We start from the raw sequence: 51,238 nt of genomic DNA on the forward strand, positions 1-51,238 counted from the left end.
CACACCCAACACGACCTGGACGAGGTCGCCCGCGAACTCAACGCACGACCCCGCCAGACCCTGGACTGGAAAACCCCAGCCCAAGCCCTCAACCAATTCCTCGTTGCAACAGCCGCTTGACATCGCCCGCATGGGAAAGGCGAACACGCCACGAGTCAACCGGGCGGGCGGCGCTCGTTCTCCGCTTCCTGCTCGGGCGGGTAGGGCTGGACGATCCCGTACGGGCCCGTGCCGAACTGCTCCTGGATCTCGTACGCGTCGTCGTCGAAGGGATCGGGCCCTCCGTACGGCCCGCGCCCGAGCGGATCCCGCGCGTACGGGGAGGGCTTGGGCGGCACCGGCGGGGGCTGCTGACGACGGCCCGCGTCCCCGTACCCGGCCTCTCCGCGCCCGGCCTCTCTGTACCCGGGCTCTCCCTGCCCGCGCTGCCCGGTGAAACCGCTGGGTGAGGCCTGGCCGAACGCGTACGGGCCCGAACCGCGATCAGGGGCCAAGTGCCCGGCCGAGGAACGCGGCGTACCGCTCGGCCCGGGCGGTGCCTGCCCCTTCGGCCGATCGAACGCGCTGCGCCCGGCGGGCGGCGGCCCGTCGGCCGGTGTCGGCGCCGACAGCGGCTGGGGAAGCGGGCCGGAACCGGCCGCGCGGCCCGGGCCGAACCGGGCGAGGGCCGGCTCGCCGAACGGGTCCCGCGCCGGTGGCACCTGCCGTCCAGGCCGTCCGGCCGCGCCCGCGACCCGTACATCGTCGGCCGGTTCGGCGGGCTCGGTGACCGGGCGGTGCCGGGGGAACTGCACGACGGCGATCACGCCGAGCGCCAGCGCGGCCACCCGCATCGCGAAGTACCGCGGCTCGTCCGGCCACGGCTCCCCGTACAGCAGCGTGCCGGTGACCAGCAGGTGCGTCTTGGCGCTGACGGTCATCACCGTCGCCACGACCGAGACCCGGCAGCGCTGGAAGGCCATCATCAGGATGCCGAACCCGATCGTCGCGGACACGACCGTCACGTACGGGTAGGGCGTGAGCAGGCTGCCGAGCCCGAGGCCGGAGTCGCTCCAGCCCTTGATGCTCAGCTCGGCGGTCCCGATCGGGATGCCCGTGCCCAGGCCGTACGCGATCCCGGTGATCGGGCGGGCGTGCCGCCCGTCCGGCCGGCTCTCGCCGGTGAGCAGCACGACCAGCGGTACCAGCAGCGCGGGCGCCACGACCACGGCCAGCTGCCATACCGGCACGTCGGCGGCGGTGATCGGCGGCGGGTTGCCGATGGACGCGGCGATCAGCCCCATCGCGGCGGCGATCAGCAGCAGGCTGAGCCACTCCCGCCCGGTCAGCCGCTCGCCGAAGAACACCAGCGCGATCAGCAGCAGCGGGACGACCCCGGACATGAAGATCGGTACGGCGATGCCCAGCGACACCTCGGTCAGCGCCAGGATCTGCAGCCCGAGCCCGCCCAGCACCAGGGCGAGGCCGGCCAGGAAGACCCAGTCGAAGAGGATCACCCGGGCCAGATGCAGGATCCGGTCGCCGCGCAGAGGTTCCATCCGGTCCGCGGCGAGCTTGAAGACCGCGAAACCGACGTAGTACAGGCCGGTGGCCCCGAAGGCCGCAACTATCCCGTTCATCCTGACCGAGTATGGGGGCGCCGGTGCTCAATGTCACACACGCGCAACACATAGGTGATATCCAAAACTTATAAGAATCTGTCTGGTATATCCGTAGCTGCGGTGGGTAGCCGGACCCTCACGTTGGAGCCGGTGTCGCGGACGGCGGCGGGCGGATGTCCGCAGTCCCCGCCGCTACCCCATAGACTTGGCGCGCGAACGCGCGGACCCGTTATTCGGCGTGCCCGCGCCCGCCACCATGAGAGCTGGAGATTCCGGCTGGCTGAGTACGCGTCGAACGCCGCGGCCGAGACAGCGCCCGATCAAGGAGACCTACCCCAGTGAAGACCGATGTCGAGGAGCTGACCCCCACGCGGGTCAAGCTCACCGTCGAGGTACCGTTCGACGAGCTCAAGCCGAACCTCGACAAGGCGTACAAGGAGATCTCGCAGCAGGTGCGGATCAAGGGCTTCCGGCCCGGCAAGGTCCCCGCCCCGCTGATCGACAAGTACGTCGGCCGGGGTGCGGTCCTGCAGGAGGCGGTCAACGACGCGCTTCCGGAGCTGTACGGCCGCGCCGTCGAGGAGACCGAGATCTTCGTCCTCGGCCAGCCCGAGGTCGAGGTGACCGAGCTGGACGATGGCAACCAGTTCGCGTTCACGGCCGAGGTGGACATCCGGCCCAAGTTCGAGATCCCCGACTATGACGGCCTCGAAGTCACCGTCGACGACGCCGAGGTCGGCGACGAGCAGATCGAGGAGGCCCTCGGCAACCTGCGCGAGCGGTTCGCCTCGCTGACCGCCGCGAACCGCCCGATCGAGGAGGGCGACTTCGCCACCATCGATCTGGCCGCCACGATCGACGGCGAGGAGATCGAGGACGCCTCCACCACCGGCTACTCCTACGAGGTCGGCAGCGAGTCGGCCATCGAGGGCCTGGACGCGGCCCTGCTCGGCCTGTCGGCCGAGGAGAGCAAGACGTTCACCAGCACGCTGGTGGGCGGCGAGCGGGCCGGCGAGGAGGCCGAGATCACGGTCACCGCGCAGAGCGTCAAGGTCAAGAACCTGCCCGAGCCGGACGACGACTTCGCCCAGATGGCCAGCGAGTTCGACACCATCGACGAGCTGCGCGAGGACGTCCGGACCCGGCTCGCCCGGCAGGTGCGGCTGCAGCAGATCTCCGACGCCCGGGACAAGGCCCTGGAGGCCCTGCTGGAGCGGGTCGACATCCCGCTGCCCGACAAGGTCGTCACCGAGGAGATCCAGCGCCGCGAGCAGCAGCTGGACCAGCAGCTGCAGATGGCCGGGATGACGCGGGCCGACTACCTCAAGGACGAGGAGAAGTCCGAGGAGGACTTCGAGACCGAGATCGCCGAGGCCGCGCGGCTGGCGGTCAAGGGCGGCTTCCTGCTCGACCAGCTCGCCGTCCAGGAGGAGCTCGAGGTCCAGAACGAGGAGCTCAGCGAGTACGTCGTCTCGCAGGCGATGCAGATGGGCGTGCAGCCCCAGCAGCTCGCCCAGTACCTCACCGAGAACGACCAGCTCCCGGCGATCGTCTCGGAGGTGCTGCGCAGCAAGTCGCTGAACCTCCTGGTCGAGCACGTCACGGTCAAGGACGAGTCCGGCAACGAGATCGACGTGGAGGCCGTCCGGCGCGAGCTGAGCGGCGACACGGGCGAGACCGTCCAGGCCGCCGAGTCCGAGACCGCTGAGGCGGCCGAGGGCGACGACGACGCCGAGACCGGCGCGACCGGGACCGACGCGACCGGGACCGAGGCCGCCGAGGCCGAGGCTCCCGCCGCCGAGGCCGCGGACACGCCCGAGGACGAGAAGGAAGAGAAGAAGGACGCCTGAACCGGTGTTCCGGACGGCGGATCACGCCCCCTGCGCGGGGCGTGATCCAGGGCCGCGTGCCCGGCCGTCCAGCGGTACCCGCGTGGAGCGACGAACGCCCCGTGCCCCTCACCCGGGCACGGGGCGTTCCCCGTTCAGCGGGATGTTCATGCTCGGGGGCCCGGGCCGCCGGCGGCCGGATGGATTCCAGGTCTGCCCGTCCAATGAGATGTTCATGCCCGGGTACGCCCCCAGCGAAAAGCAGGGCCTGCGGGCTTAACCGGGCCCTGTGGCGCGTTAATGTCCAAGCATCCGAACCGATTAAAGGACCGGAGGAACACCCGGTGAGCATGCCTCCGACTTTCGACGAGTCGTCGCGGATCCAGGCGCGGGTCGCCGAGGCGCCCCTGCTGCCCTTGGGCGACCAGCTCTTCCAGCGCCTGCTGCGCGAGCGGATCGTCTTCCTCGGCCAGCAGGTCGACGACGACATCGCCAACCGCATCTGCGCCGAACTGCTGCTGCTGTCCGCCGAGGACGGCCGCCGCGACATCACTCTCTACATCAACTCGCCCGGCGGCTCCGTGACCGCCGGAATGGCGATCTACGACATCATGCAGTACGTGCCCAACAACATCGTGACGGTCGGCATGGGCCTGGCCGCCTCGATGGGGCAGTTCCTGCTCTGCGCCGGCACGACCGGCAAGCGCTACGCCCTGCCGCACGCCCGGATCATGATGCACCAGCCGTCCGGCGGCATCGGCGGCACGGCCTCGGACATCAAGATCCAGGCCGAGCAGATGCTGTACGTGAAGAAGACGCTCGCGGAGAAGATCGCCGAACACACCGGGCAGCCGCTCGAGCAGATCGAGAGGGACTCCGACCGCGACCGCTGGTTCACCGCCGAGGCGGCCAAGGACTACGGATTCGTGGACCACGTGGTGCTCAGCGCGACCCAGGTGCCCTCCGAGGGCACGGTCTCTTGACGGCCTGAACGAGTTTACGGAGGCACCCCAATGAGCGACCTGACCCGGCCGGGCTTCAACGATCTGATCCGTCCCGGATTCATGGGCGGCGGCGCGCCGATGCCCGTGGACAACCGCTACATCATTCCGTCGTTCGTCGAGCGCACCACGTACGGGGTCAAGGAGATGAACCCGTACAACAAGCTCTTCGAGGAACGGATCATCTTCCTGGGCGTGCAGATCGACGACGCCTCGGCCAACGACGTGATGGCCCAGCTGCTCACGCTGGAGTCGATCGACCCCGATCGCGACATCAGCATCTACATCAACTCGCCCGGCGGCTCGTTCACCGCCATGACGGCGATCTACGACACGATGCAGTTCGTCAAGCCGGACGTGCAGACCGTCTGCATCGGCCAGGCCGCCTCGGCCGCCGCCGTGCTGCTGGCGGCCGGTACGGAGGGCAAGCGGGCGGCGCTGCCGCACTCGCGGATCCTGATCCACCAGCCGGCCACCGAGGGCACCTACGGCCAGTCCAGCGACATAGAGATCCAGGCCCGCGAGATCATGCGGATCCGCGATCTGCTGGAGGAGATCCTGGCCCGGCACAGCAACAAGACGCTCGAGGAAGTACGGCACGACATCGAGCGGGACAAGATCCTCACCGCCGCGGAGGCCAAGGACTACGGTCTGGTGGATGACGTCTTCCAAAGCAGGAAGCGCAAGGCCGAGGTAGTGTCGTCCTGAGACGGCAATCGGACCTGGTAAGCCCTCAGCCCGGCCGTCATACTTCCGGGCGAGGGGCTTACCCAGTCCGCTGGAGGCGGTAACGTCGAGACCAACGTCGAAGGCCTTCGGGACGCAACCGAGCTGCGCCGCATCCTCCAAGGCGGGCGGCCCCACGAAAAGGAGACAGTTGGGTGGCACGCATCGGCGACGGTGGTGATTTGCTCAAGTGCTCGTTCTGCGGGAAGAGCCAGAAGCAGGTCAAAAAGCTCATCGCGGGTCCGGGCGTGTACATCTGCGACGAGTGCATCGATCTCTGTAACGAGATCATCGAGGAGGAGCTCTCCGAGACCTCCGACCTCAAGTGGGACAGCCTGCCCAAGCCGCGGGAGATCTACGAGTTCCTGGACTCCTACGTCATCGGGCAGGACACGGCCAAGAAGGCCCTGTCCGTGGCCGTCTACAACCACTACAAGCGCATCCAGTCCGGTGACGGCGGGCGGGAGGACGCGGTCGAGCTGGCCAAGTCCAACATCCTGCTGCTGGGCCCCACCGGGTCGGGTAAGACGCTGCTCGCGCAGACCCTCGCCAAACTTCTGAACGTCCCGTTCGCGATCGCTGACGCGACCGCGCTGACGGAGGCCGGCTACGTCGGCGAGGATGTCGAGAACATCCTGCTGAAGCTGATCCAGGCGGCCGACTACGACGTCAAGAAGGCCGAGACCGGCATCATCTACATCGACGAGGTGGACAAGATCGCTCGCAAGAGCGAGAACCCCTCGATCACCCGGGACGTCTCGGGTGAGGGAGTCCAGCAGGCACTGCTGAAGATCCTTGAGGGCACCACCGCGAGCGTTCCGCCGCAGGGCGGCCGCAAGCACCCGCACCAGGAGTTCATCCAGATCGACACCACCAACGTGCTGTTCATCTGCGGTGGCGCCTTCGCCGGCCTGGAGAAGATCGTCGAGTCCCGGGTCGGCAAGCAGGGGATGGGCTTCGGCGCGGTGATCCGCTCCAAGGCCGACTTCGACGAGTCGTCGGCCTTCCTGGGTGACGTGATGCCCGAGGACCTGCTGAAGTTCGGCATGATCCCCGAGTTCATCGGCCGGCTGCCGGTGATCACCAGCGTGCACAACCTCGATCGGGAAGCCCTGATCAACATCCTGACCGAGCCCAAGAACGCCCTGGTACGCCAGTACCACCGGCTGCTGGAGCTCGACGGGGTCGATCTGGAGTTCACCGACGACGCGCTGGAGGCGATCGCCGACCAGGCCATCCTCCGCGGTACCGGGGCCCGCGGGCTCCGCGCCATCCTGGAGGAGGTCCTCCAGTCGGTGATGTACGAGGTCCCGAGCCGGCAGGACGTGGCCCGGGTCGTCATCACCCGGGAGGCGGTCCTGGAGCACGTCAACCCGACGCTGGTCCCGCGCGAACGTACCAAGCGGGAACCCCGCGAGAAGTCGGCCTAGCGGCCGAGCACCACGTCAGGACGCCCCTCCCCGGAGGGGCGTTCGGCGTTTCGCATGCCCCCGCCGAGGCCGGAGACCGCCGAGGCCGGGCGCTCTCCAAGGACAGGTACCGCCAGGGACAGGCGCTGCCAGGAACGGGCGCCGCCGAGGATGGGCGCCGCCAGAGCGGATCAGGTCGCGGAGTTGCGGGGGGATTCGCCCAGGCCGGCCTCGCGGGCCATCACGATCGCCTGGGCGCGGTCGGCGACGTGCAGCTTCATGAAGATGTTGCTGACGTGGTTGCGGACCGTCTTCTGGCTGAGGAACAGCGTCGCGGCGATGTCCTGGTTGCTGCGGCCCTGCGCGACCAGTTCCAGCACCTCCCGCTCCCGCTCGGTCAGCTGCGGGAACGCGTTCTGCCTGGGGTCGGGCATCTCGGTGAAGTACGCCAGCACCCGGCGGGCGATCTCGGGGCCGTAGATGGCCTCGCCGGCGGCCACGGCCCGTACCGCGCGGCCGATCTCCTCGGCCCCCGACTCCTTGAGCAGGTAGCCGCGGGCGCCGGCCCGCATCGCCGCGAAGACCGAGTCGTCGTCGCGGAACATGGTCAGCACCAGGACCCCGATCCGGGGGCTGGTACGGGTGATCGTACGGGTGGCCTCGATGCCGTTCCCGCCCGGCATGTGCAGGTCCATCACGACCACGTCGGGCTGCAGCTCGGCCGCCATCCGTACCGCGTCGGGACCGCACACGGCCTCGCCGACGACCTCGACGCCGAGCGCCTGCAGCAGCCCCTTCAGGCCCTGCCGGAAGACCGGGTGGTCGTCGGTGATCAGGACCCGGATGGTGTCGCTGCTCATCCGCTGCCCGTGCCCGTGCTCATGCCCGTGCTCATGCCCGCGCCGTGCTCATGGTCGCCCTTCGCCGGTGAATGCCCGATGGTAGCCGGGCACCGCCAGTGGCAGCCGGGACGAGACGATCGTGCCCACGCCGGGGCGCGAGGTGACGGTGCAGCCGCCGCCCACCTCGGCGGCCCATTCGCGCATCCGGGCCAGCCCGCCGGTCGGCGGCGGGCCGCCGCCGCGGGCCTGGTCGGGCAGTCCCACCCCGGAGTCGGCGATCATGATGTGCAGGTCGGCGTCCCGGCTGATCAGCACCAGCGCGGTACCGGCCCGGGCGTGCTTGCGGATGTTGGCCAGGGCCTCTTCGACGATCCGGTACGCGGCGACCTCGACGGCGGCGGGCAGCCCGGTCCGGTCGCCGTCGAACCGGATGTCGACCCGTTCGCAGCAGCCCTCGGCCAGTGACTCGATCGCCGCCACCAGGCCCAGGTCGTCGAGTGCGGGCGGGCGCAGCCCGTACGCCATCTCGCGGATCTCGCCGACGGTGGTGGCCAGCCGGTCGCGCAGCTCGGTGAGCACCGGCTCGATCCGTTCCGGCTCACCGGCGAGGGTGATCCGGGCGGTGTCCAGCGACATCGCCAGGCTGGCCAGGGTGGGGCCGAGCCCGTCGTGCAGGTCGTGCCGCAGCCGCCGCCGCTCCTCCTCGCGGGTGGCCAGGATCCGCTCGCGGGAGCGCTGCAGGTCGGTGGTCAGCCGGGCGCGGTGCGGACCGTTCGCCAGATGCGCCGCCGCCGCGCCGGCGGCGAAGGCCGCCGCCAGCGCGACGGCGCGCGCCACTACCGATCGCATCCCGGTCCTCCCCACTCGTCTCCCGCCGCGTCCGCACGCGCCACGCGCGTCGCGCGGGTCTCCAGCCTGGCCGGTACGGCGACCCGGCGTCAGGTGACCGGAGTCCCGACCGCGGCGGGAAACCCGGTCATGGTGGGACTCCGGCCACGCCCGAACCGGAGAACGGAGGAAGTGGAGGAACGGGCGTCCCGTCAGCTCTCGACGTCGTCGCGCATCCGGCGCATGACGTCGGCCACGGTGCTGAACAGGTAGCTGCGGGAGGTCGTCAGCGAGCTGCTGTCGGGCACCGGCATGAGCGTCCCGAACGACGAGCCGGTGGCCCAGGCGCAGATCGCGGTCGAGTAGGTCGACAGCGAGGTCTGCCGGTTGCGGACCGTGGCGCACACGGCCTCGCCGTCACCGCCGGCGTTCGCGAGCGGGATGACACTGGTGGAGACGTTGCTCCCGGTCTCCTGGTCGACGGCCCGCCTGAACATGCTCGTGAGGTCGTCCGGATCGAAATCCCCGGTGCCGCCCACGAACAGGTACTTGTCCGAGCCCGACTCGTACACCGCGCTCTTGACGTTGCTGATCCGGTAGTTGGTGGCGCGCCGGATGATCGAACGCTGCGAGGCCAGCTGCGCGGAGATCCGGCTCTCGGTGGCGTAGTCGCGGCTCATCCCGCCGGCGGTGCTCGGCGTGCTGATGGTGTGCGACGCGTTCGCGCCGATCACCACGACGACGACCAACACGATGAAGACCAGCAGCACGAAGCCGCCGGCCAGCAGGCCGATGATCAGGCCCGTGCCGGACGAGCGGCGCGGTGGGGGAGGTGCGTAGGGGATCGGGCCGGGTGCGCCGTATCCATAGCCGCCGGGAGGGGGACCGCCGGGCGCGGGAGGTGGGTTCCAACCGCTCATCATCGACTCCTTGTCAGGGCCGGACCGCAGCCCAGGGGCTGCTCGTCCGGAGTTCTTCGTCCATCATCGTCCCGATCCGTAGGACGCAACAGGACGTCATGGCGTTCTCCCTTTTCGGAGACCCGTAGAATCCGGTCCCGTGACAACGCCCAGCCATGAGCGCGGCCCGGGGGCCGCCGACGTCGACCTGCCCACCCAGTACCAGCCTGGGAACGTCGAGACAAAGCTCTACGAGCGCTGGGTAGCCGCCGGCCACTTCACCGCGGATCCGTCCCGGCGCCCGGACGCCCCCGCCTACTCCATCGTGATCCCGCCGCCGAACGTGACGGGCTCGCTCCACATGGGCCACGCCCTCGACCACTCCATCCAGGACGCGCTGATCAGGCGGCGCCGGATGCAGGGGTACGAGGCGGTCTGGGTTCCGGGGATGGACCACGCGGGCATCGCCACCCAGAACGTCGTCGAGCGCGAGCTGGCCAAGGAGGGCCTGTCCCGGCACGACCTCGGCCGCGAGGCGTTCGTCGAGCGGGTCTGGCAGTGGAAGGGCGAGTCCGGCGGCCGGATCCTCGGCCAGATGCGCCGGCTCGGCGACAGCGTCGACTGGACGCGCGAGGCGTTCACGATGGACGACGACCGCGCCCGCGCCGTCCGCACGATCTTCAAGCGGCTGTTCGACGACGGCCTGATCCACCGCGCCGAGCGCATCATCAACTGGTGCCCGCGCTGCCTGACCGCGCTGTCGGACATCGAGGTCGAGCACGCCGACCGCGAGGGCGAGCTGGTCTCGATCCGGTACGGCTCCGGCGACACCGCGATCGTGGTCGCCACGACCCGGGCCGAGACGATGCTGGGCGACACCGGGATCGCCGTCCATCCCGACGACGAGCGCTACGCGCACCTGATCGGCCGCGAGATCGAGCTGCCGCTGACCGGCCGGACGATCCCGGTCGTGGCCGACGCGCATGTCGACCCCGAGTTCGGTACGGGCGCGGTGAAGGTGACGCCGGCGCACGACCCCAACGACTTCGAGATCGGCCGCCGGCACGACCTGGAGTCCCTGGTGATCATGGACGAGCGGGGCGTGATCACCGCGCACGGCCCGTTCCAGGGGCTGGACCGCTTCGAGGCGCGGCCCGCCGTGGTCGCCGCGCTGCGCGAGGACGGCCGGATCGTCAAGGAGGTCCGCCCGTACGAGCACGCGGTCGGGCACTGCCAGCGCTGCTCCACGGTCGTCGAGCCGCGCGTGTCGCTGCAGTGGTTCGTCACCGTCGCGCCGCTGGCCAAGGCCGCGGGCGACGCGGTCCGCGACGGCCGGGTCGCGATCCACCCGCCGGAGCTGGCGGCCCGCTACTTCGAGTGGGTCGACAACATGCACGACTGGTGCATCAGCCGCCAGCTGTGGTGGGGCCACCGCATCCCCGTCTGGTACGGCCCGGACGGCGAGGTCGTGTGCCCGGGCCCCGACGAGGAGCCGCCCGCTGGATGGACCCAGGACACCGACGTCCTCGACACCTGGTTCTCCTCGGCGCTGTGGCCGTTCTCCACGCTCGGCTGGCCCGACGAGAGCGCGGACCTCAAGCGCTTCTATCCGACATCGGTCCTGGTCACCGGCTACGACATCCTGTTCTTCTGGGTCGCCCGGATGATGATGTTCGGCCTGTACGCGATGGACGGCGTCGTTCCGTTCAAGACGATCGCCCTGCACGGCATGGTCCGCGACCAGCACGGCAAGAAGATGTCCAAGTCGTTCGGCAACGTCGTCGACCCGCTGGACTGGATCGATCGCTACGGCGCCGACGCCACCCGGTTCACGCTGCTGCGCGGCGCCAACCCGGGCGGCGACGTCCCGGTCGCCGAGGAGTGGGCGGAGGGCTCGCGCAACTTCTGCAACAAGCTGTGGAACGCCACCCGCTTCGCCCTGATGAACGGCGCGCACGTGCGCGGCGAGCTCCCGGCCGCCGCCGAGCTCACCACCATCGACGCCTGGATCCTGTCGCGCCTCAACCGCGTGATCGCCGAGGTGGACGCGCAGCTGGAGGGCTTCGACTTCGCCAAGGCCTGCGAGACCCTCTACCACTTCGCGTGGGACGAGTTCTGCGACTGGTACGTGGAGCTGGCCAAGGTGCAGCTCGCGGACGAACGAGCAGACCGGACGCGACGCGTTCTGGGTGAGGTGCTCGACAAGCTGCTGCGGCTGCTGCACCCGGTGATCCCGTTCGTCACCGAGGAGCTGTGGATCTCCCTTACCAAGGCGGTCGGCGGGGGGCCTGCGGGGTCGTCCCCCCAGAGTGACCCGGAGGAGACGCTGACGCGTGCCGAGTGGCCTGCCGCGGACACGTCCCGGCACGCGGATGAGGCCGAGACCCTCGTGGAGTCGCTGCAGCGGCTGGTCACCGAGGTGCGCCGCTTCCGCAACGACCAGGGTGTGAAGCCGGGGCAGCGGGTCGTGGCGGCCCTCGACTTCGGCGGCTCGCCGCTGGCCCCGCACGAGGAGGGCATCCGGACGCTGCTGCGCCTGACCCAGCCGGGCGAGGGCTTCTCGGCCACGGCGTCGCTGCCGGTCGAGGACGTGACCGTACGGCTGGACACGGCCGGGGTGATCGACGTGGCCGCCGAGCGCAGGCGCCTGGAGAAGGACCTGGCCGCGGCCCGCAAGGAGCGCGACCAGACCAGGGGCAAGCTGGGCAACGAGGCGTTCATGGCCAAGGCACCCGAGCAGGTCATCGCCAAGAACCGCGACCGGCTGGCCGCGTCCGAGGCCGACATCGAACGCCTGGTGTCCCAGCTGGCCGCACTGCCCGCCGCCTGACCGGCGATCCCCCGGCCGCCGCAGGCCGGGGGATTCTCTTCAGGAGATCGCGATGACCGAATCCCCTCCCCGGCCCGCCGACGAGGACGCGCCTTTGGTGCCGCCGCCGGCTCCTCCGCCGGCGGCGCCCTGGTGGGCCTCGTCCTCGGTGGAGGTGACCGGCCCCCGGCCCACCGTCGTCGACCCGATCCCGGTCCAGCCCGTACCGGATCCGGGCCACCTGTCCGTCGCCACCGGCCCGCAGCCGCAGATCGGCGGGTGGGCCCCGGCGCCACCGCTTCCGCAGCCCGGGCCCAGCGACACGTCACGGCCCAAGCAGGGCAGGTCCGAGCAGGGCAGGTCCAGGTCCGGGCTGGTGGCGGGCCTGGCCATCGGGGCGGGCGTGCTCGCGACCGCCGCCGTCGCCGGGTTGATCGCGGTGACGGGCGGCGAGGACGTCCCGGTCCGGAAGGTCAGCGCGTCCGCGACGGCGGGCGGCCTGCACAAGGGCGCCGCCGTACCGGCCGCGAGCGCCGCGTACCCGTTCATCGCCGCCGCGGTACGGGCGGGCGGCGTCGAGCAGGCCGCCACCGCGACCGCGATCTACCGCGGGACGGGCGAGCAGAGCATCCTCTTCATCGGCGGCGCGGCCCCGATCGGCGATCCGGCCGCGTTCCTGGGCAAGGCCCATCCCAGCACCGTCATCAAGACCGCGCCGACCACCCCGATCAAGGGCGCGGGACGGCTGTCCTGCGGGACGTTCGCCGTCCTGGCCGCGACGCACCTCTACTGCGCCTGGGCCACCGAGAACTCCTTCGGCTTCGTCGCGTCCAACACCCCGGCCACCGGCGACCGTCTCGACGGGCTCGCCACCCTGACCGGACGCATGCGCGCCGACCTGGAGAAGATCCCCTCCTAGGGACGGAAGAGGCGCTCGGTATCGGCGTCCACCAACTCCAGGATCCGTCCGACGAAGTAGACGGTGCCGAGGGCGACCACCCGCCCGCCGAGTGCCGCGACCGACGCCGGCGTGAGGTCCGCCGCGTCGATCACGCGCCATGCCCCGGGCAGCGGGCGGGAGAAGCGCAGATGCCCGTACGGGAGCCGGACGTAGCTGACGGGGAGATCACCGAGTTCGGCGATCGCCCCGTCCAGGTCCTTGTGGTCGGGCAGGCACACCAGGACGTGGTCGATCGTCCCCCAGCGGGCCCGCGCGGCGGCCAGCGCCACGGCGATCCCGGCCCGTTCGATGGCCGAATCGGCCAGCAGCAGGGTCTCCGTACCGGGTACGGAATGCCAGGACAGGCGGCCGGGCAGCGAGATCGTCGCGAGCGTGGCCCGCAGCCGGTCGGCCGGGGGCGCGGGCACCCCGAGCGCGCCGAGCATGCGCAGCGCGGCCAGGTGGCCGGTCTCGGCGGCGGTACGGGCCAGCCCGTCCGGCAGCAGATCCGGCGGAAGGCCCTCCCCACCAGGCATCTCGGCCCGCGGAACGATCTCCGCGAGAGCCTCGGTGACGTCGGGGGTCTGAGGCGCGGAGACGACGGCCCGCGTGGACGGGCCCGCGACACCGGCCTTCTCCCGCGCGATCTCGGCCGGCGTGTCGCCGAGGACCCCGACGTGCTCGCCGAAGACGGGCGTGATCGCGACCACGGTGGCCGGGAAGAGCGAGACCTCGTCGGACCGGCCGCCCATCCCCGCCTCCAGGACCAGAACGTCCAGATCGGCCTGTCGCGCGTACAGGGCCCCGGCCAGCAGGAACAGTCCGGACGGCGACAGATAGCCGCCGACAGGGGCCGACAGAGCCCGCCTGGCCGTGTCCAGGCGCCCGGCCAGGGCCGTGAACTCCTCCTTGCCGAGGGCCCGGCCATCGACCCGGACCCGTTCCCTGTCGCTTCGGTAGGCGGGGCTCGTGACCGTACAGACCCTCAGGCCCGCCGTCGCGAGGACGGCCGAGGCGTACGTGGCGGCGGTGCCCTTGCCCTTGGAGCCCACGACGGCCAGTACGGGCCGTTCAGGATCGGGTAGGCCTAGGACCCCGGCGAGCGTACGCGCGCGCTCGGGACTGCGGCGCTCACCGGCGGCCCGCCCGTCCCATTCCCGGAAGAAGACCTCGTCGCTCACCATCGCCTCCCATGCTTCCAGCACCCGCTCGCGGGGCCGGTCGGCGCGCCGGGGTACGGCAAGTAGGCTGACAAGGTCACTTTCCGCAGGCATGGAGCATCGTGAGCCAGGTAACCGAGCCGCTGGACTACCGCGCCGCAGTGAGCGCGATCATGAGCCGTGGGGTCGAGTGGGACATCGACCCGACGCTCGACCGGATCCGCGATCTGGTCGACGTCCTGGGCGAACCGCAGCGGGCGTATCCGGTCATCCACATCGCCGGCACGAACGGCAAGTCGAGTACGGCCCGGCTGATCGAGGCGCTGCTGCGCGAGCGCGGCCTCCGGACCGGCCTCTACACCAGCCCGGAGATGACCACGCTGCGCGAACGGATCGCGATCGACGGCGAGCCGATCTCCGAGGAGGGCTTCGTCGCGGCCTACGAGGACGTGCTGCCGTACGTCGGCCTGATCGACGACAAGCACACCACCCGGCTGTCGTTCTTCGAGGTGCTCACCGCCATGGCCTTCGCGGCGTTCGCGGACGCGCCGGTGGACGTGGCGATCGTCGAGACCGGGATGGGCGGCTCCTGGGACGCCACCAACGTGGCCGACGGAACGGTCGCGGTGCTGACGCCCATCGGCCTCGACCACACCCGCTACCTCGGCGACACGATCGAGGAGATCGCCGCCGAGAAGGCCGGGATCATCAAGCCCGACGCGATCGTGGTGCTGGCCCAGCAGCAGGTGGCCGCCGCCGAGGTGCTGCTGCACCGGATCGTCGAGACCGGCGCCACCGCCGTCCGCGAAGGCATGGAGTACGGCGTGCTGAGCCACGACGTCGCGTTCGGCGGCCAGCAGTTGCGGCTCCAGGGCCTGCGCGGCAACTACGACGACATCTTCCTGCCCCTGTTCGGCGAGCACCAGGCGAGCAACGCCGCGACCGCGCTGGCGGCCGTGGAGGCGTTCGCGGGCGGCGCGCCGACCAGGGGAGAGTCCAGCCTGGAGTCGGTCACGCGGATCGCCCCGGGGGAGACCTTCATCGGCGGCGAGACGGACCAGCTCGACCCGGCGCTGGTCCGCAGCGGCTTCGCCAAGTCGTCCTCACCGGGCCGGCTGGAGGTCGTCCGGACCGGCCCGACCGTACTGCTGGACGCCTCGCACAACCCGTCCGGAATGGCCGCGACCATGGCCACCATCACCGAGTCGTTCGGCTTCACCCGCCTGGTCGGCGTGCTGGCCGTGGCGGCCGACAAGGACGTCGCGGGAATCCTCGACCAGCTGGAACCGGTGCTGGCCGAACTGGTCGTGACCCGCAACTCCTCGGACCGCTCACTGCCGCCCGACGAGCTGGCCGAGCTGGCCGGGGGCATCTTCGGCCCCGAGCGGGTCCACGAGGCGGCCCGTCTGGACGACGCCATCGACCAGGCGATGGGCCTGGCCGAGGAGACCGGCGAGTTCCAGGGCGCCGGCGTCCTGATCACCGGCTCGGTCGTCACGGCCGGCGACGCCCGCACCCTCCTCCGCGTGGACCGCAAGCGATGAGCGAGCCGATGAGCATGAGTACCCGTGGGGCACCTAAGAATCCTGCGCGGAGTCTGCTGGCTGCTGTGCTGGCCAGTGAGGCGGTGGTGATCGGGCTGGCGATTCCGGTCGCGGTCGCGGTGCTGAAGGTGGACGGGGCGCTGGCCGGGCTGGTCTGCGGCGGGCTGGCGGTGGCGTGCTTGGTGCTGGCGGGGCTGCTGCGGTTCCCGTGGGCGATCGCGGTGGGCAGCGGGCTGCAGGTGCTCATCGTCGCGACCGGGTTCATGGTGCCGACCATGTTCTTCCTCGGTGTCCTTTTCGGGGCGCTGTGGGGAACGGCCATCTGGATGGGACGCAAGGCGGAACGGTCGGCGGCGCGCTAAATTCGCGGGGACGGCTTCACCATTCGCCCGCCGGAATGCCCGCTGAATCACCATCAATACCGATCAATCCCTGTCAACACCTGTCAACAATGAGCAATTCGGGCATAACCCTTTAATGGGGCAAATAGCTCGGTGGGCGGCGACCTCCTAAGGAGAGCGCCGTGTCCTTCCGTTCCGCCCTCGCCGCACTGGGCGTGGTCCCGCTGGCGCTGGCCGCGCCGCTCGCGGCGGCGCTGGTGCCGCCCGACGCCTCGCTCGAGATCCTGGCCGCCGCGCGCGGCGGGCTGGGGTTGCGGGACGGGCAGTCCGGGGACTTCCTGCGCGCCGCCGGGCTCGGCTTGCCCGCGCTGCTGCCGGCCGTACCGCTGGCCGCGGTCGCGGCGCGCCGGTACTCCGCGCGGGCCGTCCTTCTTGTGGGCCTGTTCCTCCTGATCGCCGGGTTGGTGGCCGTACGGCTCGCCGACGCGGTACCGCAGATCGCGGCCGGACGGCTGGCGCAGGGAGCGGGCGCGGGGATCGCGCTGTCGGCGACGGTCGTCCTGGTGTGGGAACGCGGCAGCCGGTTCCTGGTCGCGCTCTGGGCCGGGGCGCTCGCCGGTGGCCTGCTGGTGGCGATGCCCCTGGTGCTGTACGTGGTTCCGCGCGAGGCCGATTGGCGCGCGGCGCTGGCACCGTTCCCTTGGCCGGCCCTGGTGGCGCTCGCGGCGGCGCTCCTGTGCCTGTGGCGGCCTGACGTCGCGTCCGAGACGCGCCGTTCCGGGGCGCCGCGCCAGGAGGGGAGCCAGGTCGTGCTGCCCGTCGTACCGGCGGCGTGCCTGGCGTTCCTCGCCGTGGCGGCCTCGTACGCGTGGTCGCCCGGCGCGCTGACCGTCGTCGCCTGCATCGCGCTGGTGTCGCTCCTCGGACTCGCGGTGGCGGCGGGGCGCGACCCGTCCACGAGCAGTCCGCTGGGGTGCGCGGTCGTCATGGTCACCGCGGGCCTGCTCGCCTACCCGCTGGCCGGGCCGCCCGCGGGACTGGCCGCCGTGAACGGTTCCGTGCCGGTCGCGCCGTTCCTGGCGGGAGGTGCTGCGGCGCTGGCGGGCGCGCTGGTCACGGTACGGATGTCCGCGGACATGGCGCGGCGGGCCGTACCGGCGGGGCACGTTCTCATCGTCGTCGCGGTGCTGGCGGGGCTTGGAACGCCCGGATCGCCGCTGTCGATGGTGCCGCTGGGTCTCGGCGTGGGAATGGCGCTCGCGGCATCGCTGCGGGACGCGGGTGTCGGCGCGGCGCTGTTCGGACTGGGGCTGTGCTTCCCCGCCGTCCTGACCGGGCAGTTGCTCGTGCTGTCCCTGCAGGCGGGGCAATGGCACCGTGCGAGTCCCGGTACGGCGGCGGAGCGGCTGTCGGCACTGAGCACCGGCTACCGCGACTGGCTCGTGGCGGCCGGGGTGATCGCCGTGCTGCTGGCCGTGGCGTCCTGGCGGCGGCGCGGCGCCGCGCCGGACGGCGCTGCCGCCGAGCGCGATACCGGTGGTGGCAGCGCCGCCGAGGCCCTTCCCGAGCCCTTGTCCGGGTAAGCTTCGCGCGCAGTGGTGCACGGCCCATCCGGCCAGCCCCCCGCGAGGCCCGCGAGGGGCGCGCACGCCCATCCATCTTTGCAAGGAGAACCACCCGTGTCCGAGCGCACTCTTGTCCTGGTCAAGCCCGACGGCGTACGCCGCGGTGTCGTCGGGGAGGTCATCTCCCGGATCGAGCGCAAGGGCCTGAAGCTCACGGCGCTGGAGCTGCGGACGCTGCCCCGCGAGACCGCCGAGGCGCACTACGAGGAGCACGCGAGCAAGCCGTTCTTCGGCGAGCTGGTCGACTTCATCACCGGCGGCCCGCTGGTCGCGATGGTCGTCGAGGGCCCGCGCGCGATCGAGGCCTTCCGCGCGCTGGCCGGCGCGACCGACCCGGTGAGCGCCACCCCCGGCACGATCCGCGGCGACCACGCCCTGGAGATCGGCGAGAACATCGTGCACGGCTCCGACTCCACCGACTCCGCCGCGCGCGAGATCAAGCTGTTCTTCCCGGAGCTGGGCTGACCGCGCACCCGTGAGAGGGACCAGGACACGCGGGCCGGATCTTCCGGCCCGCGTTGTCTTTCACCTAAAACTCACCAGTTCAAGACCGGTTTTTTAGGCAACGCGCGGTGAGGCGGTGCCTGCCCTGCCCGGCTTCGTCGCGTTACGATGGGGGCGCCGCTCTGCACGCCCGTCAAGCATGAAGGGCTCCCTTTCTTCATGGGTAACAAGCTGTCGTTTCTCGGCCGTGACATGGCGGTCGACCTTGGCACCGCGAACACCCTCGTCTATGTGCGCGGGCGCGGCATCGTTCTCAACGAGCCGTCGGTCGTGGCGATCAACACCAATACGGGGAAGATCGTCGCGGTGGGCATCGAGGCGAAGCGGATGATCGGCCGCACCCCGGGCAACATCGTCGCCGTGCGTCCCCTGAAGGACGGGGTGATCGCCGACTTCGACGTGACCGAACGGATGCTGCGCTACTTCATCCAGAAGGTCCACAAGCGCCGGCACTTCGCCAAGCCGCGGATCGTGGTGGCGGTGCCCAGCGGCATCACCGGCGTCGAGCAGCGTGCCGTCAAGGAGGCCGGCTACCAGGCCGGCGCCCGCCGGGTCTACATCATCGAGGAGCCGATGGCCGCCGCGATCGGCGCCGGGCTCCCGGTCTACGAACCCACCGGCAACATGGTCGTCGACATAGGGGGTGGCACCACCGAGGTGGCGATCATCTCCCTCGGCGGCATCGTCACCAGCCAGTCGGTCCGGGTCGGCGGTGACGAACTGGACCAGGCGGTCATCGCGTTCTCCAAGAAGGAGTACTCCCTGATGCTCGGGGAACGTACCGCCGAGGAGATCAAGATGGCGATCGGCTCGGCGTTCCCGGCTCCGGACGAGGAGCCGCATGCCGAGATCCGCGGCCGCGACCTGGTCAGCGGGCTGCCCAAGACCGTCGTGATCTCCGCCGAGGAGGTCCGGCGGGCGATCGAGGAGCCGGTCAACGCGATCGTGGACGCGGTCAAGACCACGCTCGACAAGTGCCCGCCCGAGCTGTCCGGCGACATCATGGACCGGGGCATCGCGCTCACCGGCGGCGGTGCCCTGCTGAAGAACCTCGACGAGCGGATCCGCGAGGAGACCGGGATGCCGATCCACCTGGTCGACAACCCGCTCGACTCGGTCGTGCTCGGCACCGGCAAGTGCGTCGAGGACTTCGAGTCGCTGCGGCAGGTGCTCGTACCGGAGCCCCGGCACTGACGGGCCGGCGGAGCCGTTTGTTGCCTCTGGGGGACCACCCTCAGAGGCAACACTGACCAGAGGCAACACCCATGAAGTGGCGGAGCCGTTCCGGGGGTCTGGGAGACCACCCTCAGGGAAGGCACTGACCCCCCACCCACAGCAGACGAATCGGGAGGTCGGTGGGTGAAGGACACCCGGCGGACGCGCGTGGTCTTCGGCGTGCTGCTCGTCGTGTCGCTCATGCTGATCACGGTCGACTACCGGGGCGGCGCCGACTCGCCGCTGCGCGGGCTGCGCGGCTTCGGCGCCGCGATCTTCGGTCCGGTCGAGCGGGTGTCGGCGGCGGTGGTACGGCCGATCGGCAACAGCTTCGACGCGGTCACCGACGCGCCCGGCGAGCGCCGCCGCGCCGACCGGCTCGAACGCGAGAACCAGAAGCTGCGCGAGCAGCTGCGCTCGCGCGGGCTCGACCAGGCCAGGGCCGCCCAGCTGGAGCGGCTGCTCGGCACCGCCGGAATGGGCGGCTACAAGATCGTCGCGGCTCAGGTGATCTCCGCGGGCCAGGGCTTCGAGGACACCGTCACGCTGGACGTCGGCAGCCGCAGCGGCGTCCGGCCGGACATGACCGTGATGAGCGGTGACGGCCTGGTCGGCCGGGTGACACGGGTCGGCCCGGCCACCGCCACGGTGCTGCTGGCCACCGACGTCACGTCCTCGGTCGGCAGCCGGCTGGAGGACTCCAAGGAGATCGGGATCGTGCAGGGCCGGGGCCGCCGCGGCTTCGGCGGTGGCGGCACCACGCCGCTGCGGTTCCAGCTGCTCAACGCCAACGCCCCGATGCGGATCGGGCAGCGGCTGGTCACGCTCGGCTCCCAGGGCGAGCGGCCGTACGTCCCGGGCGTCCCGATCGGTGTCGTCGAGCGGATCGACCGTCCGGTCGGCGGCCTGACCAGGACCGCCTACGTCCGCCCGTTCGCGAGCTTCACCACCCTGGACGTGGTCGCCGTCGTGGTCGCGCCGCCCAAGGCCGACCCGCGCGACGCCGTCCTGCCGCCCAAGCCCACGCCGTCCCCCACGCCCACCCCCAGCGCGACGCCGAGCACGAAGCCCAGCGACAAGCCGGGCGACCGGCCGAGCGGATCGCCGCGCCCGACCACCACCAAGCCGACTTCGGGGGAATGACGTGCTGAACGCACCCGAGACGTCACCGGCCGGCCGCAACCTGGTGACCGGCGCCGTCCTCGTGGTGGCGCTGATCCTGCAGGTGTCGGTGGCCAACCGGCTGCCGCTGCCCGGGCAGATCACACCCGACCTGGTGCTGCTGGCCGTGGTGGCGCTGGCACTGGTGTCGGGCTCGCTGACCGGCATGGTGGCCGGGTTCGCCGCCGGGCTGGCCGCCGACATCATCCCGCCCGCCGACCACACCATCGGCCGCTACGCGCTGGTCTACTGCCTGATCGGTGCCGTGTGCGGGCTGGCGGCGGCCGAGATGGACCGGCAGACGCTGGTGCCGTTCCTGGCGGTCGCCGCCGGTGCGCTGGCCGGTACGGTCCTGTACGCGGTGACCGGCATGATGCTCGGCGATCCCCGCTCCAGCTGGGGCCTGGTGTCGCGGATGGTGCCGCTGCAGGTGCTGTACGACGTGATCGCCAGCCCGTTCGTGGTGTGGGCGGTCCTCAAGGTCACCGGCAGGCACGAACGCTCCGAACGATCCCGCGACGGCCTCTCGGTGCCGCCCGCCCGCTACCGCGCCATGTCGGGCCGGGGGTCGGGGCTGTGAATCCGCGCACGCACTTCCGGCTCGTGGTCCTGTACGTCCTGGTCGGGGCGCTGCTGCTGGTCCTGATGGGCCGGCTGTGGACGATGCAGGTCCTCGACGGCGCCCACTACCGGCAGATCGCGGCGCAGAACCGTACCCGCGACATCGTCGTGCCCGCCGTCCGCGGCTCGATCCTGGACAGCTCGGGGCGTGCGCTGGTGCGCAACCGCACCGCGCTGGTCGTGTCGGTCGACCGCACCACGCTGTCGCGGCAGGACGACCGGGGCCGGGCGGTGCTGACCCGGCTGGCCGGCGTCCTCGGCACCTCCTACGACGAGCTGTCCAAGCGGATCCGGCTCTGCGGCCCCGGCATCAAGCGGCCCTGCTGGCCCGGTTCCCCGTACCAGCCCATCCCCGTGGACGACCGGGTCGATCCCAAGCGCGCGCTCCAGATCATGGAGCGGCAGGAGGAGTTCCCCGGCGTGACCGCGGCCGTCCAGGCCGTACGGGAGTACCCCAAGCCCGAGGGCGCCGCCGCCGTCCAGGCGCTCGGCTACCTCCAGCCGATCACGCAGAAGGAGCTCGACGAGCGCAAGGGCCTCAAGGTCACCGGCTACAGCGGCGTCGACCTGATCGGGCGGGACGGGCTGGAGGCGATCTACGACGCCGACCTGCGCGGCGAGCCCGGACTGCGCCGCGTCCTGGTCGACAGCCAGGGCCGGGTCACCGGCACCGCCTCCGAGGAGCCGGCCGTGCCCGGCGCGTCGCTGGTCACCAGCATCGACGCCAAGGTCCAGGGCGCCGCCGAGCAGGCCCTGGACAAGGCGATGAAGGCGGCCAGGACGCGCGGCGAGAAGGCCGACGCGGGCGCGGCCGTGGTGATGGACGTCAACACCGGGCGGATCGTCGCGCTGGCCAGCCGCCCCACCTACGACCCCTCCATCTGGACCGGCGGGATCTCCCAGGACGACTACGACGCGCTGCTCGGCAAGAAGCGCGGCGAGCCGCTGATCTCCCGGGCCATCTCGGGCCAGTTCGCGCCGGGCTCCACGTTCAAGATCTCCTCGGTGGCGGCGGCGGTCGCCGACGGCTACGCGCTGAACGGCGTCTACCCGTGCCCCGGGTCGTACAACGTCGGCAGCCGCGCGTTCACCAACTACGAGAGCACCGCGCACGGCCCCGTCGACCTGCACAAGGCGCTGGTCGTCTCCTGCGACACGATCTTCTACAAGTTCGCCTACGAGCAGTGGCAGCGCGACGGCGGCACCAAGCCCCGGCAGAACCCCAAGGACCCGATGGTCGCGATGGCCCGCCAATGGGGCTTCGGCAGCCGCAGCGGCATCGACCTGCCCAGCGAGACCCCGGGCCGCATTCCCGGCCGGGAGTGGAAGCGCGACTACTGGAACGCCACCAAGAAGGCCGACTGCAAGGGCGCCAAGCAGGGCTACCCGGAGGTCGCCAAGACCGATCCCGCGCGCGCCGCGTACCTCAAGGCCGTCGCCGGCGAGAACTGCGCCGAGGGCTACATGTGGCGTGCCGGCGACGCGGCCAACTTCTCCGTCGGCCAGGGCGACATCCTGGTCACCCCGCTCCAGCTGACCCGGGCGTACGCGGCGCTGGCCAACGGCGGCAAGCTCGTCGTTCCCCGGGTGGGGCTCGCGGTGGTGAACCCCGATGGCAGCGTCGTACGGCGCATCCCGACACCCGAGCTGGAGAAGCTGCCGGTGGAGTCCAAGGTGCTCAAGTACATGCGCAAGGCGCTGGCCGAGGTACCCAAGAAGGGCACGGCGGGCGGCGCCTTCGCCGGCTTCGACTTCAAACGCGTCACGGTGGCCGGCAAGACCGGAACGGCCGAGGTCTGGGGCAAGGGCGACTCGTCCTGGTTCGCCTCGTACGCCCCGGCCGACAAGCCGCAGTTCGCGGTGGTCGCCATGGTCTCCCAGGGCGGTACCGGCGCGTCCACCGCGGCCCCCGCCGTACGCGAGATCTACGAGGCGATCTACGGGGCCAAGGGCAAGGAGCCCGCGCTCAAGGACGGCAAGCTGCCCTCGGAGCTCCCGCAGCCGCCGCAGGCACGCCGGGAGGGCACCGCGCCATGATGGGCGATGGGGGCGGGGCCGGGGTCGGCTCGCTCGGCGGCTACGGCGACCACGGCCGCCGCCGGCGGCTGCTGGCCACGCTGAGCCGCCTCGACTGGGTCCTGGTCCTCACCGTGCTGGCGCTGTCGCTGATCGGCGCCCTGCTGGTCCGCTCGGCCACCTTCCAGCTGCTCACCGAGCGGGGCGAGGACCCCGAGGGCTTCCTCAAGCGGCACGTCCTCAACGTCCTGCTGGCGTTCGGCGTCGGCGGCCTGGTGGCCCTGCTCGACTACCGGCTGCTGCGCGCGTACGCGCCGATCCTGTACGGGCTGTCGTGCGCCGGCCTGATCGCGGTGCTGACCCCGCTGGGCCAGACGATCAACGGCTCGCACTCGTGGATCGTGCTCGGCGGCGGCTTCCAGCTGCAGCCCTCGGAGTTCGCCAAGGTCGGCCTGGTGGTGCTGCTGGCGATGATCCTCGGCGAGCCGCGGGACGGCGAGGTCGGCCCCGGCGGCCGGGACATGCTGCTGGCGCTGGTGCTGGCCGGCGTCCCGGCGGCGCTGATCATGATGCAGCCCGACCTCGGCACCACGCTGGTGTTCATCGCCGTGGTGCTGGGCATGCTGGCCGTCTCCGGCGCGCAGAAGCGCTGGCTGGGCGGGCTGGTCGGCGCCGGGCTGGTGACGATCTTCGCGGTGTGGTTCTTCGGCCTGCTCAAGCCGTACCAGATCGCCCGCTTCACCGCGTTCATGGACCCCTCCGCCGACCCGCGCGGCGCCGGCTACAACGCCCAGCAGGCCCGGATCGCGGTCGGCTCCGGCGGGGTGACCGGCAAGGGCCTGTTCAACGGGGAGCAGACCGGCGGCCACTTCGTCCCCGAGCAGCAGACCGACTTCATCTTCACCGTCGCCGGTGAGGAGCTCGGCTTCCTCGGCGGCGTCCTGATCGTCCTGCTGCTGGGCGTGGTGCTGTGGCGCGGGCTGCGGATCGCGACCCAGGCCGCCGACCTGTTCGGCACCCTGGTCGCCTCCGGCATCGTGTGCTGGCTGGCCTTCCAGTCGTTCCAGAACATCGGGATGACGCTGGGGATCATGCCGATCACCGGGCTGCCGCTGCCGTTCGTGTCCTACGGCGGGTCCGCCACGTTCGCCAACATGATCGCGCTGGGGCTGCTCCAGGCCGTCCATCTGAGGCGCCGCCCGTTCGACTGACCGCGCGCCGTTCGCGGCGCCGCCGCCTCTCCCGCCCGGCGGTACGCTGGGGGATTCACCCCGTCCGTGCCCTGATTACGTCCATGCTTTCCCGTCCATGCCATCGGAGGACCTTGCATGCCTGTCGAGTCGATCTTCCCGCGACTGGAGCCGCTGCTCCCGAGCGTGCAGAAGCCGATTCAGTACGTCGGCGGCGAGCTCAACTCCCAGCTCAAGGACTGGGACGCGACCGACGTCCGGTGGGCGCTGATGTACCCCGACGCCTACGAGGTCGGGCTGCCCAACCAGGGCGTGCAGATCCTGTACGAGATCCTCAACGAGCGCGAGGGCGTGCTCGCCGAGCGCACCTACAGCGTCTGGCCCGACCTCGAGGCGATCATGCGGGAGCACGGCATCCCGCAGTTCACCGTGGACGCGCACCGCCCGGTCGCCGCGTTCGACGTGCTGGGCGTGTCGTTCTCCACCGAGCTCGGCTACACCAACCTGCTGACCGCACTGGACCTGGCGGGGATCCCGCTGGAGGCCGCCGACCGCGGCGAGGACCACCCGATCGTGCTGGCCGGTGGGCACGCCGCGTTCAATCCCGAGCCGATCGCCGACTTCCTGGACGCCGCCGTGCTCGGCGACGGCGAGGAGATCGCGCTGGCGATCACCGAGGTGATCCGGGAGTGGAAGGCCGAGGGCCGGCCCGAGGGCCGCGACGGCCTGCTGATGCGGCTGGCCGCGTCCGGCGGTGTGTACGTGCCCAAGTTCTTCGACGTCACCTACCTGCCCGACGGCCGGATCCAGCGGGTGGCGCCCAACCGGCCCGGCGTGCCGTGGCGGGTCGACAAGCACACGGTCATGGACCTGGACCAGTGGCCGTACCCGAAGAAGCCGCTGGTGCCGCTGGCCGAGACCGTGCACGAGCGGTTCAGCGTGGAGATCTTCCGGGGCTGCACCCGGGGCTGCCGGTTCTGCCAGGCCGGCATGATCACCCGGCCGGTCCGGGAACGCTCGATCACCACGATCGGCGACATGGTCGAGACCGGCCTGAAGGAGTCGGGGTTCGAGGAGGTCGGGCTGCTCAGCCTGTCCAGCGCCGACCACAGCGAGATCGGCGACGTGGCCAAGGGCCTGGCCGACCGCTACGAGGGCACCAACACCTCGCTGTCGCTGCCCTCCACCCGGGTCGACGCCTTCAACATCACGCTGGCCAACGAGTTCTCCCGCGGCGGCCGCCGCTCCGGGCTGACGTTCGCGCCCGAGGGCGGCTCCGAGCGGATGCGCAGGGTCATCAACAAGATGGTCTCCGAGGACGACCTGATCCGTACCGTGACCACCGCGTACGAGAACGGCTGGCGCCAGGTCAAGCTCTACTTCATGTGCGGGCTGCCGACCGAGGAGGACGAGGACGTCATGGCCATCGCCGGCATGGCCAAGCGCGTCATCCAGGCGGGCCGGGACGCCACCGGGCGCCGCGACATCCGCTGCACGGTGTCCATCGGCGGGTTCGTGCCCAAGCCGCACACCCCGTTCCAGTGGGCCGCCCAGTGCGACTGGGAGACCGTCGACCGGCGCCTGTTCGCGCTCAAGGACGCGCTGCGCGGCGACAAGGAGTACGGCCGCGCCATCGGCCTGCGCTACCACGACGGCCGGCCCTCGATCATCGAGGGGCTGCTGTCGCGCGGCGACCGCCGGGTCGGCAAGGTCATCCGGGCGGCCTGGGAGGACGGTGCCCGGTTCGACGGCTGGAGCGAGCACTTCTCCTACGAGCGCTGGATGGCCAGTGCCGGCAAGGCCTTCGCCGGCGAGACGGTCGACCTGGACTGGTACACCGTCCGCGAGCGCGACGAGGTCGAGGTCCTGCCCTGGGACCACCTGGACGCGGGTCTCGACCGCGAGTGGCTCTGGCAGGACTGGCAGGAGGCCGTGGACGGCACCGAGGTCGAGGACTGCCGCTGGACGCCCTGCTTCGACTGCGGCGTCTGCCCCACCATGGGCACCGAGATCCAGATCGGCCCGACGGGCAAGAAACTCCTGCCCCTGTCGGTCGTGTAGCCAGGTCGGACGGGGGCGGCCGGAGCGTCACGGCCCGGCCGCCGGGCGCGACCGCCCCCGGCGCCCCGTACTCTATAGAGAGACCTTTTTCGCACTCGGCACGAGTAAGAGAGGATAGAAGCCCTGGCTCCCATGCCGGAGGGCCCCGCGCCGGCCCCCGTGACCCAGCGCCTCCGCGTTCGCTACGCGAAGCGCGGCAGGCTGCGGTTCACGAGCCACCGCGACATTTCCCGGGCCGTGGAACGCGCCGTACGGCGTGCCGGGATTCCTGTCGCGTTCAGCGCGGGATTCAGTCCGCACCCCAAGATCTCTTATGCGGGTGCGGCGGCGACCGGTGTGGCCAGTGAGGCCGAATACCTGGAGATCGCGCTCACCGAGACCCGCGACCCTGCGCGGGTACGGGCCGATCTCGACGGCGCGCTGCCGGACGGGCTCGACATCGTCGATGTCGTGGCCGCCGGCCAGGCCAAGACCAGCGCGCTGGCGGACCGGCTCGCGGCTTCCGAGTGGCGGATACGGATGGACGGCGTCGATGAGACCGACGCCGCCGCGGCCGTGGCCGCCTTCCTGGACGCCGCAACGATCGAGGTGGAACGCCTCACCAAAAAGGGACGCCGCCGTTTCGACGTGCGCGCCGCGGTCAGCACCCTCCGGGCCGAGAGCCCAGGGGAGCCCGACCGGCGCGCCGCGGGGGCGGCGGATGCCCCTTGTGCAATACTTCGAATGGTTGTACGGCATACCACACCGGCCGTACGACCCGACGACATCCTCACCGGACTGCGCCAGGTCGCCGACCTCGCGCCGCCGTCACCGCCTTTGGTGACCAGGCTGGCGCAGGGGCCCCTGGACGCGGAAACCGGTGAGCTCACGGATCCGCTCGAACCCGACCGGGGCTTCGTCCCCGGCAGGGAGGCCGAACGGCCGTCCGGCGACGACGCCGCGACGGCGCGCGGTCCTGCGCTGACGCAGACCGAAGCGGCCGCGGGCGTGGATGTCGCCGGCGCCCGTCCGTAAGGCCGAAGCCGTGGTGACACGGAACCGGTTCCCAGGGAACGACGGGCGCGCCCCCGACGACTTCGTCGTCGCGGCCGGGCCACACCTGTGGCCTGGTGGTGACGGCACCGACGACTGACGGAGAGTTCCCGTGCGGCGCACCGCACCGATCCGCCCCGGGGGGCGGAACGAGGTCGCGCCCGGGAGCCTGACGGGAGATTGCCCGCATGCTTGAGAACGAAGCCGACTCGGCCATGGCCGAAGGCACCGACAACGACCAGGACGGCGCCCCCACGGGCGGTGCCGGCACCGAAGGGACCGCAGGGGCGCCGCGCCGCCGGGCCAGCCGCCCGGCCGGCCCGCCGCCCGAGGTCGACGACACGCCCCCGCCGCCTCCGCCGGCCGCCGCGAAGACGGTAGAGAAGGCCGGCGCCGAGCCGCCGGCCGCCCAGGCCGCGGTCCAGGAGCCGGCGCAGGAGAGCGCGCCGGCCACGGAGGAGCAGGCCGAGGAGGCCGCGCCGCCGAAGAAGGCCACGCGGACCCGTACGACCCGCGCGACCAGGGCCGCCAAGGCACCCGAGCCCGAGCCCGAGGCGCCCGCCGCAGCCCCTGCCGCCGCGGAGGCCACCGGCGAGACCGCCGACGGCGCCGCCGCCGAAGGGGAGACCGAGGCCCCTGCCGAGAAGCCGGCCCGCACGCGTACCCGCGGCCGCCGTGCCGCCGCGGCGGTCCCGCCCGTTCCGGTGGTGCCGCCCGTCCCGGAGGCCCCGGGAGGCGAGCAGGCCCCCGAGACCGATGCCGTGACCGGTGGCGTGCCCGGCGTGGCGTTCCAGCCGCCGATGGTGGTGTTCCAGGCCCCTGAGCCGGCCGCGCAGACCCCGGCCCGTCCCAAGGACGAGCCGCGGAAGCCCGCCGAGAAGCCCGCCGAGCCGGAGCAGGCCAGGCCCGCCGGCCGTGACGAGCACCGCGATGAGCACCGTGACGAGCACGGCGACGAGCACGGTGACGAGGACCGCGAGGAAGAGCGCGACGAGCGCGACGAGCGGGATGAGCGCGACGAGGACGACGAGTCCGGCGACCGCCCCTCCCGCCGGCGCCGCCGCCGGGGCGGCCGCGGGCGTGGCCGTACCGGACGCGACGACGGCGACGAGGCCGCCGACGAGGCCGAGGGCGACGAGCCCGAGAAGCCCGCCGAGAAGGCCGAGAAGCAGGAGAAGCCCGCCGAGAAGGCGGAGAAGGCCGGCCGGGCCGCCAAGGGCACCAAGGCGAGCCGGACCCGCGCCGAGGCCAAGGCCAAGGACGCCAGGGCCGAGGCCGAGGCGGCCGACGAGGACGAGGACGAGGACAACGGCGAGAACGGCGCGACCAGCCGCCGCCGCAGGCGCCGCCGCCGCCGCTCCGGCACCGGTGACGGCGATGGCGGCACGATCGCCGACGACCCGCCCAACACCGTCGTGCACGTGCGCGACTCCCGCGCCGTCGAGGACGAGGTCCAGTCCGTCCGGGGCTCCACCCGCCTGGAGGCCAAGAAGCAGCGCCGCCGCGAGGGCCGCGAGCAGGGCCGCCGCCGCCCGCCGGTGATCACCGAGGCCGAGTTCCTGGCCCGCCGCGAGGCGGTCGAGCGGGTCATGGTGGTCCGCCAGGAGGGCGACCGCACCCAGATCGCGGTGCTCGAGGACGACGTCCTGGTCGAGCACTACGTCAACCGCGCCACCCACCAGTCGTACGTGGGCAACGTCTACCTGGGCAAGGTCCAGAACGTGCTGCCCTCGATGGAGGCCGCGTTCGTCGACATCGGCAAGGGCCGCAACGCCGTGCTGTACGCCGGCGAGGTCAACTGGGACGTCGCCGGGCTGGAGGGCCAGCCGCGCCGGATCGAGTCGGCGCTCAGGTCCGGCCAGTCGGTGCTGGTGCAGGTCACCAAGGACCCGGTGGGCCACAAGGGCGCCCGGCTGACCAGCCAGGTCTCGCTGCCCGGCCGCTACCTGGTGTACGTGCCGGACGGCTCGATGACCGGGATCAGCCGCAAGCTGCCCGACAAGGAGCGCAGCCGGCTCAAGCAGATCCTCAAGCGGGTCATGCCGGAGAACGCCGGCGTGATCGTGCGGACCGCCGCCGAGGGCGCCACCGAGGAGGAGCTGGCCCGCGACGTGTCGCGGCTGGCCGCCCAGTGGGACAACATCCAGGCCCAGGTCAAGAACGCCGGCGCGCCGTCCCTGCTGTACGGGGAGCCCGACCTGACCATCCGGGTCGTGCGCGACATCTTCAACGAGGACTTCACCAAGCTGGTCGTGGCCGGGCCCGAGGCCTGGGACACGGTCTCGGAGTACGTGGAGTACGTGGCGCCGCACCTGGGCGACCGGGTGGAGCGCTGGACCGAGGCCCAGGACGTGCTGACGGCGTACCGGATCGACGAGCAGATCGCCAAGGCGCTGGACCGCAAGGTCTGGCTGCCCAGCGGCGGCTCGCTGGTGATCGACCGTACCGAGGCGATGACGGTCGTCGACGTCAACACCGGCAAGTTCACCGGGCAGGGCGGCAACCTCGAGGAGACCGTCACCCGCAACAACCTGGAGGCGGCCGAGGAGATCGTGCGCCAGTTGCGGCTGCGCGACATCGGCGGCATCGTGGTGATCGACTTCATCGACATGGTGCTGGAGAGCAACCGCGACCTGGTGCTGCGCCGGCTGGTGGAGTGCCTGTCGCGGGACCGTACCAAGCACCAGGTCGCCGAGGTCACCTCGCTGGGCCTGGTCCAGATGACCCGCAAGCGGGTCGGCCAGGGCCTCGTCGAGGCGTTCTCGGAGACCTGCGAGTCGTGCAACGGGCGGGGCATCCACGTCCACCTGTCGCCGGTCGACCTCAAGAGCGACAAGAGCGACAAGAGCGCGACCACGGCGGCGAGCCGCCGCCGCAAGCGCAAGGGCGAGGTGGAGAAGGCGGTCGAGGAGAAGCTGGCCGGCCAGGAGGCCGCCGCGTCCGAGGTCGCCGCGTCCGAGCAGGCCGCGGAGGCTCCGGCCAAGGAGGCCAAGGAGGCTCCGGCCAAGGAGAGCGGGGCCAAGCGGGAGCCGGCCAAGCCGGCCCGCGCCCGGGCGTCCTCGCGTCCCGCCAAGCGCGCCGCGGGCCCGCCGCCCGAGCCGGACGAGGACGCGCCGGCCGACGCCGGGCAGCCCGAGACCGGGCCGGCCGGAGCGGAGCCGGCCGAGCCGGTCCAGGCCGAGGCCGCCGTCACGAACGGTGACGCCGGTGCCGAGGACGTCCAGGAGGCCGAGCCGCAGGCCGCGGTGGAGGCCGCCGAGGCCGCCGCCGAGACCGCCGGCACCGGACCCGCGACGCTGGAGTCGGAGCCGGTGGAGCCGATCGAGGACGTCGACGCGGCGGACGAGCCGGACGACGAGTCCGGCGCGTCGAGCAACGGCCGGCGGCGCCGCACGCGCCGTCCCCGTGCCAAGGCCGCCTCGGGAGACGCCACGGAGTGATCGTCGGTGACCGGGCGCCCGGTACGCGGCACAGGTTCGCGTTCCGCTCCGGGCGTCCGGTAACCTGGAGACTCGGCGTGTACTCCACGCCATCTCGACATGCACCACATTGACATGCACCACTCGCGTCAATTCGGTGCGTACCTCGCCGATCGGCCGCCGATCGGTAAGGACTCGGCAGAGAGCGCCAGGCGAGACTTCCTGGTGTGCCGCCTCCGGCCTCGGCCGGGGGTAGGCCCCCGTCCGGGGGCTGGTGAAGACCACGCGCGGGACCGGTTAGGCCCGGAAGCGCGCGCAGACGAAGGGTTTCCGCGGTGTACGCGATTGTCCGCGCAGGCGGCAGGCAAGAGAAGGTGGCCGTCGACGACGTGCTCACCGTCGACAAGCTGTCGGGCGAGACCGGTTCGACGGTCACGTTCCCGGCCCTTCTCGTGGTGGACGGCGACGATGTCGTCAGCGCCGCCGCCGAGCTCACCAAGTACGAGGTGACGGCCGAGATCCTCGGTGCCGTCAAGGGCCCCAAGATCAACATCATGCACTACCGGAACAAGACCGGTTACAAGCGGCGGATGGGTCACCGTCAGCCGTACACCGAGGTCAAGATCACCGGTATCAAGAGCGGGAAGTAGAGGAGCAGGCGGATATGGCACATAAGAAGGGCGCATCGTCCAGCCGTAACGGTCGTGACTCCAACGCTCAGCGCCTTGGGGTCAAGCGTTTCGGCGGCCAGACCGTCAACGCCGGCGAGATCATCGTCCGGCAGCGCGGTACCCACTTCCACCCCGGCCTCAACATGGGCCGTGGCGGCGATGACACGCTGTTCGCGCTGATCGCGGGGAAGGTCGAGTTCGGCCGGTACCGCGGGCGCAACGCGGTGAGCATCGTCCCGCCGGCGGAGTAATACCGCCGGTCGCAGACGTTGACACAGGGGCGGACCGTTCGGTCCGCCCCTGTTCGTGTTCGGAATGAAGGAGAGATCGTGGCCGCAGGAGCCGGATCCGGTGCGCAGTTCGTGGACCGGGTGGTGCTGCACGTAGCCGCCGGTAACGGCGGGAACGGCTGCGCCTCGATCCATCGGGAGAAGTTCAAGCCGCTGGGCGGCCCCGACGGGGCCAACGGCGGGCGCGGCGGGGACGTGATCCTGGAGGTCGACTCCAACGCCGCCAGCCTGCTGGACTACCACCGCCGCCCGCACCGCAAGGCCGGCAACGGCAAGCCGGGCCAGGGCGGGCACCGTACCGGCGGCGACGGCGGCGACGTGGTGCTGCCCGTACCGGACGGGACGGTCGTCAAGGACGCCGCCGGAGAGACCCTCGCCGACCTCGTGGGGGAGGGCACCCGCTTCGTGATCGCGCAGGGCGGCAAGGGCGGTCTGGGCAACGCCGCGCTGGCCACCGCCAAGCGCAAGGCCCCCGGCTTCGCGCTGCTGGGCGAGCCGGGCGACGCCCAGGACGTCGTGCTGGAGCTCAAGAGCGTCGCGGACGTGGCGCTGGTGGGCTTCCCCAGCGCGGGAAAGTCCTCGCTGATCGCGGCGCTGTCGGCGGCCAAGCCCAAGATCGCCGCCTATCCGTTCACCACGCTGGTGCCCAACCTCGGGGTGGTGAGCGCGGGCGACGAGACGTTCACGGTCGCCGACGTGCCCGGCCTGATCGAGGGCGCCAGCGAGGGCCGCGGCCTCGGCCTGGAGTTCCTGCGGCACATCGAGCGCTCCTCCACGCTCGCGCACGTGCTCGACTGCGCCACGCCCGAGCCCGGCCGCGACCCGGTCAGCGACTTCGAGGTGATCGAGCGCGAGCTCCAGGCGTACGACCAGGTGCTGGGCGACCGGCCGCTGTCGGACCGCCCCCGGATCGTCGTCCTGAACAAGGTGGACGTCCCGGACGCCCGCGAGCTGGCCGAGATGGTACGGCCCGAGTTCGAGGCGCGCGGGCTGCGGGTGTTCGAGGTGTCGGCCGCCAGCCACGCGGGCCTGCGCGAGCTGACGTTCGCGATGTCGGAGATGGTGCTGGAGCACCGCGCCTCGCTGCCCGTGGCCGAGCCCACCCGCCTGGTCATCCGGCCCACGCCGGTCGGCGGCAAGGCCGAGTTCGAGGTCCGCGCGGCGGGCGACAACACGTACCTGATCACGGGTGACAAGCCGGTGCGCTGGCTGCGGCAGACCGACTTCGCCAACGAGGAGGCCGTCGGCTACCTCGCCGACCGGCTGGCCCGGCTCGGCGTGGAGGAGGCGCTGGCCAAGGCCGGCGCCGACCGCGGCGCCACGGTCATGATCGGCACCGATGAGGAGTCGGTCGTCTTCGACTGGGAGCCGGAGGTGATCGCGGGCCAGGCCGCACCCGGCCCGCGCGGTACCGACCGCCGCCTCGACGGCCTGCGTTGAGCCGTTCCCAGTCGAACCTGTGATGAGCGAGAGCCTGCGATGAGCCAGAGCACACGCGCCGCGGCGGCCGCCGGGACGGCCGTGGCCGCCGCCGCGCGCCCGGAGATCGCGGCCGCGCGCCGGATCGTGGTCAAGGCGGGCTCGTCGTCGCTGACCGGCCCGCGCGGCACGATCGACGCCGACCGGATCGACGCGCTGGTGGACGTGCTGGCGGCCCGCCGCGCGGCCGGCATCGAGGTGGTCTTCGTGTCCTCCGGGGCGATCGCCGCCGGTCTCGGCCCGCTGGGCCTGACCCGCCGCCCGAACGATCTGGCCACCCAGCAGGCCGCCGCCAGCGTCGGCCAGGGGCTGCTGGTGGCGCGCTACACCTCCTCGTTCGCCCGGTACGGGCTGACCGTGGGCCAGGTGCTGCTCACCGCCGACGACATGATCCGCCGGGTCCACCACCGCAACGCCGCGCGCGCTCTGGGCCAGCTGCTGGCCCTCGGCATCGTCCCGATCGTGAACGAGAACGACACCGTCGCCACCGACGAGATCAGGTTCGGCGACAACGACCGGCTGGCCGCGCTGGTGGCGCATCTGACCCGGGCCGACGCGCTGGTACTGCTGTCGGACGTCGACGCGCTCTACACCGGCGACCCGAGCCGGCCGGGCGCCCGCCGGATCGAGGACGTGCACGGCCCGTCCGATCTGGCGGGGGTCGAGCTGGGCGGCTCCGGGCGGGTCGGGACCGGCGGCATGATCACCAAGGTGGAGGCGGCCCGGATCGCCGGTATCCCGGTGGTCCTGACCAACGCCGCGTCCGCCGCGCACGCGCTGGCCGGCGACTCCGTGGGCACCTACTTCCACCCGTCCGGCGGCCGGCGGCCGTCCACCCGGCAGCTGTGGCTGGCGCACGCCACCACCGGCCAGGGCCGGGTGATGCTGGACCCGGGCGCGGTCGAGGCGGTGGTACGGCGCCGCAAGTCGCTGCTGCCCGCCGGGATCACCGGCGTCCAGGGCGACTTCGCGGCCGGCGACCCCGTCGACCTGTGCGGTACGGACGGCCATGTGGTGGCGCGCGGCCTGGTGAACTACGACGCGAGCGAGATCCCCAACCTGATGGGCCGCTCCACCCGGTGGCTGGCCCGCGAGCTGGGCCCCGAGTACGAGCGCGAGATCATCCACCGCGACGACCTCGTCCTGCTGCCGACCGAGTGACCCTGCTGCACGATGGACCCTGTTGAACGATGGACGCGGCTGAACGAGTGGCCCTGCTACACGAGCGGCCTTGCTACACGAATGACACTGCTACACGAATGACACTGCTGGACGAGCAAGCCTGCTGGACGATGGACGCTGACGACCGACTGAGCGTGTACGACGCTTGTACGACCGAGGGACGCGGAAGGAGCCGGTGATGGGCGAGCAGGACCGGGAGCGCGAGGAGTTCCTGCGGGTGGCGAACCGCGCCAGGGAGGCGGCGGCCGGCCTGGCCCCGCTGCCCAGGGCGGCCAAGGACGCGGCCCTGCACGCGATCGCCGAGGCGCTGGTGGCGGCCGCGCCGGAGATCGTCAAGGCCAACGAGGGCGATGTGGCCCGGGCCCGCGAGGCCGGCATCTCCGAGTACATGGTCGACCGGCTGAGCCTGTCGGTGGAGCGGATCGGCGCGATCGCCGACGCCGTCCGCCAGGTCGCGGCGCTGCCCGACCCGGTGGGCGAGTCCGTCCGTGGCAACGTGCTGCCCAACGGCCTGGACCTGCGGCAGATCCGTGTCCCGCTCGGCGTCGTCGGCATCATCTACGAGGGCCGTCCCAACGTCACCGTCGACGCCGCCGCGCTCTGCCTCAAGAGCGGCAACGTGGCGATGCTGCGCGGTTCATCCTCGGCCTACGAGTCCAACACCGTGCTGGTGAACGTCATGCAGTCCGCGCTCGCGGGCACCGCCGTACCGCAGGACGCCGTCCAGCTCGTCCCGGGCACCAGCCGCGAGTCGGTCAAGCACCTGATGCGCGCCCGCGGCCTGGTGGACGTGCTGATCCCGCGCGGCGGCGCGTCTCTGATCAACTCGGTGGTGCAGGAGTCCACGGTGCCGGTGATCGAGACCGGGGTGGGCAACTGCTCGGTGTACGTGGACGCCGCCGCCGACGTGGACCAGGCCATCGGGATCCTGATCAACTCCAAGACCCAGCGCCCCTCGGTGTGCAACGCGGCCGAGACGGTCCTGGTGCACGCCGGAATCGCCGGCGCGTTCCTGCCGAAGGCCCTGGCGGCGCTGCGCGAGGCGGGCGTCACCGTCCACGGCGACGAGCGGATCCGCTCGTACGGCGACGAGGTCGTCGCGGCCACCGAGGACGACTACTACGCCGAGTACCTGTCGCTGGACATCGCGGCCCGCGTCGTGGACTCCCTGGACGAGGCCGTAGCGCACATCCGCACGTACGGCTCGGGCCACACCGAGGCGATCGCGACCACCTCACAGCAGGCGGCCAAGCGCTTCGTGTCCCTGGTCGACTCGGCCGCGGTCATGGTGAACGCCTCGACCCGCTTCACCGACGGCGAGGAGTTCGGCTTCGGTGCCGAGATCGGCATCTCCACCCAGAAGCTGCACGCCCGCGGGCCCATGGGCCTGCCGGAGCTGACCTCCACCAAGTACGTGGTCACCGGCGAAGGCCACCTCAAGGGCCACCCCACCCCCGGTTGACTCGTGGCGTGTTCGCCTGTTTCACCGCCCTGGAAGGGCGAACACGCCACGAGTCAACCTAGCGGGCGAGGGCCGGTCAGCCGGCCGAGCCGTTGGTGGGGCCGTTGTCCCGGCGGGAGATCCGGTCGAACAGACCGCCCGCCGCGGACGCGGCGCCCTCGGCCACGTCCCGTACCTTGCCGATGAACGGGTCGGAGCTGCGCTCCCACGACTCCTTGTAGGAGTTGGCGGCGTTGCGCATCTCGTCGGTGAAGCTCGCGCTGCCGTCGTCGTCGCGCCGCACGTAGTCGCCGGCCATGATCCGCTCGTACTCGCCGTCCACCGCCCACCGGTCGATCTCGGCGAATCGGATCACCGCGTACGGGTGCGACTGCGGCAGCAGGTTGAGGAACTTCAGCAGCCCGTCGCGCACGTCGCCGGCGGCGTCGTACTCGCGTGCCTGCGCCAGGAACGCCTCGCTGCTCATCTCCCGCAGCCGGACGCCGCCGGCCAGCTTCATCATCGTCCGCTTGGCCGCGTCCAGGTCCTGACCGGCCAAAAGCCCGGCCCGGTCCGAGGACAGCTCGGCCTTGCGGAACCACTCCTTCAGCCCGATGATGATCGCCGAGATCGCGATGTTGCCCAGCGGCAGCCAGGCCAGCCGGGTGCCGAGCTGGATGAGGATCTGCATCATCGTCTGGTAGACGGCGTGCCCGGACAGGATGTGCCCGACCTCGTGCCCGACGACGAACCGCAGCTCCTCGTCGTCCAGCAGGTCCAGCAGCCCGGTGTTGATCACGATGAACGGGTGGTCGGCGCCGAGCGCCATCGCGTTCGGGGTCGGGTCCTGCCGTACGTACACCTCGGGGACCTCGGGCAGGTCGAGGATGTAGCAGGCGTCGCGGACCATGTCGTTGAGGTGGTGGAACTGCTGCTCGCCCACCCGTACGGTGCCGCCCAGGAACATCAGCCGCAGCGCGCGCTCGTTGAACAGCCCCGACAGGCGCCGCAGCACGACGTCGAAGCCGGACAGGGAGCGCAGGGCGACGAGCGCCGAACGGTCCGCCGGATGTTCGTAGGCGCGCGAGCTGATCCCCGGGAAACGTGTGCGTGCCCGGTCCGGTGTGCTCGTGGTCATGGGGTACGCGGCGCGCGGTCCCCGGCGGTTCCACTGCCGAACGCGATCGCCGCTCCCTCCCTTCGCTCGATGTGGCCGTGCACTGGATGTGGCCGTGCGCTGATGTCTGTCGTGCGCTGGTCTCGTGCGTTGATCTCTGTAGGAGATACTCCCGGATCCAGTCCGGCACCGAAAGTCCGACGAACCGGCCGGGGCCAAGGTTCCCTGGCGGCCGGTACCGGCATCCTTCGGTCATTCTCCATTCATTGCCGCGAATACCCCGTACGGCGGGTGGCCGGTGCGGCAGAGTGGTGGGCGTCCGGCACCCGGGGTATCCCTCCGGCAGAGCCGGCGTGCCGTGTTTCAGCTCGGCGAGGTGACCAGGTCAGCGGGGGCGCGAGGAGGCGCAATGTTCGATCCGAAGGCCGAGGCGATGTCGCGGGACGAGCGGGCCGCGCTGCAACGCCACCGGCTGTGGGGGCTGGTCGACCGGCTGCTGGTGGCCGGCGGACTGCAGGCCGGACGGCTCCGCGACGCGGGCGTCAAGGGCGGTGCGGACGTCACCCTGGCGGATCTGCACCGGCTGCCCTTCACCACCAAGCAGGACCTCTGGGACGCCTACCCGCTCGGGATGCTCGCCGTACCGCAGGACCGGCTCGTCGCCGTGCACGGATCCACCGGGACCAAGGGCAGGCCCACCCTCGTCGGCTACACCAAGGCCGACCTGGACCTGTGGGCGTCGATGTGCGCCCGCTCGCTGGCCTGCGCCGGGGCGAGCGCCGAGAGCGTCGTCCACAACGCCTACGGGTACGGGCTGTTCACCGGCGGGCTCGGCATCCACCAGGGCGCGGTCGCGCTGGGCGCCACCGTGGTCCCGATGTCGGGCGGGATGACCGGCCGCCAGGTCAAGATGATCGCCGATCTGAAGCCGGACGTGCTGACCTGCACGCCCGCGTACGCGCTGCGGCTGGGCGAGGCGGCCGCCGAGACCGGCACCGACCTGTCCTCGCTGCGGGCGGGCCTGTTCGGCGCCGAGCCCTGGACGGAGGAGCTCCGTACCGCGATCGAGGCCGTCCTGCCGATCAAGGCGATGGACATCTACGGCCTGTCCGAGGTGATCGGCCCCGGCGTGGCCACCGAGTGCCTGGAGCAGAACGGCCTGCACGTCAACGAGGACCACTTCATCGTGGAGACGATCGACCCCGAGACCGGCGAACCCGTCGCCGAGGGCGAAGCGGGGGAGCTGGTGTTCAGTACCCCGACCAAGCAGGCGCTGCCGCTGCTGCGCTACCGCACCGGCGACATCGCGTCCCTCTCCCACGGCGAGTGCAACTGCGGCCGCACCCTGGTCCGGATGAGCAAGGTGCTGGGCCGGGCCGACGACATGCTGATCATCCGGGGCGTGAACGTCTATCCCGGCGAGGTCGAGCGGGTGCTGCTCGGCACCGGCCTGGTCGCGCCGCACTACCAGCTCGTCGTGGACCGCAGGAAGCCCGAGCACACCGGTCTCCTGGTGGCCTGCGAGGCCGCAGGGGCCGACGCCGCCCCCGCCGAGGTGCTGGCGCGCGCCGTCCAGGACGAGCTGGGCCTGACCGCCGACATCCGGGTGCTGCCGGCCGGGACCGTACCGCGCGTCGAGATCGGCAAGGCCGTACGCGTGGTGACCTGGGAATCGGGCGAGGCGCCGCTGCCGGGACTCGGCTGAGGCCCGGGTCCCCCCGGCAGGCGGGGCCGGTGGGGCCGGTGCCCGGAGCGGTACGGGGCGCTGGCTATTCTCGTCGGTATGACGCAAAAGCGGCGCTTGGGGATCATGGGCGGCACGTTCGACCCGATCCACCACGGCCACCTGGTGGCCGCCAGCGAGGTCGCGCATGTCTTCGCGCTGGACGAGGTGGTCTTCGTGCCCACCGGGATCTCCTCGCACAAGGGCGAGCGCCGGGTCGCCGCCGCCGAGGACCGCTACCTGATGGCGGTGATCGCCACCGCGTCCAACCCGCGGTTCTCGGTCAGCCGGATCGACATCGACCGGCCCGGCGCCACGTACACCGTGGACACCCTGCGCGACATGCGCGAGCTGCACGGGCCGGAGACCGAGTTCTTCTTCATCACCGGCGCCGACGCCCTGTCCAAGATGCTGACCTGGCACGATACCGACGAGCTGTTCGAGCTCGCGCACTTCATCGGCTGCACCAGGCCCGGCCACCGGCTGACCGACCCCGGGCTGCCCAACGGCCGGGTCAGCCTGATGGAGGTGCCCGCCCTGTCGATCTCCTCCACCGAGTGCCGCGACCGGGTCCGGGCCGGCGAGCCCATCTGGTACCTGGTCCCGGACGGGATCGTCCAGTACATCAACAAGCGCCAGCTCTACCGCGACCCGCCGCCCTGACCTGCTCCGGGCCACCGCGCTGAGGCTCTGACCTGCGTGGACGACGCGTTCCCTCGACCCGGTACGGGCCATACCCTGGAGGGGAGGGCACGCCCCGGGCGGAGCAACCGGACCGTGGCTGCCATACGACAACAAATAGGAGCCGGTTTCCGGAGCCCGTGAGAAGCTGGGACCGGGAAAAGACCCCTACAGGGAGGATCGCGAGCGCATCGTGACCGCAACCGACAGGGCCGTACAGCTGGTCCGCATCGCCGCCCAGGCGGCGGCCGACAAACTGGCCGACGACATTCTTGCCTATGACGTGAGCGAGCAGCTCGTCATCACCGACGCCTTCGTGCTCTGCTCGGCGCCCAGCGACCGCCAGGTCCGCGCCATCGTCGACGAGATCGAGAAGCGGCTGCGCGAGGAGGCCGAGGCCAAGCCCGCCCGCCGCGAGGGCGAGCGCGAGGGCCGCTGGGTACTGCTCGACTACGCGGACATCATCGTCCACGTCCAGAACGAGGAGGACCGCGTCTTCTACGCGCTCGAACGGCTCTGGAAGGACTGCCCGCTGATCGAGCTGCCCGAGGACGTCAACGCCCACTCGGCCCAGCGCCGCCGCACGGTCGGGAGCGCCAGTGAGTGACCGGCAGCCCGGCAAGCGCCGGGTGGTGCTCTGGCGGCACGGCCAGACGGCCTGGAACGTCGAGAACCGCTTCCAGGGCAAGACCGACATCCCGCTCGACGACACCGGCCTCCAGCAGGCCGAGCGCGCCGCCCGCCTGCTGGCCGCGCTCAGCCCCACCGCCCTGGTCGCCTCGCCGCTCCAGCGCGCCGCCGCCACCGCCCAGGCCCTCGCCGGCGTCACCGGCCTGCCCGTCCAGCACGACCGCGACCTGGTCGAGCGCGACGGTGGCGCCTGGGAGGGCCTCACCGGCAAGGAGATCCGCGAGCGCTACCCCGCGGAGTACGCCACCTGGCAGCCGCCCGGCGGCGAGACCAGCGCCCAGGTCGCCAAGCGCGTCGGCACCGCCCTCGAACGCGCCGTCGACGCCCTGCCGCCCACCGGTGTCCTCGTCGTGGCCTCGCACGGCGCCGCCCTCCGGCTCGGCATGTGCCACATCCTCGGCTTCCCTGAGGAGATCTGGGAGCGCCTGGGGGGTCTGTCCAACTGCTCCTGGTCCGTCCTCGGAGAGATGCGCGACGGCGGCTGGCGGCTTGTGGAGCACAACGCGGGCACCCTGCCCGAGCCCGTCATGAGCGACGACAGCGACGACAGCAGCGCCTGACCCGCCCGTTCCCCACCGATAACCGATTCGAGTACCGCCGCCATCTCCTATACACTGGCGGAGCGCTGCGGGATGAAAGTCCACGCAGTCGCACGGGGCTATGGCGCAGTTGGTAGCGCGCCTCCATGGCATGGAGGAGGTCTGGGGTTCGAATCCCCATAGCTCCACTCGGAGGAATGGGAGGGGTCTGCCCGCGGAAAGCGCGGGCCGGCTCCTCCTCATCATTTCGCCCAGGGGGACGACCCCCTGGAACCCCCGATGTGGGGGCAGTGTTTCAAAGCCCCGGCCCACGGTGCTCGCCTGGCGGCTCGCACCGTGACCGGTTCTTGTGCGAGCGCGGCATCGCTTCGCGATCTGGCCGGGGAGACTCGCCTCCGGCATCGCCTCCCCAGCCAGGTAACGCGCTCGCGCGGTGGCTGAGGCCACTTTGAGACAAGCCCTAGGGTTCTCGGTCACCTCTTCTTTGGCGTGGGGCTTGGGTCGCGGTGGTTCGGGCCTTCCGTATGGCTGAAGTCTTCGGCGCCTGGGTGCGCGGGGGGTCGTTCAGATGGGGTAGCGGGTGGCCTCGTCCTGGTCTGTGATGCCGGGGCCCTCCAGGACCTGGGCCCTGGGCGGGACCTCTTGGCCGGTCACGAGGTCTTCCAGGGGGGTACGGGGCGGCAGGGCCCGCCAGCGGTCCGTCTCGCGTTCCTGACGCTCTTCGCTCATGCGTCCATCATGCCCCTCAGATGTCGAAAAAGGGGATGCAGGTGATGTCGTAGAAGGCGTTCGAGTCGGTGCTGGACTCGACGATCTCGTTCCAGTTGCCGCCGTGCCTGGCGTACATCCACTCGATCGTCGGGCCCTGGGGGCTGCCGTAGCGGGACTTGTTGCGCTCTTCGAGCTTGCGGACGTCCTTGACCTTCATCTTCGTCCGGACCAGGGCCTTGGCCTCGTTGCGCTTGGGGACCATGGCGCGGGCGATGTCCTGCTCGGAGCGGCCCTGGATGCGCATCCGGCTGATCTCGATCTCCATGGACTCGAGCCGGTCGAGATAGGCCTGCCGGACCTGGCAGTTGTGCACCCAGTCGTCGGCCGGACCCACGCCAGTCCACATGGACAGCCCGAAGGATCCGGGAAGCAGCAGGAGGCTGGCCACCACGCGGCGCATGCGACAGACCTTTCGTGACGCTGGGGGAGGACGTCGGGGCTTCTGCCCCGTGCAACTTTGTCAGACGGCGGACCGAAACCCCAGTAGGTTGGCGGTGTGGCCGAAATGCACGCCTCTGGCGCTGAACGGGCGGGTTCTGTGGGTTTCGTCGGGGCGATCGGTGCTCTGGCCGGGGTGGCTCTGGTAGGGCATCGGGGGGCCCGCGCGGCCTGTATCGGTGCCGTGACCGGCGGTTTGGCCCTCGGGGCCGCCGAGGCGGTGGCGAGAGCGCGGCAGAAGCCGGGCGAGATCCCGGCGCTGTGGCAGCGGATCGCCGTCAGCGGCGCGATGGCCGCTCCCTTGGGCTGGCTGGCGGGACGCCGGTTCGGCCCGGTGGTGGTCGGGACGGGCGCCGGTGCCGTGGCGGGTTCCATGGGGCTGCGGCCTGAGAAGGTGGCGCTGGGGCCTGTGGTCGGTGCCGCTGTGGGCGGGGTCGCCTCGTCCGCGCCGCCGGCCGTCGTCGCTTCCGTCTCGGTGATCGCGTTCCGTGCCCTGTCGGCGCTGGTGTTCCGGGAGGCGCAGGTCAGCCTGCTGGCCGAGCAGGTGCAGGCGGAGAAGCTCCCGTTCGTGGTGCCGCTCGAGGCCCGTACCCGGTACGTGGGGACCGGGTACGTCAAAGACTTGGCCAAGGTCCTGGGCGGGACGTACACGGCCGACGCTCCCGGAGTGGGGATCATCGGGTCCCTGGACGAGCTGGCGGGGCCGGACTTCGATCCCGGCGACGTCGACCCGCTCGTCCGGGAGTTCTACGAGCACACGGCGAGGTTCAAGCTCGACATCGTGCCCGAGTGGCGGATGTGGGTACGGCCCGGCTACCTGCTCTACCGGACGCTTCTCGCCAAGCCCCTGGGGCAGGCGAGCGTGCCGATGAACCAGCGGGAGGCCCAGCGGGGTGTGCACGGCCGTATCGACACGATCGTCCGGGAGGGCGCTCCTACGGTCCGCGGCTGGATCCGGTCCTTCGCGGACAACGACGAGCCCATTTACGTGGGGGTCTACACCACATACAGGGACGGGGGCCGGGGCTATGTGAGCGTCGGTTTCCCGTTGCCGCAGGCCAGCTTCACGGCCACGCTGGCGCCGCGGGCCCGGCCGGGCGGCGGGCTGGTCCTCACCAGCGACAGCGATCTCGACCATCCCGGGCACTACCTCACCTACGTGGATCCGGAGACCCGTGATCTGACCGCGCTTGCCGTGCACGGATTCGGGGAGAAGCTCGATGTGTACGTGGAGGACGGTGAGCTGCGGGCCGAGCACGCCTTCGCCGTATTCGGCCTGCCGTTCCTCGTCCTGCACTACCGGATGACCCGGAAGTCACACTGAGTGATCGACGACACTGAGTGATCGACATAGGTTCGACAGAGGAAGGTAAGCGCGCATGATCCCCGCAACCGGCCGTGAGGTCCGCCTGGTCGCCCGTCCCGTGGGTGAGCCCGATCCGTCCGACTTCGAGCTGGCGCAGGCGCCGGTCCGGGAGCCGGACGAGGGGGAGATCCTGGTCCGGAACGAGTGGATCTCGGTCGACCCGTACATGCGCGGGCGGATGAACGACGTGAAGTCGTACACGCCCCCGTTCAAGCTCGGCGAGCCGATGGAGGGCGGCGCGGTCGGAACCGTGATCGCCTCCCGGTCCAAGATCCCGGAGGGTGCCACCGTCCTGCACGGGCTCGGCTGGCGCGAGTACGCGACGCTGGACGCCGGGAGCGCCCGGCCCGTCGATCCCGAGCGGGCACCGGCCCAGGCCTACCTGGGGGTGCTCGGGATGACCGGGCTCACCGCGTACGCCGGGCTGACCGAGATCGCTCCGGTCCAGGACGGCGACGTGGTGTTCGTGTCCGGTGCCGCCGGCGCGGTGGGCGGTGTCGCCGGGCAGATCGCGCGGCGGCTCGGTGCCTCCCGGGTGATCGGATCGGCGGGCGGGCCGGAGAAGGCCGCCAAGCTGACCAAGGACTTCGGCTACGACGCGGCGATCGACTACCGCGAGGGCGAGCTCGAACGGCAGCTGTCCGAGGCCGCGCCGAACGGGATCGACGTCTACTTCGACAACGTCGGCGGTGACCACCTGCGGGCCGCGATCGCGGTGCTCAACACCTACGGCAGGGTCGCGATGTGCGGTGCGGTCTCCCAGTACAACAAGACCAAGCCGGACCCCGGGCCCGACAACCTGTTCCAGGCCGTGGGCAAGCGGCTGACGCTGCGCGGCTTCATCGTGGGCGACCACCAGAAGCTCATGGGGGAGTACGTGCAGCGCGCGTCCGGGTGGCTGCGCGAGGGGTCCTTCCACACCGAGGAGACCGTCGTCGAGGGCATCGACAACGCCGTGGACGCCTTTCTGGGCATGCTGAAGGGGCGCAACGTCGGGAAGATGCTGGTCCAGCTGAAGTAGGACAAACAGGACGAACGTACATTCCAGTGCCCGGCTGATGGTTTCATGGCGTCCTATGGGAAGACATCGCAGGGGAGCCAAACGCGAGGTGACCGTCGCGGACCTCATCGACGCGCTGGAGCGGTACGACCCGCGGATGCAGGTCCGGCTGGCCGTCCAGCCGCGGCTGCCCCAGGAGCACACGATCGGCGCCGTGACCGAGGCCGACGGCATGGTCTGGATCGGCGAGCTGCAGCAGTGCGGCTACGTCCCCGACGAGGTCGCGGAGCGGCTCGGGTGGCGCTGATCACCCGCGCGCCGTCCCGACCGGCCCGCCGGGTGCACTAGGCTCTCTGTTGGCCGGTCGCCCTAGGGCGGCCCCCGGGGCTATGGCGCAGTTGGTAGCGCGCCTCCATGGCATGGAGGAGGTCTGGGGTTCGAATCCCCATAGCTCCACCGGGAAGGAAGAGGAGGAGTTCGCCTGCGGGCGAGCTCCTCCTCTTCCTTTTCCCCGTTCTTTCGTTCGCTTTCCTGCGTCAGTGGCGGGTGGCCGCGTCGTTGTAGCGCAGCACCGCTCCCACGCCCAGGGCCGCGTTGGGGCCGTCCGAGGGCAGGATCACCAGCTGGCCGTCCATCGCGGCCACGGCCCGGATCAGGGCCGCGTCGGCGCGTTCCTCACGGACGTCCTCGACGCCCAGCTGGTGCAGCTCCTCGGGCGTCACGGCGACGTGGTTGGGATCCGGCCCGATCCACAGCCGCGCGGGCGAGTCGGGATCGTCGTCCAGGAGCAGGGTCTGGATCTGGCCGCGCCGTACGGCCTCGACAGTGGCGGGCAGGCCCGCGACGGCGCGCTCGCCGTTGGCCAGCTCGCGCTCGAAGCGCTCGGCGACCGTGAGGATCCGCTCGGTGGACTTGAGGTCCAGGATCCGGGCCAGCTCGCCGTCCAGGCCCCCGTTGGCCTCGGACTCGACGGTGTACTCCAGGACGCCCTCGGAGACCTCCTCCAGTACGGCCGTCCGGGCCCGGGCGTCGCCGGCGATCACGACCGCCTCGGCGCCGAAGCTGCGGGCGGCCTTGTCGACCTCCCGGCCGACCTTCTTGGCGTTGCTCTTCCAGACGTTCTCGGCGGAACGCTGGAAGCGCGACTGGTTCCAGTCCCCGGCCTTGACCTTGCGGATGGGGTAGTCCTCGTCCCCGGGAACGTCGATGTGCCGGTGCGTGCCGTCGGGATCGAAGCAGTCGATCTCGCCGCCCTTGCGGTCCACCACCGCGACCAGGTGCGGGAAGCGCTCGCCGCGCTCGCACAGGTACGGCAGGACGTGCGGGAGCGGGGCGACACGCGCGAGCGAGGCGCAGGGGGCGTGGTCCAGGCGCTCGACGCAGACCACCTCGCCGTCCGCGGCGAAGATCACCAGCCCTTCGGAGCGGCGCCGCTCCATCTCCTCGGCCACGGTCCGCTCGATGGCGCTCAGCGTGGCCGCCGGGGCCTGCTGGTCCTTCAGCTCCTCGCGAAGCGCCCGCCACTTCAGCTCGGCGGCCTTGCCGGCGTCCTCGGTGGTACGGGTCAGGTCCGCGTACACCGAAGCGTACGGACCGGACCGGGTGTACAGCGGCTTGAGGAAAGTCAGATCCATATGGAGGCCCTACCCGCCCCATTGGCCCCAAACGCCAAGGTAGCCCCCTATATGTCTCAGCCCACGGCAGATCGCTGGAGCCGTGCGTACACCAGCTGCAGCCAGTCCGAACCCGCGACGGCCGTCATCGTCGCGCCCGCCAGCCGGGTGGCGCCCGGGGCGAACACCATCCCCGCCGCGTACGCCGTGGCCACCCACTGCGACACGCAGAACGGGCAGGTGATCAGCTCGCCCACGGCATGCCGGACGCCGTGCCCGCGGACCTCCTCCGACAGCTCCGCAGGGCCGCCGGTGCCCGCGTACCGGGTGAACGGGGCGCGCAGCGGGCTGGTCACCGGGTCCTTGGCCATCAGCCGCGACATCTTGTGGGTCGTCACGGTCATCAGGGCCAGATCGCCCGGGCCGATGGAGTGCAGGGACGCCCCGCGGCGGCGCGCCAGCAGCGCCAGCGCGCCGGTCGTCAGCCCGTACACGGCCAGGGTGGCCAGGTACGAGCCGAGCGGGCGGTCGGCGTCGCCGGTGTACTCCTCCTTCTGGCGGCGGGCGGTGTCGACGACGGCGTTCATGGGGCGGTTCCTTCCGGTGGGACGATCAGGCAGAACTCGTTGCCCTCCGGATCGGCCATGACCGTGGTCAGCCAGCCGTCGTCGCTGAAGGGCCCGCGGACCACGGTGGCGCCCAGCCCGGTCACCCGGGCCAGCTCGGCGTCCATGTCGGCGACGCGCAGATCCGGATGCATCCGGTTCTTGACGGTCTTCGGCTCGGGGACCCGCTGCAGCAGCCACTGGGGCCCCTCGCCGCGCGGGTCGTCCAGGGAGACGTACGGGGGAGACGGTGGCGCCGCCCGGTAGCCGAGGGCCGGAGCCCAGAACTCGGCAAGCCGCTCGGGATCGGCGCAGTCGAGGACGAAGACGAGGCGCATGCCTGGCACCTACCCGGTCATCGCGCCCGAACCCCTGTGCCGAACCCCCGTACCGACCGCTCATGCCGGACCCCCGAATGATCCGTGCCAGGCGGGTAGGCACCAGTACGAGGAAGGGGGGCCGAGATGGACGAGCGCCGCCGGCGACGGCCCGAGGACGAGGGGATTCCCGATCTTCAGGAGGGTCCCCTGGAGCAGTACCAGGGCGAGGACCCGCAGGAGCCCCCGATACCGGGCGACCGGCCGATGGCCATGGACCAGTACGGGACCACGGAGGAGGAGGTGCGCGAGGGCGAGCCGCTCGACGTGCGGCTGGCGCGGGAGGAACCCGACCAGCCTGCGCCCGAGAGCGAGCCCCTGCGTCCCGCCGGACGCATCGTCGAGGAGGACGAGGGCGCCCACCCCGACACCGAGTCCGACGCGGTCGCCGCCGACGTCGGTGACGACGGTGGCGGCTACTCCGCCGAGGAACGGGCCATGCGGATCGAAGACGAGTAGCGAATCGAGACCGAGTAGCGGTTCGAGGACGAGTAGCGGTTCGATGACGAATGGCCGTGAACGGGCCGGGGGAGTCCTCCCGGCCCGTTCGATCTCGTTCGCTTCCTCACACGTTGACGAAGGGCTCGGGCAGGTGCGGCGCGGCCAGGACGGCCCCGGTCTTGCGCATCCGCCGGAGTAGATCCGTACGCGTCGCCACGGCGAGGTCCGCGTCCTCGTCGTGCGCGTACCGCACGCTTGGATCGACCAGCTGAACGGGATGCAGGACCACGTCGCCGGCCACCACGAGCTGGTCGTCGCCCAGCATCACCGACTGGTGCCCGGGCGTATGTCCCGGGGTCGGGAACACCACGATGTCCTCGGACAGCCGGGTCTCTCCCTTGATCTCGTCCAGATTGCCGGCCTCGCGCAGGAGCCGTACGACGTCGTCCAGTACGGCGCCGCCCTCCTTCTGGAGCCACCGGACCTCGTCCTCCTGGACGACATGGCGCGCGTTGGGGAAGAGCAGCTGGCCGTCCAGAACGGCCCCGCTGGCATGGTCACTGTGCAGGTGGGTCAGCACCACCGTGTCGACGTCCTCCGGTGATACGGCGACGTCCTCCAGCGCCTGGGACAGGACCCCGGGTACGGGCGCCCATGAGGAGGCGGGGGAGTGCTCCGTACCGAGACCCGTGTCCACCAGCACGGTGGGCCCCCCGGGCACGCGCAGGAGGAAGCAGTGGAAGTGCAGGACCCACTCGCCGGACGGCCCGAACGCCTCCGGGACCTCGGCCCTCATCCGCTCCCAATGCCTCGGCCGCGTACCAGGGAAGGTCTCGTCCAGAGGGCGCCGCAACGCCTCGCCCATAGGCCCGACCGCGTCGCACAGCGGGATGACCTCCACGCCGGAAACGATCCTTGGTTTTTCGTGCATGACGCCACCCTCCCAGGAACTCCCTACCCCTCCGCAACGCCGACGCTCGGAGTCCGGATCATCCGTCTTCACGTGGCGAATCCTGGTTGCTAGCCTCCGACTGAAGATCGTTAAGCGGTCGCACCTCCCGGCGGACCGGCCTCGACGGCCTCGAAAGGACCTGGATGGAAACTCCCCGTACCCTGACCGAGGCCGCCGAAGCCCTCCGGCAGGGGACCGTGACCAGCGTCGGGCTGACCGAGCGGGCGCTCGCGACGGCCGACCGCCTGGACGGCACGCTCGGTACGTACCTCGCCCGGTTCGACGAGGCCGCGCTCGCCGCCGCCGAACGCGCCGACCGCGAGCTGGCCCAGGGCACCGACCGCGGCCCGCTGCACGGCGTCCCGTTCGGGGTGAAGGACATCATCGCGATGGCCGAGGGGCCGACCACGGCCCAGAGCCTCGTGCTCGACCCCGCCTGGGGCGCGGGCGGGGACGCGCCCGTCGTGTCCCGGCTGAAGGCCGCCGGAGCGGTGATCACCGGCAAGGTGACCACGATGGAGTTCGCCTGCGGGATGCCCGACCACGCCAAGCCGTTCCCGATCCCCCGCAACCCGTGGGACACCGGAACCTGGCCGGGCGGCTCCAGTTCCGGTACGGGCAACGGCGTCGCGGCCGGGATGTTCTACGCCGGGCTCGGAACCGACACCGCCGGCAGCATCCGCATCCCCTCGGCCTTCTGCGGGGTGACCGGCTTGATGCCCACGTTCGGGCGGGTGCCCAAATCAGGCGTCGCGCCGCTCGGCTACAGCCTCGACCATGTCGGCCCCCTGGCCCGCAGCGCCCGCGACTGCGCGGCGGTCATGGACGTCATCGCCGGGCCCCACCCGAGCGACCCCGACAGCGTCGAGGATCCGTACACCGGCCCGGTCTTCGACGGCTCCCTGGAGGGGGTACGGATCGGCGTCGTCCGGGAGCACCACTTCCCCGACGGCCATGACCCGGCCGTGGGCCCCGCGTTCGACGCCGCCCTCGACGTCCTCACCGGGCGCGGCGCCGTCCTCGTCGACCTGGCGCTCCCGTACTGGTACGAGATGCTGGTGGCCAACGTCGTCACCATGAGCGCCGAGGCCCTCGCCTACCACCGCAACGACCTGGGCGCACGCTGGGACGACTACTTCGAGTCCACCCGGATGCTGCTGGCCCGCGGCGCCACGGTCACCGGCGCCGACTACGTCCAGGCGCAGCGGGTCCGGCGGGTGGCCCAGGACGCGGTGGCGCGCCTGTTCGACGGCGTCGACGTGATCGTCTGCCCCACCACGTCCACCGGCGCGCCCCAGTACGACGACCTGTACACGCCGGAGGGGCCCGTCGATATCCAGGGGCTGTTCCGCTACATCCACACCCAGTACTGGGACTGCGTCGGCAACCCCGTCCTGGCCGCCCCGATGGGGCAGACCGCCGCCGGCCTGCCCCTGTCGATCCAGTTCGCCGGGCCCGCGTTCGGCGAGGCCGGGATCCTCCGTACCGCCGACGCCTACCAGGCCGCCACCGACTGGCACCTGCGCGTCCCGTCCACCGCCTGACGCCCCCTGGAAGAGGACCCATGACCGATCCCCAGGCCATCGAAGATCTCCGCCGGCTCCTGGCCCGTTCCGGCCTGGTCCCTTCGGACGCCGAACTGGCCGCCCTCGCCGGCAGCCTGGAGGCGCAGCAGATGGGCATCGAGCTCCTGTACGCCGTACCCGAGGCCCGCTACGCCGATCCGGCGCTCCGCTTCCGCGCCGGGGCCCGCATGACCGACTGGTCACCCGACGCCTGACGGACGGCCGATGGCGGGGTCGATGGCGGGCTCCCGGCCATGGCGATGTTGCGGTGCGCCACTATGCTGCCGCTCTATGTCACGAGAGACCGCTTATAGTCCGGCATTCAAGGCGTTCGGCGCGGAACACTCCGCAGCCGCGATCCAGCGGCAGGAGGCCCTGGACGCCTCCCTCGGTACCGAGCACCGGACGGCCGATCTTCAGGCCCGGACGCTCCGCGGCAACGGATCGACCGTCGGCGGCGTGACGAGCCTCGGCAGCTTCTCGCACGTCACCCAGACCTGGCTCTGGAGCTGGGCGAACCCGAACTTCGACTGGGACCACGTGGCGGTGGCCCCACTCCGGCGGATCCACGAGTACGGCGAGCGCAACGGGATCCCCGAGCTGACCACCGGCCATCTGGAGTTCGGCGGCTTCCCCGACCCGCACCAGGCCGCCACCACCCTGGCCATCGCGGCCGGATACCTCCTGGACGGCAACGGCGTCTGGTCCTGCACCATCAACGACGGCAAGGGCTCGGCGTACGTCCACCTCGACGACCCGCAGCTCCCGTCCCCCGGCTTCGACCCGCTCGCCGCCTCCCGGCTGCTGATGACGGCGGTCGAGGTCTTCCCCGAGGATCACCGCCGGACCGTCCGCGGCTACTTCGAGCGCTGCGCCGTCCCGTACGAGGAGACCGCCGACACGATCGCCGGCGGAGCGCCCGATGGAGACCGGATTCAGGCGAATTTCGACGAGCGAGGCCGTCTTGAGAAGGTCACCTCGCACCTGGCCTGACCGTCCCGGCCGTCCCACGCCCCCGATGAGGCTGAGGCCGGTGAATACCGCGTGACCTGCGGGTTTAGTGCAGATGTGCGAGGGGTATGGAACTCAAGTTGACGAGTGGACCTTGATTATCTAATGTTCTACCTGCCGGCAGGGATGCGGGACGCCGAGAGGCGGACGGCCCTGCGGGAAGCCACCGGAGGAAAACCGTTCGAAGCTTGCTTCGAGGCGGGGTACTCTGGAGTGGTCAGCCCAGACGGGATGCAGGACGCTGCAAGGCGGCCGGCCCGAGGGACTCCACCGAACGACATGACGGGCAGCGAAAGTTGCCCGCGTTGACGCACGGCGGACTGGGTGAGAATCCTGAAGATCGATCCAAATCGGACCGGTTGACAGGAACGAAGATCCTGGTAAGGTAGAAGGGTTGCCCCGGAGCCTGGATCTGCGAGAGCGGGTTCGGCGCGGTGGGTGTCCGTTTCTTGAGAACTCAACAGCGTGTTAAAAGCCAGTGCCTTTATATGGTTCGGTCATGGTACCGGATCA

The 51,238-nt window shown here is 71.3% G+C and carries 46 protein-coding genes and 2 tRNA genes; 36 read left to right on the forward strand and 12 right to left on the reverse strand.

Features of this window, described 5'->3' with window-relative positions; translation table 11 throughout:
- Window positions 1-155: 155 nt before the first annotated feature.
- Window positions 156-1,619, reverse strand: a complete 1,464-nt coding sequence (locus ACH34Q_RS44840) for a hypothetical protein (protein ID WP_395989363.1) — start codon at window positions 1,617-1,619, stop codon at window positions 156-158.
- A gap of 320 nt (window positions 1,620-1,939) precedes the next feature.
- Between ACH34Q_RS44840 and tig the strand changes: the two genes are divergently transcribed.
- From tig to clpX, 4 genes are all read left to right on the forward strand, one after another.
- A complete protein-coding gene (tig, locus tag ACH34Q_RS44845) occupies window positions 1,940-3,451 on the forward strand; it encodes a trigger factor (protein ID WP_395989364.1) in 1,512 nt (503 codons plus the stop codon).
- A 329-nt stretch (window positions 3,452-3,780) separates the two neighbouring features.
- Window positions 3,781-4,413 carry an ATP-dependent Clp protease proteolytic subunit gene (locus ACH34Q_RS44850; protein ID WP_395989405.1) on the forward strand — a complete coding sequence of 211 codons (633 nt, stop codon included), beginning with the start codon at window positions 3,781-3,783 and terminating at the stop codon, window positions 4,411-4,413.
- A gap of 81 nt (window positions 4,414-4,494) precedes the next feature.
- Entirely contained in the window at window positions 4,495-5,139 is a 645-nt protein-coding gene (locus ACH34Q_RS44855) for an ATP-dependent Clp protease proteolytic subunit (RefSeq protein WP_395989406.1), read from the forward strand.
- 173 nt (window positions 5,140-5,312) lie between these two features.
- Complete coding sequence (gene clpX / locus ACH34Q_RS44860; protein WP_395989365.1) at window positions 5,313-6,587, forward strand: ATP-dependent Clp protease ATP-binding subunit ClpX; 1,275 nt, start codon at window positions 5,313-5,315, stop codon at window positions 6,585-6,587.
- A 170-nt stretch (window positions 6,588-6,757) separates the two neighbouring features.
- Here clpX and ACH34Q_RS44865 read toward each other — a convergent pair whose 3' ends face one another.
- The 3 genes from ACH34Q_RS44865 to ACH34Q_RS44875 all read right to left on the reverse strand — a co-directional run bounded on the left by ACH34Q_RS44865 (window position 6,758) and on the right by ACH34Q_RS44875 (window position 9,156).
- Window positions 6,758-7,426: a response regulator gene (locus tag ACH34Q_RS44865; RefSeq protein WP_395989366.1), complete on the reverse strand. Its 669-nt coding sequence runs from the start codon at window positions 7,424-7,426 to the stop codon at window positions 6,758-6,760.
- Window positions 7,427-7,474: 48 nt separating this feature from the next.
- A complete protein-coding gene (locus ACH34Q_RS44870; protein WP_395989367.1) occupies window positions 7,475-8,257 on the reverse strand; it encodes a sensor histidine kinase in 783 nt (260 codons plus the stop codon).
- A 191-nt stretch (window positions 8,258-8,448) separates the two neighbouring features.
- Window positions 8,449-9,156 carry a hypothetical protein gene (locus ACH34Q_RS44875; RefSeq protein WP_395989368.1) on the reverse strand — a complete coding sequence of 236 codons (708 nt, stop codon included), beginning with the start codon at window positions 9,154-9,156 and terminating at the stop codon, window positions 8,449-8,451.
- A 139-nt stretch (window positions 9,157-9,295) separates the two neighbouring features.
- On the opposite strand from ACH34Q_RS44875, the gene ACH34Q_RS44880 reads away from it, so the two are divergent.
- A complete protein-coding gene (locus ACH34Q_RS44880; protein ID WP_395989369.1) occupies window positions 9,296-11,965 on the forward strand; it encodes a valine--tRNA ligase in 2,670 nt (889 codons plus the stop codon).
- A 52-nt stretch (window positions 11,966-12,017) separates the two neighbouring features.
- A complete protein-coding gene (locus tag ACH34Q_RS44885; RefSeq protein WP_395989370.1) occupies window positions 12,018-12,863 on the forward strand; it encodes a hypothetical protein in 846 nt (281 codons plus the stop codon).
- Here ACH34Q_RS44885 and ACH34Q_RS44890 read toward each other — a convergent pair.
- The gene (locus tag ACH34Q_RS44890) at window positions 12,860-14,158 is read right to left on the reverse strand and encodes a hypothetical protein (protein ID WP_395989371.1); all 1,299 of its coding nucleotides are present in this window, start codon (window positions 14,156-14,158) and stop codon (window positions 12,860-12,862) included. The genes ACH34Q_RS44885 and ACH34Q_RS44890 overlap by 4 nt on opposite strands.
- A 59-nt stretch (window positions 14,159-14,217) precedes the next feature.
- Between ACH34Q_RS44890 and ACH34Q_RS44895 the strand changes: the two genes are divergently transcribed.
- The 17 genes from ACH34Q_RS44895 to ACH34Q_RS44975 all read left to right on the forward strand — a co-directional run bounded on the left by ACH34Q_RS44895 (window position 14,218) and on the right by ACH34Q_RS44975 (window position 35,857).
- Window positions 14,218-15,588, forward strand: coding sequence for a bifunctional folylpolyglutamate synthase/dihydrofolate synthase (locus ACH34Q_RS44895; protein ID WP_395989407.1), 1,371 nt, complete (start codon window positions 14,218-14,220; stop codon window positions 15,586-15,588).
- A gap of 14 nt (window positions 15,589-15,602) precedes the next feature.
- Window positions 15,603-15,950: a DUF4233 domain-containing protein gene (locus ACH34Q_RS44900; protein ID WP_395989408.1), complete on the forward strand. Its 348-nt coding sequence runs from the start codon at window positions 15,603-15,605 to the stop codon at window positions 15,948-15,950.
- Between the two features lie 161 nt (window positions 15,951-16,111).
- Window positions 16,112-17,512 carry a hypothetical protein gene (locus ACH34Q_RS44905; RefSeq protein WP_395989372.1) on the forward strand — a complete coding sequence of 467 codons (1,401 nt, stop codon included), beginning with the start codon at window positions 16,112-16,114 and terminating at the stop codon, window positions 17,510-17,512.
- Between the two features lie 96 nt (window positions 17,513-17,608).
- Window positions 17,609-18,019, forward strand: a complete 411-nt coding sequence (gene ndk / locus ACH34Q_RS44910; protein WP_395989373.1) for a nucleoside-diphosphate kinase — start codon at window positions 17,609-17,611, stop codon at window positions 18,017-18,019.
- 198 nt (window positions 18,020-18,217) lie between these two features.
- Window positions 18,218-19,252, forward strand: coding sequence for a rod shape-determining protein (locus ACH34Q_RS44915; protein ID WP_395989374.1), 1,035 nt, complete (start codon window positions 18,218-18,220; stop codon window positions 19,250-19,252).
- Between the two features lie 165 nt (window positions 19,253-19,417).
- On the forward strand, window positions 19,418-20,416 hold the full coding sequence (gene mreC, locus ACH34Q_RS44920) for a rod shape-determining protein MreC (RefSeq protein WP_395989375.1): 999 nt from the start codon (window positions 19,418-19,420) through the stop codon (window positions 20,414-20,416).
- A gap of 1 nt (window position 20,417) precedes the next feature.
- Entirely contained in the window at window positions 20,418-21,014 is a 597-nt protein-coding gene (gene mreD / locus ACH34Q_RS44925; RefSeq protein WP_395989376.1) for a rod shape-determining protein MreD, read from the forward strand.
- On the forward strand, window positions 21,011-23,092 hold the full coding sequence (gene mrdA / locus ACH34Q_RS44930; protein ID WP_395989377.1) for a penicillin-binding protein 2: 2,082 nt from the start codon (window positions 21,011-21,013) through the stop codon (window positions 23,090-23,092). Before mreD ends, mrdA begins: the two co-directional genes overlap by 4 nt.
- Window positions 23,089-24,282 carry a rod shape-determining protein RodA gene (rodA, locus tag ACH34Q_RS44935; protein WP_395989378.1) on the forward strand — a complete coding sequence of 398 codons (1,194 nt, stop codon included), beginning with the start codon at window positions 23,089-23,091 and terminating at the stop codon, window positions 24,280-24,282. Before mrdA ends, rodA begins: the two co-directional genes overlap by 4 nt.
- Before the next feature lie 117 nt (window positions 24,283-24,399).
- Window positions 24,400-26,322, forward strand: coding sequence for a TIGR03960 family B12-binding radical SAM protein (locus ACH34Q_RS44940; RefSeq protein WP_395989379.1), 1,923 nt, complete (start codon window positions 24,400-24,402; stop codon window positions 26,320-26,322).
- 132 nt (window positions 26,323-26,454) lie between these two features.
- Complete coding sequence (locus ACH34Q_RS44945; RefSeq protein WP_395989380.1) at window positions 26,455-27,336, forward strand: TIGR03936 family radical SAM-associated protein; 882 nt, start codon at window positions 26,455-26,457, stop codon at window positions 27,334-27,336.
- Between the two features lie 206 nt (window positions 27,337-27,542).
- Window positions 27,543-30,794, forward strand: a complete 3,252-nt coding sequence (locus ACH34Q_RS44950; RefSeq protein WP_395989381.1) for a ribonuclease E/G — start codon at window positions 27,543-27,545, stop codon at window positions 30,792-30,794.
- 314 nt (window positions 30,795-31,108) lie between these two features.
- Window positions 31,109-31,423, forward strand: a complete 315-nt coding sequence (gene rplU / locus ACH34Q_RS44955) for a 50S ribosomal protein L21 (protein ID WP_395989382.1) — start codon at window positions 31,109-31,111, stop codon at window positions 31,421-31,423.
- Between the two features lie 14 nt (window positions 31,424-31,437).
- Window positions 31,438-31,695, forward strand: a complete 258-nt coding sequence (gene rpmA, locus ACH34Q_RS44960; RefSeq protein WP_395989383.1) for a 50S ribosomal protein L27 — start codon at window positions 31,438-31,440, stop codon at window positions 31,693-31,695.
- Between the two features lie 78 nt (window positions 31,696-31,773).
- Entirely contained in the window at window positions 31,774-33,174 is a 1,401-nt protein-coding gene (gene obgE, locus ACH34Q_RS44965; RefSeq protein ID WP_395989384.1) for a GTPase ObgE, read from the forward strand.
- A 39-nt stretch (window positions 33,175-33,213) separates the two neighbouring features.
- Window positions 33,214-34,374, forward strand: coding sequence for a glutamate 5-kinase (gene proB, locus ACH34Q_RS44970; protein ID WP_395989385.1), 1,161 nt, complete (start codon window positions 33,214-33,216; stop codon window positions 34,372-34,374).
- 199 nt (window positions 34,375-34,573) lie between these two features.
- Complete coding sequence (locus tag ACH34Q_RS44975) at window positions 34,574-35,857, forward strand: glutamate-5-semialdehyde dehydrogenase (RefSeq protein WP_395989386.1); 1,284 nt, start codon at window positions 34,574-34,576, stop codon at window positions 35,855-35,857.
- A 76-nt stretch (window positions 35,858-35,933) separates the two neighbouring features.
- Here the strand turns inward: ACH34Q_RS44975 and ACH34Q_RS44980 are convergent, their stop codons facing one another.
- Entirely contained in the window at window positions 35,934-36,974 is a 1,041-nt protein-coding gene (locus tag ACH34Q_RS44980; protein ID WP_395989387.1) for a M48 family metallopeptidase, read from the reverse strand.
- 388 nt (window positions 36,975-37,362) lie between these two features.
- On the opposite strand from ACH34Q_RS44980, the gene ACH34Q_RS44985 reads away from it, so the two are divergent.
- The 5 genes from ACH34Q_RS44985 to ACH34Q_RS45005 all read left to right on the forward strand — a co-directional run bounded on the left by ACH34Q_RS44985 (window position 37,363) and on the right by ACH34Q_RS45005 (window position 40,774).
- The gene (locus ACH34Q_RS44985; RefSeq protein WP_395989388.1) at window positions 37,363-38,658 is read left to right on the forward strand and encodes a phenylacetate--CoA ligase family protein; all 1,296 of its coding nucleotides are present in this window, start codon (window positions 37,363-37,365) and stop codon (window positions 38,656-38,658) included.
- 78 nt (window positions 38,659-38,736) lie between these two features.
- Complete coding sequence (gene nadD / locus ACH34Q_RS44990) at window positions 38,737-39,339, forward strand: nicotinate-nucleotide adenylyltransferase (RefSeq protein ID WP_395989389.1); 603 nt, start codon at window positions 38,737-38,739, stop codon at window positions 39,337-39,339.
- Window positions 39,340-39,550: 211 nt separating this feature from the next.
- On the forward strand, window positions 39,551-39,964 hold the full coding sequence (rsfS, locus tag ACH34Q_RS44995) for a ribosome silencing factor (protein WP_395989390.1): 414 nt from the start codon (window positions 39,551-39,553) through the stop codon (window positions 39,962-39,964).
- Window positions 39,957-40,607, forward strand: a complete 651-nt coding sequence (locus ACH34Q_RS45000) for a histidine phosphatase family protein (protein ID WP_395989391.1) — start codon at window positions 39,957-39,959, stop codon at window positions 40,605-40,607. Before rsfS ends, ACH34Q_RS45000 begins: the two co-directional genes overlap by 8 nt.
- Before the next feature lie 94 nt (window positions 40,608-40,701).
- A tRNA-Ala gene (locus ACH34Q_RS45005) sits at window positions 40,702-40,774 on the forward strand.
- A 376-nt stretch (window positions 40,775-41,150) separates the two neighbouring features.
- On the opposite strand, the gene ACH34Q_RS45010 is transcribed toward ACH34Q_RS45005, so the two are convergent.
- Together ACH34Q_RS45010 and ACH34Q_RS45015 are read right to left on the reverse strand one after the other, a co-directional pair.
- Window positions 41,151-41,315, reverse strand: a complete 165-nt coding sequence (locus ACH34Q_RS45010) for a hypothetical protein (protein ID WP_395989392.1) — start codon at window positions 41,313-41,315, stop codon at window positions 41,151-41,153.
- A gap of 16 nt (window positions 41,316-41,331) precedes the next feature.
- Complete coding sequence (locus tag ACH34Q_RS45015) at window positions 41,332-41,757, reverse strand: hypothetical protein (RefSeq protein ID WP_395989393.1); 426 nt, start codon at window positions 41,755-41,757, stop codon at window positions 41,332-41,334.
- A gap of 222 nt (window positions 41,758-41,979) precedes the next feature.
- On the opposite strand from ACH34Q_RS45015, the gene ACH34Q_RS45020 reads away from it, so the two are divergent.
- The 4 genes from ACH34Q_RS45020 to ACH34Q_RS45035 all read left to right on the forward strand — a co-directional run bounded on the left by ACH34Q_RS45020 (window position 41,980) and on the right by ACH34Q_RS45035 (window position 44,617).
- Entirely contained in the window at window positions 41,980-43,119 is a 1,140-nt protein-coding gene (locus tag ACH34Q_RS45020; protein ID WP_395989394.1) for a hypothetical protein, read from the forward strand.
- A 55-nt stretch (window positions 43,120-43,174) separates the two neighbouring features.
- The gene (locus ACH34Q_RS45025) at window positions 43,175-44,182 is read left to right on the forward strand and encodes an NADP-dependent oxidoreductase (protein WP_395989395.1); all 1,008 of its coding nucleotides are present in this window, start codon (window positions 43,175-43,177) and stop codon (window positions 44,180-44,182) included.
- Between the two features lie 88 nt (window positions 44,183-44,270).
- Window positions 44,271-44,468 carry a hypothetical protein gene (locus ACH34Q_RS45030; RefSeq protein WP_395989396.1) on the forward strand — a complete coding sequence of 66 codons (198 nt, stop codon included), beginning with the start codon at window positions 44,271-44,273 and terminating at the stop codon, window positions 44,466-44,468.
- A 76-nt stretch (window positions 44,469-44,544) separates the two neighbouring features.
- Window positions 44,545-44,617: transfer RNA gene (locus ACH34Q_RS45035), tRNA-Ala, on the forward strand.
- Window positions 44,618-44,697: 80 nt separating this feature from the next.
- On the opposite strand, the gene ACH34Q_RS45040 is transcribed toward ACH34Q_RS45035, so the two are convergent.
- From ACH34Q_RS45040 to ACH34Q_RS45050, 3 genes are read right to left on the reverse strand one after another with little or no spacing between them, the layout of a single operon-like run.
- Window positions 44,698-45,795, reverse strand: coding sequence for a Vms1/Ankzf1 family peptidyl-tRNA hydrolase (locus ACH34Q_RS45040; RefSeq protein ID WP_395989397.1), 1,098 nt, complete (start codon window positions 45,793-45,795; stop codon window positions 44,698-44,700).
- Between the two features lie 56 nt (window positions 45,796-45,851).
- Entirely contained in the window at window positions 45,852-46,361 is a 510-nt protein-coding gene (locus ACH34Q_RS45045) for a DUF1360 domain-containing protein (RefSeq protein ID WP_395989398.1), read from the reverse strand.
- Complete coding sequence (locus ACH34Q_RS45050; RefSeq protein ID WP_395989399.1) at window positions 46,358-46,717, reverse strand: VOC family protein; 360 nt, start codon at window positions 46,715-46,717, stop codon at window positions 46,358-46,360. The genes ACH34Q_RS45045 and ACH34Q_RS45050 overlap by 4 nt, the downstream gene beginning before the upstream one ends.
- Window positions 46,718-46,843: 126 nt before the next feature.
- Between ACH34Q_RS45050 and ACH34Q_RS45055 the strand changes: the two genes are divergently transcribed.
- Window positions 46,844-47,215: a DUF5709 domain-containing protein gene (locus ACH34Q_RS45055; RefSeq protein WP_395989400.1), complete on the forward strand. Its 372-nt coding sequence runs from the start codon at window positions 46,844-46,846 to the stop codon at window positions 47,213-47,215.
- Between the two features lie 106 nt (window positions 47,216-47,321).
- On the opposite strand, the gene ACH34Q_RS45060 is transcribed toward ACH34Q_RS45055, so the two are convergent.
- Entirely contained in the window at window positions 47,322-48,128 is an 807-nt protein-coding gene (locus ACH34Q_RS45060; protein ID WP_395989401.1) for an MBL fold metallo-hydrolase, read from the reverse strand.
- A gap of 164 nt (window positions 48,129-48,292) precedes the next feature.
- On the opposite strand from ACH34Q_RS45060, the gene ACH34Q_RS45065 reads away from it, so the two are divergent.
- The 3 genes from ACH34Q_RS45065 to ACH34Q_RS45075 all read left to right on the forward strand — a co-directional run bounded on the left by ACH34Q_RS45065 (window position 48,293) and on the right by ACH34Q_RS45075 (window position 50,707).
- On the forward strand, window positions 48,293-49,693 hold the full coding sequence (locus ACH34Q_RS45065; protein WP_395989402.1) for an amidase: 1,401 nt from the start codon (window positions 48,293-48,295) through the stop codon (window positions 49,691-49,693).
- A 20-nt stretch (window positions 49,694-49,713) separates the two neighbouring features.
- Window positions 49,714-49,929 carry a hypothetical protein gene (locus ACH34Q_RS45070; protein WP_395989403.1) on the forward strand — a complete coding sequence of 72 codons (216 nt, stop codon included), beginning with the start codon at window positions 49,714-49,716 and terminating at the stop codon, window positions 49,927-49,929.
- A gap of 76 nt (window positions 49,930-50,005) precedes the next feature.
- Window positions 50,006-50,707: a DUF6882 domain-containing protein gene (locus ACH34Q_RS45075; protein WP_395989404.1), complete on the forward strand. Its 702-nt coding sequence runs from the start codon at window positions 50,006-50,008 to the stop codon at window positions 50,705-50,707.
- The last annotated feature ends 531 nt before the right edge of the window (window positions 50,708-51,238 follow it).

The sequence above is a fragment of the Actinomadura sp. 9N407 genome, from assembly GCF_044326315.1.
GTDB lineage: Bacteria > Actinomycetota > Actinomycetes > Streptosporangiales > Streptosporangiaceae > Spirillospora.

Bases quoted from the DNA above. Each gene is read 5' to 3' on its own strand.
- ACH34Q_RS44840 (WP_395989363.1), bottom strand. From the start codon at position 1,619: ATGAACGGGATAGTTGCGGCCTTCGGGGCCACCGGCCTGTACTACGTC.
- ACH34Q_RS44850 (WP_395989405.1), top strand. From the start codon at position 3,781: ATGCCTCCGACTTTCGACGAGTCGTCGCGGATCCAGGCGCGGGTCGCC.
- ACH34Q_RS44855 (WP_395989406.1), top strand. From the start codon at position 4,495: ATGGGCGGCGGCGCGCCGATGCCCGTGGACAACCGCTACATCATTCCG.
- ACH34Q_RS44865 (WP_395989366.1), bottom strand. From the start codon at position 7,426: ATGAGCAGCGACACCATCCGGGTCCTGATCACCGACGACCACCCGGTC.
- ACH34Q_RS44870 (WP_395989367.1), bottom strand. From the start codon at position 8,257: ATGCGATCGGTAGTGGCGCGCGCCGTCGCGCTGGCGGCGGCCTTCGCC.
- ACH34Q_RS44875 (WP_395989368.1), bottom strand. From the start codon at position 9,156: ATGAGCGGTTGGAACCCACCTCCCGCGCCCGGCGGTCCCCCTCCCGGC.
- ACH34Q_RS44885 (WP_395989370.1), top strand. From the start codon at position 12,018: ATGACCGAATCCCCTCCCCGGCCCGCCGACGAGGACGCGCCTTTGGTG.
- ACH34Q_RS44890 (WP_395989371.1), bottom strand. From the start codon at position 14,158: ATGCCTGCGGAAAGTGACCTTGTCAGCCTACTTGCCGTACCCCGGCGC.
- ACH34Q_RS44895 (WP_395989407.1), top strand. From the start codon at position 14,218: ATGAGCCGTGGGGTCGAGTGGGACATCGACCCGACGCTCGACCGGATC.
- ACH34Q_RS44900 (WP_395989408.1), top strand. From the start codon at position 15,603: ATGAGTACCCGTGGGGCACCTAAGAATCCTGCGCGGAGTCTGCTGGCT.
- ACH34Q_RS44915 (WP_395989374.1), top strand. From the start codon at position 18,218: ATGGGTAACAAGCTGTCGTTTCTCGGCCGTGACATGGCGGTCGACCTT.
- rodA (WP_395989378.1), top strand. From the start codon at position 23,089: ATGATGGGCGATGGGGGCGGGGCCGGGGTCGGCTCGCTCGGCGGCTAC.
- ACH34Q_RS44940 (WP_395989379.1), top strand. From the start codon at position 24,400: ATGCCTGTCGAGTCGATCTTCCCGCGACTGGAGCCGCTGCTCCCGAGC.
- ACH34Q_RS44945 (WP_395989380.1), top strand. From the start codon at position 26,455: ATGCCGGAGGGCCCCGCGCCGGCCCCCGTGACCCAGCGCCTCCGCGTT.
- ACH34Q_RS44950 (WP_395989381.1), top strand. From the start codon at position 27,543: ATGCTTGAGAACGAAGCCGACTCGGCCATGGCCGAAGGCACCGACAAC.
- rpmA (WP_395989383.1), top strand. From the start codon at position 31,438: ATGGCACATAAGAAGGGCGCATCGTCCAGCCGTAACGGTCGTGACTCC.
- proB (WP_395989385.1), top strand. From the start codon at position 33,214: ATGAGCCAGAGCACACGCGCCGCGGCGGCCGCCGGGACGGCCGTGGCC.
- ACH34Q_RS44975 (WP_395989386.1), top strand. From the start codon at position 34,574: ATGGGCGAGCAGGACCGGGAGCGCGAGGAGTTCCTGCGGGTGGCGAAC.
- ACH34Q_RS44980 (WP_395989387.1), bottom strand. From the start codon at position 36,974: ATGACCACGAGCACACCGGACCGGGCACGCACACGTTTCCCGGGGATC.
- ACH34Q_RS44985 (WP_395989388.1), top strand. From the start codon at position 37,363: ATGTTCGATCCGAAGGCCGAGGCGATGTCGCGGGACGAGCGGGCCGCG.
- nadD (WP_395989389.1), top strand. From the start codon at position 38,737: ATGACGCAAAAGCGGCGCTTGGGGATCATGGGCGGCACGTTCGACCCG.
- ACH34Q_RS45010 (WP_395989392.1), bottom strand. From the start codon at position 41,315: ATGAGCGAAGAGCGTCAGGAACGCGAGACGGACCGCTGGCGGGCCCTG.
- ACH34Q_RS45015 (WP_395989393.1), bottom strand. From the start codon at position 41,757: ATGCGCCGCGTGGTGGCCAGCCTCCTGCTGCTTCCCGGATCCTTCGGG.
- ACH34Q_RS45025 (WP_395989395.1), top strand. From the start codon at position 43,175: ATGATCCCCGCAACCGGCCGTGAGGTCCGCCTGGTCGCCCGTCCCGTG.
- ACH34Q_RS45040 (WP_395989397.1), bottom strand. From the start codon at position 45,795: ATGGATCTGACTTTCCTCAAGCCGCTGTACACCCGGTCCGGTCCGTAC.
- ACH34Q_RS45045 (WP_395989398.1), bottom strand. From the start codon at position 46,361: ATGAACGCCGTCGTCGACACCGCCCGCCGCCAGAAGGAGGAGTACACC.
- ACH34Q_RS45050 (WP_395989399.1), bottom strand. From the start codon at position 46,717: ATGCGCCTCGTCTTCGTCCTCGACTGCGCCGATCCCGAGCGGCTTGCC.
- ACH34Q_RS45055 (WP_395989400.1), top strand. From the start codon at position 46,844: ATGGACGAGCGCCGCCGGCGACGGCCCGAGGACGAGGGGATTCCCGAT.
- ACH34Q_RS45060 (WP_395989401.1), bottom strand. From the start codon at position 48,128: ATGCACGAAAAACCAAGGATCGTTTCCGGCGTGGAGGTCATCCCGCTG.
- ACH34Q_RS45065 (WP_395989402.1), top strand. From the start codon at position 48,293: ATGGAAACTCCCCGTACCCTGACCGAGGCCGCCGAAGCCCTCCGGCAG.
- ACH34Q_RS45070 (WP_395989403.1), top strand. From the start codon at position 49,714: ATGACCGATCCCCAGGCCATCGAAGATCTCCGCCGGCTCCTGGCCCGT.
- ACH34Q_RS45075 (WP_395989404.1), top strand. From the start codon at position 50,006: ATGTCACGAGAGACCGCTTATAGTCCGGCATTCAAGGCGTTCGGCGCG.